At 68.0% G+C, this 57,049-nt stretch carries 48 protein-coding genes and 2 tRNA genes; 30 read left to right on the top strand and 20 right to left on the bottom strand.

Annotated features, from left to right (window positions below):
• Positions 1 to 19: 19 nt before the first annotated feature.
• Both rpmB and GO986_RS17720 read right to left on the bottom strand, forming a co-directional pair.
• Entirely contained in the window at positions 20 to 235 is a 216-nt protein-coding gene (gene rpmB, locus GO986_RS17725) for a 50S ribosomal protein L28 (protein ID WP_157460629.1), read from the bottom strand.
• A 200-nt stretch (positions 236 to 435) separates the two neighbouring features.
• The gene (locus GO986_RS17720) at positions 436 to 705 is read right to left on the bottom strand and encodes a GlsB/YeaQ/YmgE family stress response membrane protein (protein ID WP_157460628.1); all 270 of its coding nucleotides are present in this window, start codon (positions 703 to 705) and stop codon (positions 436 to 438) included.
• A gap of 330 nt (positions 706 to 1,035) precedes the next feature.
• On the opposite strand from GO986_RS17720, the gene thrC reads away from it, so the two are divergent.
• Positions 1,036 to 2,076: a threonine synthase gene (gene thrC / locus GO986_RS17715; protein WP_157460627.1), complete on the top strand. Its 1,041-nt coding sequence runs from the start codon at positions 1,036 to 1,038 to the stop codon at positions 2,074 to 2,076.
• A gap of 94 nt (positions 2,077 to 2,170) precedes the next feature.
• A complete protein-coding gene (thrB, locus tag GO986_RS17710; protein ID WP_157460626.1) occupies positions 2,171 to 3,091 on the top strand; it encodes a homoserine kinase in 921 nt (306 codons plus the stop codon).
• Between the two features lie 214 nt (positions 3,092 to 3,305).
• Here thrB and GO986_RS17705 read toward each other — a convergent pair whose 3' ends face one another.
• The 4 genes from GO986_RS17705 to GO986_RS17690 form a co-directional block, all read right to left on the bottom strand.
• On the bottom strand, positions 3,306 to 3,989 hold the full coding sequence (locus tag GO986_RS17705) for a c-type cytochrome (protein WP_157460625.1): 684 nt from the start codon (positions 3,987 to 3,989) through the stop codon (positions 3,306 to 3,308).
• Positions 3,990 to 4,269: 280 nt separating this feature from the next.
• Positions 4,270 to 4,632 (bottom strand): MGMT family protein, encoded by a 363-nt coding sequence (locus GO986_RS17700; protein ID WP_157460624.1) that lies wholly within the window; start codon positions 4,630 to 4,632, stop codon positions 4,270 to 4,272.
• 84 nt (positions 4,633 to 4,716) lie between these two features.
• Positions 4,717 to 6,429, bottom strand: a complete 1,713-nt coding sequence (locus GO986_RS17695) for an N-acetylmuramoyl-L-alanine amidase family protein (protein WP_157460623.1) — start codon at positions 6,427 to 6,429, stop codon at positions 4,717 to 4,719.
• Positions 6,430 to 6,626: 197 nt separating this feature from the next.
• The gene (locus GO986_RS17690; RefSeq protein WP_157460622.1) at positions 6,627 to 7,418 is read right to left on the bottom strand and encodes a peptidoglycan-binding domain-containing protein; all 792 of its coding nucleotides are present in this window, start codon (positions 7,416 to 7,418) and stop codon (positions 6,627 to 6,629) included.
• A 142-nt stretch (positions 7,419 to 7,560) separates the two neighbouring features.
• Here GO986_RS17690 and GO986_RS17685 point away from each other — a divergent pair, with 142 nt between their 5' ends.
• Positions 7,561 to 8,319: a DsbA family oxidoreductase gene (locus GO986_RS17685; protein ID WP_157460621.1), complete on the top strand. Its 759-nt coding sequence runs from the start codon at positions 7,561 to 7,563 to the stop codon at positions 8,317 to 8,319.
• 2 nt (positions 8,320 to 8,321) lie between these two features.
• On the opposite strand, the gene ftsH is transcribed toward GO986_RS17685, so the two are convergent.
• Positions 8,322 to 10,178 (bottom strand): ATP-dependent zinc metalloprotease FtsH, encoded by a 1,857-nt coding sequence (gene ftsH / locus GO986_RS17680; protein WP_232337875.1) that lies wholly within the window; start codon positions 10,176 to 10,178, stop codon positions 8,322 to 8,324.
• A gap of 291 nt (positions 10,179 to 10,469) precedes the next feature.
• On the opposite strand from ftsH, the gene GO986_RS17675 reads away from it, so the two are divergent.
• Positions 10,470 to 12,269, top strand: coding sequence for a copper amine oxidase N-terminal domain-containing protein (locus GO986_RS17675; protein WP_232337874.1), 1,800 nt, complete (start codon positions 10,470 to 10,472; stop codon positions 12,267 to 12,269).
• A gap of 123 nt (positions 12,270 to 12,392) precedes the next feature.
• Positions 12,393 to 14,804 carry a putative bifunctional diguanylate cyclase/phosphodiesterase gene (locus GO986_RS17670; protein WP_157460619.1) on the top strand — a complete coding sequence of 804 codons (2,412 nt, stop codon included), beginning with the start codon at positions 12,393 to 12,395 and terminating at the stop codon, positions 14,802 to 14,804.
• 13 nt (positions 14,805 to 14,817) lie between these two features.
• On the opposite strand, the gene GO986_RS17665 is transcribed toward GO986_RS17670, so the two are convergent.
• The 3 genes from GO986_RS17665 to GO986_RS17655 all read right to left on the bottom strand — a co-directional run bounded on the left by GO986_RS17665 (position 14,818) and on the right by GO986_RS17655 (position 17,502).
• Positions 14,818 to 15,375, bottom strand: coding sequence for a peroxiredoxin (locus tag GO986_RS17665; RefSeq protein WP_157460618.1), 558 nt, complete (start codon positions 15,373 to 15,375; stop codon positions 14,818 to 14,820).
• Between the two features lie 54 nt (positions 15,376 to 15,429).
• Positions 15,430 to 16,755: a ribosome biogenesis GTPase Der gene (der, locus tag GO986_RS17660; RefSeq protein WP_157460617.1), complete on the bottom strand. Its 1,326-nt coding sequence runs from the start codon at positions 16,753 to 16,755 to the stop codon at positions 15,430 to 15,432.
• Positions 16,756 to 17,082: 327 nt separating this feature from the next.
• Positions 17,083 to 17,502, bottom strand: a complete 420-nt coding sequence (locus GO986_RS17655; protein ID WP_157460616.1) for a hypothetical protein — start codon at positions 17,500 to 17,502, stop codon at positions 17,083 to 17,085.
• 260 nt (positions 17,503 to 17,762) lie between these two features.
• Between GO986_RS17655 and GO986_RS17650 the strand changes: the two genes are divergently transcribed.
• Positions 17,763 to 18,629 carry a sulfurtransferase gene (locus GO986_RS17650; protein ID WP_157460615.1) on the top strand — a complete coding sequence of 289 codons (867 nt, stop codon included), beginning with the start codon at positions 17,763 to 17,765 and terminating at the stop codon, positions 18,627 to 18,629.
• Positions 18,630 to 18,659: 30 nt separating this feature from the next.
• On the opposite strand, the gene xseA is transcribed toward GO986_RS17650, so the two are convergent.
• Positions 18,660 to 19,883: an exodeoxyribonuclease VII large subunit gene (gene xseA, locus GO986_RS17645; protein WP_369409451.1), complete on the bottom strand. Its 1,224-nt coding sequence runs from the start codon at positions 19,881 to 19,883 to the stop codon at positions 18,660 to 18,662.
• Positions 19,880 to 20,254 carry a fluoride efflux transporter FluC gene (locus tag GO986_RS17640; RefSeq protein WP_157460614.1) on the bottom strand — a complete coding sequence of 125 codons (375 nt, stop codon included), beginning with the start codon at positions 20,252 to 20,254 and terminating at the stop codon, positions 19,880 to 19,882. Before GO986_RS17640 ends, xseA begins: the two co-directional genes overlap by 4 nt.
• A 248-nt stretch (positions 20,255 to 20,502) precedes the next feature.
• On the opposite strand from GO986_RS17640, the gene GO986_RS17635 reads away from it, so the two are divergent.
• Complete coding sequence (locus GO986_RS17635) at positions 20,503 to 21,420, top strand: magnesium transporter CorA family protein (protein WP_157460613.1); 918 nt, start codon at positions 20,503 to 20,505, stop codon at positions 21,418 to 21,420.
• A 227-nt stretch (positions 21,421 to 21,647) separates the two neighbouring features.
• Here GO986_RS17635 and GO986_RS17630 read toward each other — a convergent pair whose 3' ends face one another.
• The 4 genes from GO986_RS17630 to GO986_RS17615 form a co-directional block, all read right to left on the bottom strand.
• Complete coding sequence (locus tag GO986_RS17630; protein WP_157460612.1) at positions 21,648 to 22,523, bottom strand: SDR family oxidoreductase; 876 nt, start codon at positions 22,521 to 22,523, stop codon at positions 21,648 to 21,650.
• Positions 22,524 to 22,745: 222 nt separating this feature from the next.
• Positions 22,746 to 23,894, bottom strand: a complete 1,149-nt coding sequence (gene glf / locus GO986_RS17625; protein ID WP_157460611.1) for a UDP-galactopyranose mutase — start codon at positions 23,892 to 23,894, stop codon at positions 22,746 to 22,748.
• On the bottom strand, positions 23,887 to 25,053 hold the full coding sequence (locus GO986_RS17620; protein WP_157460610.1) for a glycosyltransferase family 1 protein: 1,167 nt from the start codon (positions 25,051 to 25,053) through the stop codon (positions 23,887 to 23,889). The genes glf and GO986_RS17620 overlap by 8 nt, the downstream gene beginning before the upstream one ends.
• 257 nt (positions 25,054 to 25,310) lie before the next feature.
• Entirely contained in the window at positions 25,311 to 27,503 is a 2,193-nt protein-coding gene (locus GO986_RS17615; RefSeq protein WP_157460609.1) for a glycosyl transferase family 1, read from the bottom strand.
• A 314-nt stretch (positions 27,504 to 27,817) separates the two neighbouring features.
• On the opposite strand from GO986_RS17615, the gene GO986_RS17610 reads away from it, so the two are divergent.
• The 4 genes from GO986_RS17610 (at position 27,818) to GO986_RS17595 (ending at position 32,063) form a co-directional block, all read left to right on the top strand.
• A complete protein-coding gene (locus GO986_RS17610) occupies positions 27,818 to 28,366 on the top strand; it encodes a gluconate 2-dehydrogenase subunit 3 family protein (protein ID WP_157460608.1) in 549 nt (182 codons plus the stop codon).
• A gap of 67 nt (positions 28,367 to 28,433) precedes the next feature.
• Complete coding sequence (locus tag GO986_RS17605) at positions 28,434 to 29,981, top strand: GMC family oxidoreductase (protein WP_198170785.1); 1,548 nt, start codon at positions 28,434 to 28,436, stop codon at positions 29,979 to 29,981.
• Between the two features lie 34 nt (positions 29,982 to 30,015).
• A complete protein-coding gene (locus tag GO986_RS17600; RefSeq protein WP_157460606.1) occupies positions 30,016 to 31,353 on the top strand; it encodes a family 1 glycosylhydrolase in 1,338 nt (445 codons plus the stop codon).
• 2 nt (positions 31,354 to 31,355) lie between these two features.
• Positions 31,356 to 32,063 (top strand): alpha/beta fold hydrolase, encoded by a 708-nt coding sequence (locus tag GO986_RS17595; RefSeq protein WP_157460605.1) that lies wholly within the window; start codon positions 31,356 to 31,358, stop codon positions 32,061 to 32,063.
• A gap of 183 nt (positions 32,064 to 32,246) precedes the next feature.
• On the opposite strand, the gene GO986_RS17590 is transcribed toward GO986_RS17595, so the two are convergent.
• Positions 32,247 to 32,323 (bottom strand) — tRNA-Arg (locus GO986_RS17590).
• A 144-nt stretch (positions 32,324 to 32,467) separates the two neighbouring features.
• On the opposite strand from GO986_RS17590, the gene GO986_RS17585 reads away from it, so the two are divergent.
• The 12 genes from GO986_RS17585 (at position 32,468) to GO986_RS17525 (ending at position 48,030) form a co-directional block, all read left to right on the top strand.
• Positions 32,468 to 33,187, top strand: a complete 720-nt coding sequence (locus GO986_RS17585; RefSeq protein ID WP_157460604.1) for a roadblock/LC7 domain-containing protein — start codon at positions 32,468 to 32,470, stop codon at positions 33,185 to 33,187.
• Positions 33,184 to 34,794: a hypothetical protein gene (locus GO986_RS17580; protein ID WP_157460603.1), complete on the top strand. Its 1,611-nt coding sequence runs from the start codon at positions 33,184 to 33,186 to the stop codon at positions 34,792 to 34,794. Before GO986_RS17585 ends, GO986_RS17580 begins: the two co-directional genes overlap by 4 nt.
• Positions 34,794 to 36,800 carry a coiled-coil domain-containing protein gene (locus GO986_RS22655; protein ID WP_232337873.1) on the top strand — a complete coding sequence of 669 codons (2,007 nt, stop codon included), beginning with the start codon at positions 34,794 to 34,796 and terminating at the stop codon, positions 36,798 to 36,800. Before GO986_RS17580 ends, GO986_RS22655 begins: the two co-directional genes overlap by 1 nt.
• On the top strand, positions 36,797 to 37,240 hold the full coding sequence (gene tsaE, locus GO986_RS17565; RefSeq protein WP_439648720.1) for a tRNA (adenosine(37)-N6)-threonylcarbamoyltransferase complex ATPase subunit type 1 TsaE: 444 nt from the start codon (positions 36,797 to 36,799) through the stop codon (positions 37,238 to 37,240). The genes GO986_RS22655 and tsaE overlap by 4 nt, the downstream gene beginning before the upstream one ends.
• Before the next feature lie 61 nt (positions 37,241 to 37,301).
• Positions 37,302 to 40,982, top strand: coding sequence for an eCIS core domain-containing protein (locus tag GO986_RS22650; protein WP_198170783.1), 3,681 nt, complete (start codon positions 37,302 to 37,304; stop codon positions 40,980 to 40,982).
• A complete protein-coding gene (locus GO986_RS17555) occupies positions 40,979 to 42,019 on the top strand; it encodes a hypothetical protein (RefSeq protein ID WP_157460602.1) in 1,041 nt (346 codons plus the stop codon). Before GO986_RS22650 ends, GO986_RS17555 begins: the two co-directional genes overlap by 4 nt.
• The gene (locus GO986_RS17550; protein ID WP_157460601.1) at positions 42,016 to 42,315 is read left to right on the top strand and encodes a hypothetical protein; all 300 of its coding nucleotides are present in this window, start codon (positions 42,016 to 42,018) and stop codon (positions 42,313 to 42,315) included. The genes GO986_RS17555 and GO986_RS17550 overlap by 4 nt, the downstream gene beginning before the upstream one ends.
• Positions 42,316 to 42,408: 93 nt before the next feature.
• Positions 42,409 to 43,599, top strand: coding sequence for an acetate kinase (locus GO986_RS17545; RefSeq protein ID WP_157460634.1), 1,191 nt, complete (start codon positions 42,409 to 42,411; stop codon positions 43,597 to 43,599).
• Positions 43,596 to 45,701 carry a phosphate acetyltransferase gene (pta, locus tag GO986_RS17540; RefSeq protein WP_157460600.1) on the top strand — a complete coding sequence of 702 codons (2,106 nt, stop codon included), beginning with the start codon at positions 43,596 to 43,598 and terminating at the stop codon, positions 45,699 to 45,701. The genes GO986_RS17545 and pta overlap by 4 nt, the downstream gene beginning before the upstream one ends.
• An 8-nt stretch (positions 45,702 to 45,709) precedes the next feature.
• Positions 45,710 to 45,781 (top strand) — tRNA-Ala (locus tag GO986_RS17535).
• Between the two features lie 213 nt (positions 45,782 to 45,994).
• Positions 45,995 to 47,251 (top strand): SDR family NAD(P)-dependent oxidoreductase, encoded by a 1,257-nt coding sequence (locus tag GO986_RS17530; protein ID WP_157460599.1) that lies wholly within the window; start codon positions 45,995 to 45,997, stop codon positions 47,249 to 47,251.
• A gap of 35 nt (positions 47,252 to 47,286) precedes the next feature.
• Positions 47,287 to 48,030: a hypothetical protein gene (locus GO986_RS17525; RefSeq protein ID WP_157460598.1), complete on the top strand. Its 744-nt coding sequence runs from the start codon at positions 47,287 to 47,289 to the stop codon at positions 48,028 to 48,030.
• Positions 48,031 to 48,091: 61 nt separating this feature from the next.
• Here GO986_RS17525 and GO986_RS17520 read toward each other — a convergent pair whose 3' ends face one another.
• The 3 genes from GO986_RS17520 to ddrC form a co-directional block, all read right to left on the bottom strand.
• Positions 48,092 to 49,186: an LptF/LptG family permease gene (locus tag GO986_RS17520; RefSeq protein ID WP_369409450.1), complete on the bottom strand. Its 1,095-nt coding sequence runs from the start codon at positions 49,184 to 49,186 to the stop codon at positions 48,092 to 48,094.
• Entirely contained in the window at positions 49,183 to 50,229 is a 1,047-nt protein-coding gene (locus GO986_RS17515; protein ID WP_369409449.1) for an LptF/LptG family permease, read from the bottom strand. Before GO986_RS17515 ends, GO986_RS17520 begins: the two co-directional genes overlap by 4 nt.
• A 105-nt stretch (positions 50,230 to 50,334) precedes the next feature.
• A complete protein-coding gene (gene ddrC / locus GO986_RS17510) occupies positions 50,335 to 51,030 on the bottom strand; it encodes a DNA damage response protein DdrC (protein WP_157460596.1) in 696 nt (231 codons plus the stop codon).
• Positions 51,031 to 51,332: 302 nt separating this feature from the next.
• On the opposite strand from ddrC, the gene GO986_RS17505 reads away from it, so the two are divergent.
• The 7 genes from GO986_RS17505 (at position 51,333) to GO986_RS17475 (ending at position 56,727) form a co-directional block, all read left to right on the top strand.
• The gene (locus GO986_RS17505; protein WP_224576836.1) at positions 51,333 to 52,214 is read left to right on the top strand and encodes a heme/hemin ABC transporter substrate-binding protein; all 882 of its coding nucleotides are present in this window, start codon (positions 51,333 to 51,335) and stop codon (positions 52,212 to 52,214) included.
• The gene (locus GO986_RS17500; RefSeq protein ID WP_232337872.1) at positions 52,211 to 53,269 is read left to right on the top strand and encodes a FecCD family ABC transporter permease; all 1,059 of its coding nucleotides are present in this window, start codon (positions 52,211 to 52,213) and stop codon (positions 53,267 to 53,269) included. The genes GO986_RS17505 and GO986_RS17500 overlap by 4 nt, the downstream gene beginning before the upstream one ends.
• Complete coding sequence (locus GO986_RS17495; RefSeq protein ID WP_157460594.1) at positions 53,266 to 54,099, top strand: heme ABC transporter ATP-binding protein; 834 nt, start codon at positions 53,266 to 53,268, stop codon at positions 54,097 to 54,099. The genes GO986_RS17500 and GO986_RS17495 overlap by 4 nt, the downstream gene beginning before the upstream one ends.
• Positions 54,100 to 54,191: 92 nt before the next feature.
• A complete protein-coding gene (locus GO986_RS17490; protein WP_157460593.1) occupies positions 54,192 to 55,094 on the top strand; it encodes a heme/hemin ABC transporter substrate-binding protein in 903 nt (300 codons plus the stop codon).
• A gap of 3 nt (positions 55,095 to 55,097) precedes the next feature.
• Positions 55,098 to 55,427 carry a hypothetical protein gene (locus GO986_RS17485; protein WP_157460592.1) on the top strand — a complete coding sequence of 110 codons (330 nt, stop codon included), beginning with the start codon at positions 55,098 to 55,100 and terminating at the stop codon, positions 55,425 to 55,427.
• 14 nt (positions 55,428 to 55,441) lie between these two features.
• Positions 55,442 to 55,774 (top strand): antibiotic biosynthesis monooxygenase family protein, encoded by a 333-nt coding sequence (locus tag GO986_RS17480; protein WP_157460591.1) that lies wholly within the window; start codon positions 55,442 to 55,444, stop codon positions 55,772 to 55,774.
• Positions 55,771 to 56,727 (top strand): siderophore-interacting protein, encoded by a 957-nt coding sequence (locus tag GO986_RS17475; protein WP_157460590.1) that lies wholly within the window; start codon positions 55,771 to 55,773, stop codon positions 56,725 to 56,727. Before GO986_RS17480 ends, GO986_RS17475 begins: the two co-directional genes overlap by 4 nt.
• The last annotated feature ends 322 nt before the right edge of the window (positions 56,728 to 57,049 follow it).

Genomic DNA, 57,049 nt, shown 5'->3' with positions numbered 1-57,049 from the left:
CGACGGGAAGAAAACGTATTTAGGCCACAGCCTTGCGGCACTTGCTGCACACGCGCAGGCGGAGGCTCACACCGCTGCGGGTCACCGTCAGAGGCTGAAGGTTGGGCTTCTGCACTCGTTTGGTGATGCCAGTAACCTTACGGCCGACGCCGCCCTTCGCGCGGGCCTTACCACGGCGGACAACCGAGTTCACCACAATCGGCCCCTTCCCGCACACTTCGCACACTTTCGCCATGATGACTCTCCTTCTTCAGTCTGATTGATTCCTTTGCGGATCAGGGGCGCCTTCCATTCTGGAAACCGCGCCACGCCGACCTGAATCAGACAAGCCGTCCGACTGTAGCACACTGAGAACACAGACGCAAAAGGCAGGTCACAGCAGGCCACAAAAAATGGACGGCGCACGTGGCACCGTCCAGCAGGGGGAAAAGCAGGTTAACGCAAGATTCGCAGAGCCTTGAGCAGAGCAATTAGCACGACGCTGCCCACCACGCCCCAGACGATGCTCCAGAAGGAGAAGCCGTTACCGGCGTAATCAGCGCCGCCGATGTTGAGCCAGTTGCCGAAGACGGCCTGGGCGAGCAGGCTGCCCACGATACCAATCAAGATGTTGGCAATCGCACCCTGCTGGGCATTCGTCTTCATGATGATGCTGGCCAACCAACCGCAGAGCGCGCCTACCAAAATCGTAACAATCCAACTCATGTGTTTGACCTCCGTTGTCTTGGTTTATTGCTTGAATTGAAATCAACGAGCTGTTCGTTGTGAAAGCAGCATGCGGCTCGTCAAAAACCCTAATTGTGCAGACTCGTACTTTCTCAAGAGGGGTTGAAGGCGGGATGGATGTCCCCCCAAGTTGACTTAAGGAGCGAGGACGTGGGCACCCCGGAAAACGCTCATATCTGACGCGAAGACAAAGGTCCAGGCCGGACGTGCGGCGGCATTTGTCTTACTCCGGCGGCGATGGGCATAGGCCTAGGTCGCTAGCATGGCCCCAGCACACCGCGCCCCGCGCGGGACGGAGGCCCTACCCCTATGCCTGGACTACTTGAACGCTACCGCTCCTACCTGCCTGTGACGGACCAGACGCCCCTGCTGAGCCTGAGTGAGGGCGCCACACCTCTAATTTCTGCGCCGGCCTTGAGCCGCTACCTGGGCGTTGACCTCTATCTGAAATACGAGGGCCTGAATCCCACCGGCAGTTTTAAAGACCGGGGCATGGTCGTGGCTGTGGCCAAGGCGGCTGAGGCCGGCGCCGACACCGTGATTTGCGCCAGCACCGGCAACACCAGCGCCGCCGCCGCCGCCTACGCCAGCCGCGCGGGCCTCCAGTGCATCGTCCTGATTCCCGACGGGAACATTGCGCTGGGCAAGCTGGCCCAGGCGGTGGCCTACGGCGCGCGCATTGTGGCGGTGCGTGGCAACTTTGACGTGGCGCTGCAACTTGTGCGCGAGATCAGCGAGTCGCGCCCGATTGCGCTGGTGAACTCAGTGAACCCACACCGCCTGCAAGGCCAGAAAACAGCGGCTTTTGAAGTGGTTGACGAGTTGGGGGCTGCTCCCGACATCCTGGCGCTGCCGGTGGGCAACGCGGGCAACATCAGTGCCTACTGGATGGGGTTCCGGGAATACCGCAGCGCCGGCAAGATGGACGGGCTGCCGCGCATGTGGGGCTTTCAGGCCAGCGGGGCGGCACCTCTGGCCCGCGGCGTGGACCGGGTTGAGAACCCCGAAACATTGGCCACAGCCATTCGCATCGGCGCGCCGGCCAGCGCCCACCTAGCCAGGGCGGCGGTGCAGGAATCAGGCGGCCTGTTTGACCACGTAAGCGATGATGACATCATGGCGGCCTACCACCTGATTGCGCGTGAAGGTGTGTTTTGCGAGCCTGCCAGCGCCGCGCCCGTGGCGGGCCTGCTGAAACTCCACGCCCAGGGCAAACTCTCGCCCGGCCAGCGCGTGGTGGCGGTGCTGACCGGCAATGGCCTGAAAGACCCGAGCAGCGCCATGCGCGCCGTGCAGGCGCCGCTCGCCGTAGACGCCAGCATGGACGCGGTGCTGGCGAGCCTGTCGTGAGGCAGTCAGGGGGGGGCCTCAGCAGCGTAAAGCCAAGAGCCCTCCTTGCCTGGTCGCCCCTTTTCGCCTGGCCGCCCCGTGGCCGGAGCACCCCATGACTTTTACAGTGAGAGCGCCGGCCAGCAGCGCCAATCTGGGACCAGGTTTTGACAGCCTGGGCCTGAGCGTGCCGCTGTTCACGACCCTGCGCGTGACCCCACAGGCGACGACCGAGGTGGTGCCGCTGGGGCCAGATCTGGACGGCACGCCCGCAGACGAAAGCAATTACGTCTATCAGGCCATGCTGCTGGCCGCCCGGCGGGTGGGGCGCCCCCTGCCCCCCGCCCGCATCGAGATTGAAACTGAGGTGCCGCTCGCGCGTGGCCTGGGCAGCAGCGCCGCCGCCCTGGTGGCGGGCATCGTGGCGGGCAATGAACTGCTGGGCCGGCCCCTGAACGACGAAACGGTGCTGGACGTGGCGGCGCGCGAGGAAGGGCACCCGGACAACGTGGCCCCGGCGCTGTTCGGCGGCATCGTGGTGGCCACTCTGGACAAGCTGGGCACCCACTATGTGCGCCTGGCGCCACCGGCCCACCTGGGCGTCACAGTGCTGGTCCCCGACTTTGAGCTGAGCACCAGTAAAGCCCGCGCCGTACTGCCCAAAGAGTACAGCCGCGCCGACGCCGTTCACGCACTGTCACACGCGGCGCTGCTGGCAGCGGCCCTAGCGCAGGGCCGGCTGGACCTGCTGCGCCACGCCATGCAGGACTACATTCACCAGACTTGGCGCGCGCCACTCGTGCCGGGTCTGAGCGACATTCTGGAAGGAGCGTGGCGGCACGGCGCGCTGGGCGCGGCCCTCAGTGGCGCTGGCCCCACCGTCCTGTGTTTTCACGACACGCGGGAGCCGACCGCTGGGTTACACACCTACCTTCACAGCGTCATGACCAAAAACGGCCTGACAGGCCGGGTGATGGACTTTCCGATTGACGAGGCCGGCACTGTCGTCGAGCGCGGCGCTCACACCTGTTCCTGAGCAGGCGGCGCCAGGTCGGGAAACCAGGGCGACTGCCTACCTGTGGCCTCATAGTCAAAGCTAGACGCATTGAGTTCTTGACCCCGCAATAACCCCAGACGAGCAGACCGAGTCTTTGCTATGAGAACAAATGCGACGAGATGCCGCCGTCGGCCAGCCCAGCGAACCGCAAACAGGCCCGCACATTTGGCTGCGGGCCTGTTCACTGACGCGATCAGTTCAGGGTTTTGATGTAGGCGTGCAGGTCAGCCACCTGCTCGTCGCTAATCTGCGCCTCACTGAAGCGGGGCATCACGTTGCTCAGCTGACGGGTGGGGGTGCGGCCCTCGCGCAGCACAGTGACCAGCTGCGCCACACTCCAGCTCTTGACCCCCTTGTCACTGAGCAGCGAGGGACCAACCGCACCGGTCCCGTTGGGGGCGTGGCAGCCGGAGCAATTACTGACATAGATGGTCTGACCAGCTTCGATGTTGCCCTCACTCTCGGCGCCCACCGCCGCCACTTCCTCGTCGGTCGGTTCCTGGGCCGAGGTTTCGTTGACGGTGTTGGTTTCCTCGGCGCGGTTCTCCTCAGTGGCGGCCCCCTCGGCGCCTTCCTCTGTGGCCTCGCCTCCGGTCTCCTCACTGCCGGTGCCCTCTTCCTGGGTGTCTCCGCTGGTATTTTCGGCACCGGCCTCATCGCTACTGGCCGCTTCGCCTTCGCCCTGTGTGTCTTCGGCGCCCTGCCCCACCTGAGCGCTTTCGCTGGCGGGCAAGGTTGACCCCGGCATGACCTCGGCCGGCTTACCCATGGTGCGGGGCGTGAGAATCAGCAGGGCCACCCCCAGGATGACCCCCAGCGTGACGCCCAGCGCCCAGGACAGGACACTGCCGGCGATTCGGTTGCGCGCTTCGTTCATGCGGCGAGCATACGCCGCGCGCCCAGACGCATCACCGGGGTCTGGGTGGGCTTTTCTTCATGCGTCCGGCGGGTGGCTGCTGGCCTGACTGACCTCTTGCCAGCCTCACCAGAAGCCTTTTGAAAAGGAGGAGCGACTGACCTCTTTGAAAGGCGGCTGTTCTGAGCCTGCCAGGAGGGTCGTCTGCCCGCGCACACCGCGACCGTTGTTCTCCTGTTGTGCCATTCCGCTGTCTAAGTCGAGTGAGGCAGACCTTAACCGCTGAGGTCAGCCTCAGACCTTACAACAATGGCGTGGGTGGGGCAGCCTGACCCTGCGCGCTGTCCTCTGGCCACCACTGCCAGCGGGCCAGGTCGCAGCGGCCAGAGGCATCAAACTCAATGCCTTCAGTGCGCAGCAGCCCTTCTTGCAGGTCGCCAAAGCCCAGCTTGTGCGTGCTGACCCGGCCCTGGGCGTTGATGACGCGCTGCCAGGGCAGTTCAGAGCCGCCCACCAGGCTGTTCAACACGAAACCGGCCTGCCGCGCCGCTCCGGGCTGACCAGCCAGCGTGGCCAGCTGCCCGTAGGTCACAACCCGGCCTGCTGGGATGCGGGCCACCAGAGCCAGCACGCGGTCACGAAAAGCGGGTTCGGGATCGGTCATGCCTTCCACTATGGCGCAGAGTCGTCACAGGTCTCAGAGGCGGCAGGGACGAGAGCAGAGCCTCACGCCAGCGGAGTGCTGTGCTCAGGGCTGTTTCGCCACAGGAGCCACCGCTGGACCGCCCGCCGTCACACCGCTGACCAGCGCCTCGCGGATGCCCAGCGCGAGCCCCAGCGCCACCCGGTCCAGGTAATTGGCGTCGCGCAGGTTCAGGCCGTCCACCGGATGACTGGTGTAGCCGATTTCCACCAGGGCCGCCGGCACGCGGCTGTTGCGCAGCACCGACAGCGACTGACTGTTTTTCAGGCCCCGGCTAAATGCCCCTGTCACCGCCACCATCTGCCGCTGCAACAGCCCAGCCAGGGCGCTGCTCTGGGGATGGTTGGGGTTCCACCACGTTTCGATGCCGTAGCCGCGCAGGGCGGTGCTGGCGTCCATGGCATTGACATGAATTGAGACGAAGAGCTGGGTGCCGGGCGTGCCCTGGGCGGCGCGCAGTTGCAGGTCGGTGCTTTTGACGGGGTGCAGTTCGCGGTCACTGTCGCGGGTCAGGACGACTTCCACGCCAGCGGCGCTGAGGAGGTCGCGCACGCGCAGGGCGACCGCCAGGGTTACCTCCTTTTCCACGATGGTGCCCACGGCGCCGGGGTCGCGCCCACCGTGCCCGGCGTCAATCACGACGCGCGGGCGCACATAACTGGCGCTAAGGGCCAGGATGGCCGTTCCGCGTGTGGCCAGCACCGGCGGCACCGACGCCACCACCCGCTCGGTGGCGGGCAGCGGGGTGAGGTCGGCCAGAGCGGGCGAAAGGTCAATCACCAAACGGTAGGCCGCGCTGCCGCTGGCGGGCGGCAACAGTTGGGCCCGCCAGCCGCTGCGCACCCCCAGCGGTGTGGGGGTCAGCAGCGTGACCGTGCCGCCGCCGCTGGCCGGGGCAAAGCGCCACTCGCGGACCTCGGGGCTGACGCTGCGCGCGCTGCGGGCTCCCAGCGTCACGCCGCCCAATTCGATGGTCAGGCCAGTGCCGCCTGGCAGCAGACGGTAGGTGGTGCCGGGGGGCAGGTCCAGCACCACGCGCGTCTGCCCCGGATTCTTGCCAATGCGCGGCGTGCTCAGGGCCGACGGCAGGGCTGTACCCGGCACCCGACCTTGCAGCGGGGTGGGCAGACTGGCGGCCGGACTGGGCAGGGCCGGCGCGGGCGGCAGCACCTTGGCAGAGGGGATGGTGTCGCCCGGCGGCACTGCGTCGGTGACTGGGGCACTGACGGCTGACGGGGCCGACGGCGAATTCAGAACGGCCTGGGCGCCCGGCGTCACGGGCGCAGTGGTCAGGACACGCCCCTGCAGGCGCGGCGCCGCGCCGCCGCTGACCGTAGCGCCCAGTTCCAGAATCAGGACCCTGGCTCCGGTGGCCAGGGTGGCCTCGGAAGCCTGCCAGCCGGCACTGAGCGACAATGGAAACGGCGTGAACAGGGTGATCTGGCCGGCCCCTGCCCGTATCTCGGTGACACTGGCGCCCAGGCCGGCGGTCACCCCAGGCTGCACCCGCGCCCCCTGCACATCCAGACGCAGTCCGGTGAAGGTGGGGGCTAGGGTGTAGTCCACTCCCTGCGGCAGATCAAAGACCACACGGGTCGTGCTGCCCTGCACACTGAGCCGTGGTGGGCCAAACGTCAGGTCCTGTATCCCTGTGAGCGTCAGAGGAGCGGGGGCACTGGGCAGGGGCGTCTGGGCCAGCGCGCTGCCCATCAGCGCAGACAGCAGGCTAGATGAGAGCAGGATGGCAGCACGATTCATGGTGCTCCATACTCTACGGCGCCGCAGTGAGAACTCCCGGCACGGTCTCATGCGTTCAGACAGCCAAAAAGGCCGTTCCAGCGGCAGGCCGAGCCGCCTTTCCTCATCCGAAGCCAGACCGCTCCGCCTCCAGTCTCATCCAAAAGGGGCTTGACGGCTAGCTTTTCTCTCTTTTTGCGCTAGACCTAGCCCCCAGCTTAAGGAGTGGGCGGCGTAAAAGGCTGGGCCGCAGCGCTGAACAAGGCGTCCCAGGTGCCCCGGTCCACCCGGCCGGTGGCTGGCAGCCGGGCTGAGGTCTGAAACGCGCGCACAGTGGCTGCCGTGACCGGGCCGTACCAGCCGTCGCCCTGGCCAGTGCGCACCGGGCGCATCAGGGCAATCAGGCGGTTTTGTACCGCCAGCACGTCGGTCCCGTTCATGCGCTGCGTCTGCACCTGAAGGGTGCGCCGGAAGGGCAGCGGCGCCACCGAGCGGGGCGGCACAGGGTCCACAGGCGCCGCCGTGGCCGGCGTGGCCGCGACCGGTTCTAATTTCACGGCGCCCGTGGCAGGCGTCTGGGCGGGCAGCGCACCCGGCGGCGTATCCAGATAGGCCAGGGTCTGCGCGCGGCCCTCCGGGTCAGGTTGCAAGCGCAGGTACACATACCCGGAGGGCGTCTTGAGCCAGTTGTACACGCTGCGCTGCCCGTCCTTGCTGCGCCACACCCCGTACAGTTCGGTGCCCAGGGCCGCCGTCAGGGCCACGCGCGTCTGTTCAACGGTGTGGCCCACACCCACGCAGCGTTTGTCAGAGGTGCCAATCTGACTGAAACCCGCCGGGCAATTGCGCAGGACCCCGTCCAGGGCTTCAGTGATTCGCAGCGCCGCGCGTTCCAGTGGAGCGGGCGTCGGTGGGGCCGCCAGCGCGGGGGCGCCCAGCAGTGCCCAGCACACCCAAGCGTGCCCCACCACCCGCCGGGCAGCGGTCAGGGGCCAGCGACTGGGGGGCATCCACACACTCATAGCAGCAGTGCTACCACGGCCAAGCTGACGCCAGCTGAGCGGGCGCCACGGCGACGTTCATCCAGCCTGGAGAGGCTAGTCTGCTTTACTTTCTCAAGCCCTTTTAAGAAGAGTGTGGCAGACTGGAGCCATGACCCTTGCCTTCACTCCATCCGTGCCGGGCCACCTGCGGGTGGACATTTGGTCCGATATCGCCTGCCCGTGGTGCTACATCGGTAAACGGCGGCTGGAACAGGCCCTGGAGAAGTTCGACCACCGCGAGCAGGTGGAGATCGTGTGGCACAGCTTCGAGCTGGACCCTGCTGCCCCACCGGCTTTGCCTGATGGCATGCGCGAGGTCCTCGCCGGCAAGTATGGCCGCAGCCCTGCCCAGGCCCAGGAGATGATGGATCAGGTGACCCGCGTGGCCGCCGCCGATGGCCTGGACTACCACTTTGAGCGTGCCCGGCTGGGCAGCACCTTTCTGGCCCACCAGCTCGTTCACCACGCCGCCGCGCATGGGCAGCAGGGGCCTATGAAAGAGCGGCTGCTGCGCGCTTACCTCTCTGAAGGGCACCTCATGAGCGACGTGGACACCCTGACGGCCCTGGCGCAGGAGATAGGGCTGGATGGCCCCCAGGCCCGCGCCGCCCTGGAAGAAGGCCGCTACGCCGGGGCCGTGCGTCAGGACGAGGCCCATGCGCATGCGCTGGGCATCAGCGGCGTGCCGTTCTTCGTGCTGGGGGGCCGCTACGGCGTCAGCGGCGCTCAGGAGGCCGGGGTGCTGCTGGGGGCGCTGAATCAGGCCTGGGCTGAAGTGCAGCCGGCGCCGCTGGTTCAACTGGGGCAGCCCGACGCTGAATGCTGTGAGGACGGCGCCTGCGCGGTGCCGGGAGCGGGTGCCCTCTAGGCCTAGGCCGGACCCGGTTTGAGGTGCGCGGCTGGGGCAGGCCCGTCGCTGCTGCGGTGCTCGGGGTCCAGCGGCGGCAGGAGGCCCCCGGCCAGCACCGTCTGAAGGTCTTCCCCACTGAGGCTCTCGCGGGCCACCAGTTCATCGGTCAGGCGGTGAAGAAGGTGGACATGCTCCTGAAGCAGCGTCAGGGCCCGCCCGTACTGGGTGTTCAGCAGTTCGGCCACCGCTGCGTCAATCCGCTGGGCTGTGTGGTCGCTGTACTGACTCTGCGCCGGACCATAGCCCAGGTACCCTGCGCTCTCCTGGGCCAGGGCCAGCTGCCCCACATCGCTCATGCCCCATTCCGTGACCATGCGCCAGGCGAGGGTGGTCGCCTGCTGAAAGTCGTTGGCCGCGCCGGTCGTGATCTGCCCGGTGGCCACCTGCTCGGCGGCGTGACCAGCCAGCGCCACACACAGGCGGTCGAGCAGCGCGGCGCGGGTGTGGTGCATGCGGTCTTCTGGGGTGTACAGCGCGCTGCCCAGACTGCGTCCGCGCGGCACGATGGTCAGCTTGTGGGCTTTGTCGGCGTGGGGCAACAATTGGGCGGCGAGGGCGTGGCCAACTTCGTGGTAAGCGGTGACCTTCCGGTCCGCTTCCCGCACCACCAGCGATCGGCGTTCCGGGCCCATCAGCACCCGGTCACGCGCCTCGTCCACATCCCGCGCCGTGATCCGCCCCCGCCCCGACCGCGCCGCCAGCAGCGCCGCCTCATTGAGCAGGTTCTCCAGGTCCGCCCCCACCATCCCCGCCGTGCGCCGCGCCACCACCCCCAGGTCCACCCCAGGGTCCAGCGGCTTCTTGCGCGCGTGAATCCGCAGAATCATCTCCCGGCCCCGCACGTCCGGCGCGTCCACCACCACCTGCCGGTCAAAGCGGCCGGGGCGCAGCAACGCCGCGTCAAGCACATCGGGGCGGTTGGTGGCGGCCAGGATGATGACCTCCTGCCCACTGCCGAAGCCGTCCATCTCGACGAGGAGTTGGTTGAGGGTCTGCTCGCGTTCGTCGTTGCCGCCCTGGAGGCTGACGCCGCGCTTGCGGCCCACGGCGTCGATTTCGTCGATGAAGACGATGCAGGGGGCGGACTTGCGGGCCTGATCGAAGAGGTCGCGGACGCGGGCGGCGCCGACGCCGACGAACATTTCGACGAAGTCACTGCCCGAGATGGAGAAGTAGGGCACGCGGGCCTCGCCGGCGACGGCTTTGGCAAGGAGGGTCTTGCCGGAGCCGGGGGGACCGACGAGGAGGACGCCGTGGGGAATGCGGGCGCCGAGCTGGTGATACTTGTCGGGCTGGCGGAGGAAATCGACGACCTCGTGGAGGTCGGCTTTGGCCTCATCGCAGCCGGCGACGTCGCTGAAACTCAGCTTGATCTGCCCCTCCCCGATCACCGCCGCCTTCGACCGCCCAAACGATCCGGCCGCGTCGTTGCCGCCGCCTTGCCGGCCCCGCAGCAGCACCACGACCAGCCCGGCAATCAGCGCCAGCGTGAGCAGCACGCTGACCACGCCCAGCGCGCTAAAGCGCGGCGGCGCGGCATACGACACGTTGACGCCGCGCGCCTGCAAGGCGTCCAGCGTCAGCAGCGGGTCGGCAGCCAGGGTGCGGGTGCGGTACGGCTCCGCGTTCAGCTGCCCGGTCACCACTGCGGTGCCACTCTGGTACGAGATCACGGCGGTTTGTACCTGACCGCGCGCCAGCGCCGCCTCGAAATCGCTGAGGGGCAGTTCGGCGCTGCGGCCACGGGGCAGCAGGAGGGTCAGCACCACCACCGCCGTCAAGAGGCCCAGGGCCCACCACCACCCGGCCCGTTTCAAGCGGGTCTCCGGGCCACGCCGGGGCGGCATGGCCCAGAACAGACAGCAGAACGAACTGGCCGCGCAGGCTTCATGCCGCAGTGTAGGCCCAGAGCCGGGGCCGCAACTGCAAGGCAACTCGCCAGGGGAAAGGGGCAGGCGTTCCGCCTCTGTCCGCCTAACAGGACAAGGCAACCCCCGCAACAGGCGGCAACCCATCAGACCTCCTGTTCCCTTAAGGGTTCGGTCACCTCCCCCCTCTTGTGGGACGTTCGGCAGACAGGCGTCAGCTTGGGCGGGCATACTCGGCGGATGCGGCTTGCCCGTCTTCCCCTGTCCCCCTTGACTGCCCAGCGGTTCCGAACGCGAGCCTTGACGCTGCTGGCCCTGCTCGCGCCGCCCACCACGGGCGGCGCCCTGCTGGGGGCGCTGCTGGCGCCTTCTGCCCAGGCCGCGCAACCACTGCTGGGGTCGGTGCAGCTGACCTTTACCCCCGACGAACGCACCGCGTACCTGAACGGCACCCCCACCCAGTGGCTGGCCCCGCCGCGCCTGCTGGGCGGGCGCACCATGCTGGCGCTGCGCGAAACGGCGGCCCTGCTGGGTCAGTCCCTGCCTGGCAGCGGCACCCAGGTGCAGTTCTCGCGCCTGAGCATTGACACCCGCACGAATACGGCCGCGCTGGCGGGCGCGGCGCAGCCCGCTGGCACAGTGGCCACCGTGGGGGGCGTGGTGTACGTCAGTGCCCGCACCCTGGCTGACGCCCTGAACGCCAACCTGACCACCGACGACGGCCGCACCTTTACCCTGACGGCCCTGCGCGACGGGGGCAATCCACTGTCGCCTCAGGCCCGCTTTTCCACGGACAAGAGCGTCTACGCCCCCGGCGAGCGGGTGGTGTACACCGAATACCCCTTTGACCCCGACGGCGCCGACATCACGGCGCGCAAGTGGACCGGGCGGCAGGAGGTGTACTTTCAGCCGGGCACCTACACGGTGGGCCTGACTGTGACCAACAGCCGGGGCCTGCAAAGCCAGGCGTTTACCCGTACCATCCGGGTGGAAGGCACCCCGGTGGACACGCCGCTGACCTACGCCCTCCGGTACGCCCAGCCCGGCGACGCCTTTCCCGACCCGCAGATTCTGAATTACCCGTCGGCGCTGGCGACGCCTGTGGAAGGCCCCAGCTACCCGCTGCTGTTCAGTGACAGCCCCGAGGTCCCCGAGCAGAGCGGCGTTCTGTATCAGGACAGCGTGGCGGGCCGGGCGCGGCTGCTGGGGTATCACCTCAACGGCCTGGGCCGGCCCGCGCGGCTATACGTGATGGCCCGCAACCTGGAGGTGCGCCCCGTAGAGGTCCGCACCGAGCGCCTGGGTGAGACGGCCCCCACCCGCCTGGAAAGCATTCTGGGGCAGGTGACCCTGCTGGAATACTTTGCCTCGGGCAGCGGCACCACCCTGACGCTGGCCCCAGGGCAGGCGGCCGCCGTGTACGCCAGCCCAACCCTGAACCCTGGCAGCGGCGTGAACGTCCTCCAGGACCTGACGACCTCGGGGCGGGTGGAACTGACCTTCCTGATTCTGGAAGACAGCCTGCCGCCCACCGCGCAGGTGGCCCAGCAGCTGCCGTACCTGAAGCCCGACGGCCGCCATGTGCGCGGCACCTTTCCGGGGGCGGTGCGCACCCTACGGGTCAATCTGGGCGCGCTGCCCACCCGCATCGTGATTGGCGACGGCCAGGTGGACCCCGCCCTGACCGGCACCGACGCCCTGACTGGCCAGAGCGTGCGCCTGGCCGGCAATTACGGCGTCCTGTACGACCTTGAAGTCAACGGCGCGGCTGGAACGGCGGTGGCCCTGAGCCCCCGCGGCGGGCTGTACCGGGGCGCCATGAACATTCAGGACGGCCCGATCACCCAGACCATCAAGCTGCCGCGCACCGGCAACGCCCTCAAGCCCGATGAACCCGTGATGCTGTGGCGCGCCCAGAGCGACCGCCTGAAGATTGACTTCGTGCCCAGCAGCGGCTCGAATCTGCCTATCAGCCTGGTCTTCTACCGCACGCGCGGCCTGAGCGGAGACGGGGGCATCATCAAGACCTACCAGCCCTAACATGGCAAAAGCCCCAGCGCTTTCTTAAGCCGGGGGTATGGCCAGGCGTCCACCTTCAAATTGGGCCGCCCATACGGCAAAAACAGCCGACAGGAGCGGCCCAGCCTGTTCTTATAGTGGAGCATGACGCCCACGCTTCCGGCGCCCGCCGCGCGCTTCGCTTTCGGGGCCACGGCGCTGCTGCTGGCGGCGCATGTGCTGTGGGTCGCGCTGGCCCTGGGCAATGAGCAGACACACCTGACGGTGAGCCTGCTCATTTACATTCCCACCTTTGTGCTGGCGGGCCTGACCTGCCTACTGGGTGCCCCGCGCCACGCGGATGACCGGGTGGCGTGGCGGCTGCTGGGCGCTGGCCTGCTGACCTTCGGGTTCGGGCAAGCCTGCTACGCCTACCTGCTGCTGGTGCTTCAGAATCCGCCCTTTCCCTCGGTGGCCGACGCCGGTTTTCTCTTGGCGCTGGTGCTGTACGCCCTGGGGCTGACCCGGTTCCGGCACCCACCGCTGACCCCCTGGGACCGCCTGCGGCTGTTCGTGGACGTGGCCATCATTATGGCCGCCGTGGGTGTCTTTGCCTGGAACTATGTGCTGTACGAGGTCATTACGTCCTATGCCGGGCAGCCCCTGGCGGCTGTGATTGGCCTGACCTACCCCTTTGGCGACTTAGTGCTGCTGAGTGTGCTGCTGCTGGTGGCGCTGCGCGGCGGCGCGCGGCTGGGCCGGCGCGAGGCGATGCTGGCTGCTGGCCTGCTGGCCCTGATTGTGGCCGACCAGGCGTTTATCGTGCTGGGCGCGGCCGGTACCTATCAGGAAGGCTCGTGGGTGGACCTCTTCTGGGCGCTGGGCGCCACCCTCTTCGCGGCGGCCTCGCTGACCGGCGGTAGCAAAGAGCCGAAGGCAGGCCGCGTGTGGCCCAGCGCCGCGTGGCTGCCCAGGGCGGCGCTGTTCCTGCCTTACGCGGCCCTGGCGGCCTCATTTGCCCTGCTGATGCTGGGGCGCGGCCGTCAGGGGCCGCAAGAGACGGGGGTGCTGTGGGGGACAGCGCTGGTCACCGCCCTGGTGGTGCTGCGTCAGGTGCTGGCCTTCGCCGAGAATGCCCGCCTGACCGTCCAGTTGCGCCAGCTGTCAGACGAGCTGGAGGGCCGCGTGCAGCGGCGCACCCAGGAACTCGACCAGGCCAACGCCCAGCTGCGCGGCCTGACCGAGGACCTGGAACTCAAGGTGCGAGAGCGCACCGCCGAACTGGAGGCCAGTCAGGCGCGGCTGGCGCACCAGGCCCAGCACGACGTGCTGACGGGGCTGCCCAACCGCGCGCTGTTTCAGGACCGCGTGGAGCGGGGGGTGGCCAGCGCGGCGCGCGAGGGCAAGCAGCTGGCGGTCATGTTTATTGACCTGGACGGGTTCAAGGCCGTCAACGACACCTGGGGCCACGCGGCGGGCGACGAGCTGCTGCGCGAGGTGGCCGCGCGCCTGCAGAGCAGCGTGCGCCACAACGACACCGTGGCCCGGCTGGGCGGCGACGAGTTCACGGTGATGCTGCTGGGCATTCAGGCGACCCGCGACGCCGCGCTGGTGGCCAACAAGGTGCTGCGCGCCCTGCGTCAGCCCATCGCCCTGGCGCAGGGTGAGGCCCACGTCACCGGGTCTATTGGGGTCAGCCTCTACCCGCAGGACGGCGCCGACGCCGCCGAGTTGCAGCGCCACGCCGACCTGGCCATGTACCGCGCCAAGCAGGGCGGCAAGGACAACATCACCTTCTTCTCGCCCGAGATGAACGCGGTGGACGCGGCGCGCGCCTCGGTCGAGACGCAGCTGCGCGGGGCCTTAGAACGCGGCGAACTGCATGTGGTGTATCAGCCGCTGCACGGCGCTGCCGGCGAGGTGCAGGGCGCCGAGGCCCTGCTGCGCTGGCGCAGCCCCCTCCTGGGGGACGTGCCGCCCGCCGCCTTTATCCCGGTGGCCGAGGACACCGGCCTCATCATCTCGATTGGAGAATTCGTGCTGCGCGAGGCCTGCCGCCAGCTGGCCGCCTGGCGGCAGGCGGGCAAGGCGGTGACCTGCGTCAGTGTCAACATCTCGCCCGCGCAGTTTGGCCGCGACGACTTTGTGGCGCTGGTGCAGCGCACGCTGCAGGCCCACCGCCTGAGCGGCCGCGACCTGGAACTCGAACTCACCGAACGTATGGTTCTGCGCCGGGTCGAGGAGGTGGCGCGCAAGATGTCCGAGTTGCGGGCGCTGGGCGTGCGCATCAGTCTGGACGACTTTGGTACCGGCAACTCGGCCCTGAACTACCTGCTGACCCTGCCGGTCACCACCCTGAAGGTGGACCGCGTGTTTATTCAGGCGCTGGACCAGACGCCGGGGGCCTACCGCGTGGTGCAGGCCATCGTGGCGCTGGGGCACGGCCTGGGCCTGGACGTGGTGGCCGAAGGGGTCGAGACCCCCGCCCAGCTGATGCAGGTGCGGGAACTGGGCTGCGAGCGCACCCAGGGCTTTTTGCTGGGCCGCCCGGTGCCGCCCGAGGACCTGACGCTCTGACCAGGGCGCTGGCCTAGGGGTTGGCCCGCAGCCAGGCCAGCACCTGCGCCGCATTCTGGTCTGGCGGAAAGACCGGGTAAACAACATGCTCGGCGGTGCCGTCCCAAACGATCAGGGTGAGGCGCCGCACCAAAGTCTCACCCTCAACCTCAAACGTAGGCAGCCGAAGGGCCCGGATGAACTGCAACCCTGCATCCGACAGCAGGGGAAAGGGCAGGTGCAGCCGTTCGGCGGCTTCCTGCTGGTAGGCCGTGGCCTGCACGCTCAGGCCAAACACACGGGCGCCTGCCGCCTGCAACTCGGCGTGGTGGTCGCGGAAGGCGCAGCTCTGCGGCGTGCAGCCCCGCGCGCCGGGAATCACGTCCCAGTCAGCAGGCATGGCCGTCCCTGGCTGGGCCGTTTTGGGATAGAGGTACAGCACCGTTCGGCCCGGCCGCGCAGACAGGTCGTGAAGGCGCCCATCGGTGCCCGGCAAGGCCAGGGCAGGCAGCCGTACGCCTGGGAGGTGCGCGCAGGCACCGTCATCCACCGGGACAGGCAGGTCTGCTGGGAGAAAGTGAGGGTCCGTCATTGGAACAGCATAAAAAAGAGGCGCGGCCAACAGCGGCCGCGCCCTCTCCCCTGCTCAGTCCTCGCCCTCTTCGCCCTTCTTGCCTTTCTTGTAAGGGCCCTTCTCTTTCCACTTCAGGCGCACCGGAATCCCGGCCAGGCCCAGGTCCTCACGAATGCGGTTGTGCAGGAAGCCCTCGTAGGCGCGCGTCACAAAGTCGGCGCGGTTGGAAAAGATGGCGAAGGTGGGCGGCGCCGTTTCTACCTGCGTCATGAAGTACATCTTCAGCTTCTTGCCGTGGAAGTTGGGCACCGCCTGGCGCATCTGCCAGACCTCCAGCCAGCGGTTGAGTTCGCTGGTGGGAATGCGGCTTTGCCACTTCTCGTGCAGCTTCATGGCCTCGGCCAGCATGTCGTGAATGCCGTACTCGTTGATGGCGCTGGTGTACACGCGCGGCGCGTAGGAAATATGGTGGAGCTTCTGGTTCAGCTCTTTTTCAGTGGCCTTGAGGTCGGCATCGGGCACGAGATCCCACTTGTTCACGACCACGATGACGGGCTTGCCGCTGTCGTAAGCGAGGTTCGCCAGCTTCAGCTCGTGGTCCCCCAGGTCCGTGGCATTCACCACCAGCCAGATCAGGTCGCTGCGGGCAATCGCGGCCTGAGAGCGCTGAATGGCGTAGTCCTCAATGGCGGTGTCGGGCTTCTTGCGGATGCCCGCCGTGTCCACCAGCACAAAGCGCTGCCCGCCGTAATCCCATTCCACGTCCAGACTGTCGCGGGTGGTGCCGGGCATGTCGGCCACGATGGCGCGGTCCGTCTGGGTGATGGCGTTCAGGAGGCTGCTTTTCCCCACGTTGGGGCGGCCAATCAGCGAGATGCGGATGGGCGCGATTTCCGGCACGTCCTCGTCATCGGCGGGCATGTGGGTCATCACGCGGTCCATCAGGTCGTCCAGACCGCGCGCGTGTTCGGCGCTGATGGGCACCGGCTCGCCAAAGCCCAGGCCCCACAGCTCGGCCATATAGACCTCGTGCTTGGGGCTGTCGATCTTGTTGGCCACCAGCACGACTGGCCGGCCCAGGCGGCGCAGCCACTCGGCCACCTCGTAGTCGGCCGCCGACAGGCCTTCGCGCGGGTCCAGCACGAACACCACCGCCTGCGCGCCTTCCATGGCCCACTCGGCTTTTTCCCGGATGGCCGCTTCCCACTCGTCGCCGCTCCAGAGGCCGCCCGTGTCGATCAGGGTGATGCGGTGGTTGTGGTAGAGCATCAACCCTTCCTTGGCGTCGCGGGTGACCCCAGGAAAGTCGGCCACCACAGCGTCGCGGCGGCCAATCAGGCGGTTAAACAGGCTGGACTTGCCGACGTTGGGTCGGCCCACAATGGCAACTTTATGCATGAATGACGCTCCTTACGGTGTCGGTGCGGCCCCGGCGTCAGGGGCGCACCGCCGAATCTGGCGGTGTTCCTCACCGTGAGGAACGTGCCGGCGAAAGGAGAGTCTAGCATGGGCGCACAAAGGGGAAAGGCGCGCAGCAGAGGAGTGGACCAGGAAAGTGAGACGGATTCCGAAAAATTCCGTAAAACGTTACGGAATTTTTTCGACCGGAGGGAGAAGGAAAAAGGACGGATTTCCGGGAATTGGAGGAACATCCGGCTCTTTCCCGGATGTTACGGAAATGGACGGAATCCGTATGAGACGCCCCTTCCTGACCCCGGCGCCCCCTTACGGCACCGGATTGAGAACCACGTCGTCGCAGTTCATGAACCACTTCGAGCCGCTGAAGCCCCCCGTTGCCGAGGCGCGGGCAAAGCCCAGTACGCCAGTCGTGCCCGAAATCGTCAGGGTCAGAGTGCCGCCGCTGCGCACCTGCCCGCGCGGCACGTCGGCCCAGGTGCCCTTGACCGTGTTGCCGGTCCGGATGCCCGAAAACACGTTGGTCCAGTTCTTGCCGCTATCGCTGCTCTGGCCCATCCACCAGACCTGATTGCCAATCTGGCGCACGTAGTAGGTGCCGCCGTCATTGCTGCGCCACACGCCGTTCATATCTTTGGGGGCGGCGCAGCTGGCGTGGGCCTGGCCCGCCAGGGCAGCGGCGCACAGGGCGAAGGTCAGGGTGCGGGCGGCGCGGTGAATGCTGTTCATAAGGTCCTCCAGGGAAGGCGGGCGCAGCAGGCTTCCGGCTTCTGGGGCAGCGTAGGCAGGGCGCCGTGACCGGGCCGTGACCAGAGCAGAGGGGCTGCATAACCGGTGAGCCGCCGTGCCTGACCACTGGCGTCTGGGCGCGCCTTTTTGGCTGCTGCTGGACAGCATTGACAGCGCCTGCATACCGCGCTATGCTTTTTTTATCACCGCCCAGGAAGGCGGGTTTTTTCTTTTCATGCCGCCGCACGGTAGGCTGCCGTATGACCCCCCTGCCCACGCCGCTGGTGCCCGCTGATTGGCTGCTGGCCCATGTCCACGACCCCAGGGTGCGCGTGCTGGATTGCCGGTATGCCCTGTCCGACCCGCTGCTGGGGCGCCTGGCGTACCTGGAGGGGCACGTCCCTGACGCCATCTACGCCGACCTGGAAATAGACCTGAGCGGGCCTGTGCAGCCCGGCGGCGCTGGGGGCCGGCACCCGCTGCCTGACCCCGGTGCGCTGGCCGCGTGGCTGGGACAGGCCGGCGTGGATAATGACGCGCTGGTCGTGTGCTACGACGACCCCAGAGGCGGCCAGGGCTTTTACGCCGCGCGGGCCTGGTGGCTGCTGCGCTGGCTGGGGCACACGCAGGTGGCGGTGCTGGACGGCGGCTGGCCGTCCTGGGTGGCGGCCAGCGGCGCCGTCAATACCGCCGAGCCGAGCCCTACACCAACTACCTTTACGCCAGACGTGCAGAGCGACTTTGTGGCCACTGCCGCCGACGTGCAGGCGTTACCTGCCCAGACCCTACTGCTGGACGCCCGCGCGCCGGCCCGCTACCGGGGCGAGGTGGAGCCCATAGACAGGCAGGCCGGCCATATTCCAGGCGCTGTCAACCGCGAGTGGAGCGGCGCCCTGGACGAGGGGGGCCACTGGCATGGTGCCGACGCCCAGGCCGAGCGGCTCAATGTCGGCGGGGCCCCCACCGTCACCTACTGCGGCAGCGGCGTGAGCGCTGCGCCCAACCTGCTGGCCCGCGAACTGGCCGGCGTGCCGCTGGGCCCGGAGAACCGCCTCTATGCGGGGTCGTGGAGCGACTGGATCAGCGACCCGGCGCGGCCTGTGGCCACAGGTGAGGAGGGCGCCTAGAGAGGATAGGGACGGCAGACCGCCTGGGATTCAGCCTCTCACCATTTCTTCCTTCTCCCCCAGCGCTTCCACCGTGACCGTGCCATCAGCGAATTCCAGAGTGAGCCGCTCACTGGCCTTCACCTGGGCGGCGCGAGTGAGCGGCTGACCGCCTGCGCCGCGCACCAGGGCGTAACCGCGCGCTAGGGTCCGGGCGGGCGTCAGGCCCAATGCCTGCCGCATCAGGGCGTCCACCTGCGCGGCCTGGGCCTCGGTGTGGCGGGCCGCTGCCCCGCGCGCCCGGTCCAGCGCCCACTGCGCGCCGGCGTCGGCATTCACCAGAATCTGCGCGGCGTGAGCACGGATGATGCGGGCGTCTTCCTGTGCCTGGGCAGCGGCCTCGGCCACCGTTCCTACCACCAGGGCCGCCACCTTGCTGGGGGTGTCCAGGCGGGTGTGGGCCACCTCGTCGGGCAGGGTGTCGTCGCGGGCGTGGCCCAGGCCAGTCAGCACTGGCGCGGGAAAGGTCGCCAGCAGGCGGGCAAAAGCCAAGTCGTTGAGCCAGGCCAGGTCGGTGGCCGCCCCACCGCCCCGGATGACCACCAGGGCGTCCAGGGGGTCTGCGCCGTGCAGCGCCCGCGCGGCTTCGGCGGCGCGGCGCAGGCTGGCGGCCGCGCCCGGCCCCTGAAAGGTGGCTTCCAGATACACCGGGCGCAGCACCCCCGCGCGTTCCAGCGGGTCTATCTCGCGCCGAAAGTCGCCCAGCCCGGCCGCCGCCTCCGGCGAGATGACGGCAAAGCGGCAGTAATCAGCCGGGGCCGGCAGCAGACGGTTCAGGCCATAGACGCCCTCGCGCACCAGCGTCTCGCGGCCCTCGGTCAGGCGCAGGGCCGCGTCGCCCAGCGTAAATTCGGGGGCGATATCCAGCACATTGAGGGCAAAGCCGTACTGCTCGTGGAAGGTGGCCTCGGCAAACAGCAGCACCTTCAGGCCAGCGATCAGGGCGCCGCCGGTCGCGCGGCGAAATTTGCCTTCCAGCAGGGTGCGTTCGCGCGCCCACACCGTCGCGCGGCACTTGGCCACCTCGCCCTCGGCCCCGGCCTGCACCAGATCGAGGTAGAGGTGGCGCCGGTCGGTGACAGCCGCGATCTCGCCGCGGACCCACACGGCGCCGGGCAGGCCCCGCGTGATGACCTGGCCCACATACAGCAGCAGCTCGGACAGTTCCAGAAACTGGTCGGGCGGGCGCGTGTCGCCCTTCTTGCGCCGGGTCACAGCCGCGCCCCGAGCTGGCGCCCCAGGGCCGCCGCCAGCAATCCCAGGCCCACGCTCAGGGCAGCGTAGAACGCGGCGGCGCTGCCCTGACCCCGGCCCAGCAGCTCATCCAGGTTGGCGCTGAAGGTCGAAAAGGTGGTGAACCCGCCCAGGACACCCGTGCCAAACGCCAGCCGGGCCACCTCGGGCCACAGGCCCCGGCCCACCAAGCTCAGGGTCAGGCCCAGCAGAAACGACCCCAGCACATTGATCAGCAGAATGCTGACCGGAAAGGCGCTGCGGGCGTCCAGCGCCGCCAGCCCCAGCCCCGCCCCGTACCGCGCGCCGGCGCCCAGCGCGCCGCCCAGCATCACCCATATCCACGCGCTCATGGGGGACAGCATGCCAGAAGGCCAGCCGCCGAAAAGAAAGGTGGGGCGGAGGCCAGCTCCGCCGCCGGCTGTGAGGTGTGCCCAGCTCCGGGAGGCTCAGCTGGGCGGGCACAGAGGCAAGGCAGAGCGGCAACAGCGGCAGGGAGCAGCGGCGGAAGGGGGCCACCGGTTCCCTGCCGATAGGCCCTTTCAGCAGAGCAAGCCCCCAGCGCGGTCTGCGCCGCGCCCAGGTCTGCCATCCTGCACCCATGATTCGGGCGCGGCAGCTGAGCACTGGACAGCCTCTTGAGTGGGCCGGGCAGACGCAGGACGTGTGGGTGGATGTTCAGGACCTCACCCCCGACGACCTGACGGCGCTGCGCGCGGCCTTCGTCATCAACCGCCTGGCCCTGGAAGATGTGATGGAACACGGGCACTGGAGCCGCGCCGAGGTGTACCCGGAGCACGCCTTTATCACGGTGCGTTCGTACGCCCGCCCAGCCCAGATGGACGAATTTACCGAGCGCCTGAGCATCCTGACCTTCGAGTCGGCGGTGCTGACCCTGAGCACGGCGGGCACGCGCGCCCTGGGCAGCGTGTGGGCCCTGGTGGGCCGCGAGAGCGTCAACAGCCCCCAGGAAGTGACCTACGAACTGCTGGACCACACCGCCGACACCTTTTTCGAGGTGGCCGACGCACTGGAAGACCGCGCCGATACCCTGGAAGAACAGGTGTTTCAGCGCCAGCGGCAGAACCCGGTTGCCGAGGTCTTTGCCATCAAGCATGTGATTGCCCACGCCCGGCGCCTGGCCACCGAAGCGCGCGAGGCCACCGCGCTGCTGGGCCGCCACAGCACCTGTAGCCCCGCCGACCTGGTGCGCTACCGCGACGTGCAGGACTCTCTGACGCGCGCCGCCGGGCGACTGGACAGCCTGCGCGACGGGCTGAGCAGCCTGCTGGACCTGCACCTGAGTCTGCAAGGCCAGCGCATGAACGAGGTGATGCGCACCCTGACGGCGGTCAGCGTGGTGTTTTTGCCTCTGACCTTTCTGGCCGGCGTCTGGGGCATGAATTTTGAATTCATGCCCGAACTGAAAAGCCCTTACGGTTACCTGCTGGCCTGGACCAGTTTTGTGGTGATCGGCGGCGCGCTGGCCCTGTTTTTCAAACGGCGCGGCTGGTGGTAGGACAAGCCGAGAAGGGAAATGCCTTCTCCAGCGTGGAGGGTCTATCCCGGTGGATGAATGCCGAGTGCCTTCCAGCCTTGTTGGTGTACCTCTAAAGCGCTACCTCACGTCACACGGAGGTCAACAGCACAGCCCGCCGGCCCTCCAGCACGGCGGGCTGTCACAGTCACTCGTTCTCTCGAAATGCTGTGATAGGCGGTTGAGACCAACAGCACTCACGCTCGCTCTCAGGAATCGCTGGACAATTTGCCGCCGGTGACGTGCAGCAGGCTGCCCATGACGAACGAGCTGTCGTCGCTGGCCAGAAAGACATAGGCCGGGGCCAGTTCTTCGGGCTGTCCGGGCCGGCCCAGCGCGACCTCGTACCCAAAGCGCTGCACTTCTTCCAGGGGCATGGTGCCGGGGATGTTGGGGGTCCAGACCGGGCCCGGCAACACAGCGTTCACCCGAATGCCCTTCTTGCCCTTGCCCAGTTGCAGCGCCAGCGACTTGGTCAGGGCGTGGATGCCGCCTTTGGTGGCGGTGTAGTCCACCAGGAGTTCGTTGCCGACCTCGCCCACAATCGAACCGGTGTTGATGATGGCGTCCCCCGCCTTCAGGTGCGGCAGCGCCGCCTGAATCATGAAGATATAACCGTACAGGTTGGTCTCGGTGGTGCGCCGCAACTGTTCCTCGGTCAGTGCCAGGATGTCCGGCTGGGCCATCTGGTACGCCGCGTTGTTGATCAGCACGTTCAGGCCGCCGTACGCCTCTACCGTCTGCGTCACCGCCGCCTGGCATTCGGCCTTGTGGCGCACGTCGGCCCTGACCACCAGGCAGGCGCCGCCCCGGTCCTCCACCAATTGGCGGGTGTCCTGGGCGTCGCCGCCGTTCTCGTTGTACACGATGGCCACCCGCGCCCCCTCCAGTGCAAACGCCAGCGCCACCGCCCGCCCAATGCCGCTGTCACCCCCGGTAATCAGGGCCACCTTCCCCTCCAGTTTGCCCGCCGGGCGGTAGTTCTGCAGGTCGGTCTGGGGCGGGGGCTGCATATCCGACTGCCGGGCCGGGTAAGGCAGCTTCTGGGCGTCTTTCAGGTCGTCGGGCGTGGGGCGGCGTTTCATGCGGGCATCGTGACGCGCGGGGCGGGGGCGGGGCTGTCGCCTGGCTGACACAGTGAACGCTCGGTCAAGCCCTGCCCAAGGGACGACCAGCCGTCCATTCCCGCAGTCGGTGCCCGGTGACTGCCAGAAGGCGGCCCGACAGGTTTCTCTACGGGCCGCCCATCTCAACAGCGTTCATGGTGGGGGCGTCATCAACCCGCCCCACCCCTCTCGCTTTCGGCTTTAACCCGGCTGCACCGCCAGTTCTGACGCTTCCGGGCCAGCGGTCAGGCGGCGGAAGGTCGCCAGGGCCTGGGCCACCACCTGATCCATGTTGTAGTACCGGTAAGTGGCCAGGCGGCCCACAAAGGTCACGTCCGGGCGGGTGTGGGTCAGCGCTTCGTAGCGCTTGTACAGCTCGGCATTTTCGGGGCGTGGCACCGGGTAGTAGGGGTCGCCTTCGGCCTGCGGGTACTCGTAGACCACGCTGGTCTGGGGGTGCGCCTGCCCGGTGATGTGCTTGAACTCGCTGATCCGGGTGTAGCCGTAGTCGTTGGGGTAATTAACCGTCCCCACCGGCTGAAACTGAGGCGTGGCGTGAGTCTCGTGAACGAACTCCAGGCTGCGGTACGGCAGGCGCCCGTAACAGTGGTCAAAGAAGGCGTCCACCGGGCCGGTGTAAATCGTGTGCCGCCAGGGCAGCAGGCCCTGAAGCTCCCGGTAGTCGGTGTTCAGCATCACCTTGATGTTGGGGTGCGCCAGCATGGCCTCGAACATCCGGGTGTAGCCGTGCAGCGGCATGGCCTGGTAGGTGTCGGCAAAATAGCGGTCGTCGCGGTTGGTGCGCGTGGGCACGCGGGCCGTGACCGAGGCGTCCAGTTCGCTGGGGTCCAGCCCCCACTGTTTGCGGGTATAACCCCGGAAAAACTTGTTGTACAGGTCGCGCCCCACCTTGGAGACCACCACGTCCTCACTCGTGCGGATCTGCGCGGCCGGCTCGGCCACCGAAGCGAAGAAAGCCTCAAGCTCAAAGGCCGTGAGGTTCAGGCCATACAGGCGGTTGACAGTGTCGAGGTTGATGGGAATGGGCAGCTGCTGACCGTCCACGCTGGCCAGGACCCGGTGCTGGTAGGGGCGCCACTCGGTAAAGCGCGACAGGTAAGCAAAGACATCGGCGGAGTTGGTGTGGAAGATATGCGGCCCGTAGGGGTGAATCAGAATGCCCGCGTCGTCGTAGCGGTCATAGGCGTTGCCGCCGATATGGGGGCGGCGGTCCACGATCAGCACCCGCGCCCCGGTTGCTGTGGCCAGGCGCTCGGCCAGGACGGCGCCCGCAAACCCCGCCCCCACAATCAGGTAATCAAAGCCCGGCTGGGCAGCGGTTTCAGTCATCGGCGGCCAGCGGCTCCAGGGCAGGCGCGGCGCGGGTCAGTTCGGCGGCCATGTCCTGCCAGGTGCGGTCCCAGGACAGGCCGGCCAGATAGGTGTCGGCGCGGGCCCGGCGCTCATGGGCCAGAGCGCTGCCGGCCTCGGCCAGGGCCGCCACGCAGGCGGCTTCAAAGGCGTCTACGCCGTCAGCAATGCGCACCATGTCGCCTTCGCCGTAAGGACGCACCACATCACGGATGGACGTGGACACCACGCTCAGGCCAGCGGCCAGGTATTCCGGCGTCTTGGTGGGACTGATGTACTCGGTGGCCGCGTTGTGGGCAAAGGGCAGCAGTGCGGCGTCCCAGTGGGCAAAATAAGCGGGCAGCTGGGCGTAGGGTTTCATGCCCAGGTAATGCAGGTTGGGGGCGCGCGGCAGCTCGGCGGGGTCAATCTTGACGACGGGCCCCAGCAGCACCAGCTGCCACTCCGGGCGGCGACGGGCCAGGGCGCCCAGCAGGGCCGTGTCCAGCCGCTCGTCAATCACGCCGGCAAACCCCAGGCGCGGCCGGGGCAGATCGCGCTGATCCTCTGGGTCGGGCTGCGGCGCCCTGGCCTGGGCAAAATGCGCCGTGTCCACTGAGGAAGGAAAGGGGTGCACGTTGGCGTGCTGGCTGGCCTTGGCCTCGTACAGGCGGTGGCCTCCCGTGAACACCACGTCGGCGCGGGCCATCAGCTGCCGCTCACGCCCGCGCAGGGCCGGCGGGGCCCCCTTGAAGTTGGCCAGTTCATCCATGCAGTCGTACACCGTCAGGCGGGGCGTCAGGCCGACCGTTACGGGCCATTCCATCGGGGCGTACACCCACAGGTCGTAGTGCAGCAAGTCTTCAGTGGCGACCAGGCCTTCCAGTAGGCGAGCAGTCCGGGCCTGGGACTCGTCTGCCGAGTGGCCCACTTGAATGTGCGGGGTACAGACCTGCACGCCCGAGGGGTCCTGGGCAAAGACCCAGTGGTCGGCCCAGTCCCCAAAGACCGGCTCCTCGATGTAGTACACCGGGCGCGAACGGGCGGCGCGGGTCATCAGGTGCTGTGGCCGCTGGACGACAAAGGCCCAGCGCAGGTGGGCCAGCACGAGGAGGGCAGGTTCGGCCGAAACGGAGACAGCAGCAGTGAAGCGGGTCATGAGCGGAGACCTCCTCTCAGGCCGGGAGCAGCCTGAGGACGCTAAGAGTGCGGTGAGGGAAAAGGGCGGTCAGCTCAAAAACAATTAAAGGCAACTAGAAGTGCGGATGCCTATTGACACTGTTCAGGACGCATTGAACAAGACTTGAACGTTTCTTGCCCTGACTAAGGTGTGAACCAATAAGTTCTGGCAGGCCGCTTAAGAATGTGCCCTGGGGTAAGAAGAGGAGGTGCTCCCAGGTCGGAAAACGCTGATGGTCAGGGCGGCCAGCGGTCCTCGTCCAGCGCTGTCCAGGTAGGCGGGGGCCAGGCCGGGGCGTCCAGCAGCGTAGTCTCCAGAGCCAAGCGGGCGGCGTTCAGGTTAGGGAGAGGGGGCAGCCCGCGCAGGTATTGCGCCGTAAGCGCTCCTCCACCTAGCGGCTCTAAATCCTGAAGGGTTTGCTCGCAGGCCGCCTCAACCGCTTCGCAAACCAGGGCCACCGCCGCCAAGGTGGCCGCCTCGTCTGAGCGGTCCAGCAGCTGACTGGCGTGGCGGGTCAGGTGCCAGGCCCCCTCCAGCCCGGCAGCAGCTCTGACAAAGCGGCGGCGCTGCCGGTCGTCGTGCTGGCGACCGGTGAGCCGTAGCGCCTGCCGCCCGGCCTCGAACAGACGGTCAGCCACACCCAGCCTCAGCGCCAGCCGGCGCAGCGTCTGGCCCCCCACCGCAGCGGGTGGCAAGCCTCCGCCAAGCGGTTCCAGCAGGGTGATCTCAGGGGACGCAAACCCAGCCAGTTGCGGCCTCCAGAGTGCCAGAGCCCAGCCCTCGCCAGGCCCCTGAACGGGCGCGACCAGGTGGTCGACCAGATCAGCCTCCTCGGGCCAGCCGCGCGGGCACCCGCCAACGGCCCGGTCGGGGGCCATCAGAGACTCTCCGGCCTCCTCTGAGAGGTACAGCCCAAACAGATCTCCGGCCCGGACGGCCTGCGCCGCCTGCTCCCGCTGCTGGGGGGTGCCCAGCCTGTTCATCAGGTCCAGGGCGCCCAGATGAGACTCGTACAGCTGCGCAGCCTCAGGATGAAGACGGCCCAGCAGGCGCAGTACCGTCAGGGCACCCCGGCCATCCAGCCCCAGTCCCCCAATCTGAAGCGGCAGTGGCGCGCGGAGAGCGTGGGTTGCCCGCAACAGATGCAGGGCGGCTCCTGTGCGGTCCTCCTCGCCTTCGTGGGCACTGCTCTGGGCTGCCTGTGTCAGATGGCGACAGAAGCCGGCCAGCGTTACTGCTGGGGGAGGGAGCGGTTCGGCCGGGGTCTGTGCCTGCACGCGGGCCAGGGCGGCGCCCAGCGCCGGGTCAGCTGCGCGGTGACCCAGGGCGTCGGGATAGTCCCACAGCCCGTTGGGGCAGTGGCGGTCATCGTCCCAGCCGGGGTGGTTGACCACCGGGTACAGGCACACCCCCAACACGGGCACGCCGCGCGCCTGCGCCGCCAGCGCGCCGCGCGCCACCTGCTCCAGCCAGGGCGCGCGGGCGTCGCCCTCGGCGCCGGTTTCGGCGATCAGCAGCGGCCGGCCGTAACGGTCATGCACAGCGGCCAGCAGCAGGTCCAGGGACTGGTAAGCCGGCTGGTCGGGGGTCACGCGCTCGCGGGCTTCCGGCTGGGGGTGGTGGTGCCACTGGTTATAGGGGTAGTAGTTCAGGCCGATGACATCCACGTACTCGGGGCCGCCGCCCAGCTCCGGGTGGACGCGGCCCAGCAGCAGGTCCAGGGCTTCAAACTGGCCTTCATGCTCGCGGCCGGCGGCCCCAGCCTCGTGGGGGCGGTCGGGGTGGGCGTGAACGGCAATCAGCGGCTCAGCATGCAAGAAGCGCACGCCTGGGTCCACGCGCCGCGCCGCGTCCATGCCCGCGATAGCGGCCCGCACCAGCTGCGCCTTCAATGTGGCGCCCCGGCCCCGCGCAAACGGATTGAGGTAGCCCACCTCACCCCCGCCCCAGGCGAAAAACGAGATCTCGTTGATGGGACACAGCCACAGCTCGCCGTGGGTGCGGGCCCTCAACCAGGCCGCCGTCGCCTGCACATAGCGGGCAAACTGCGCCGGAAACTCTGGCGAGAACACGTCCACGAAATCCGGCAGGCCGTAGTGCAGCAGGTCCCAGATCACCGGCACCCCGGCGGCGGCGGCCCCCGCCACCTGCGCCTCGGCACTGGAGAAATCGAATGCGCCGGGGCGGCGCTCAATCAGGTGCCAGCGCAGGCCGTCGCGCGCGCCGCCCAGGCCCCAGGCCGCCAGCCGGGCGTAGTCCTGCGCGGCCCAGCGGTCATGGCCCGTGGCGTCAATCACGTCAATGCGCCGCCCTGATGGCCGCCGCTGCGTGGAGCACTCGAAGCCCCCCAGCCAGAAGGTGGCAAACGGTGAGGGCGCGGCCAGTTCTGGCAGCGGCGGTGGAGCGGGCCGCGCCGTGGGGGCACTCATGGCGCGGCCAGAGACAGCCCTGGCGGCCCGCTGCAAGCAGGGAGAAGACAGCACAGAAGCCTGGCCGCGCCGCTGCGGCAGACACAGGGCTGGGAGCGCTGCCAGTTCACGTCCGCAATCGTGGCATGGCTCGGCGCCCGCCCCGGTGAGGGCCAGCCCAAGGCGGTCTGAAGGCAATTCAGGGGTGAACCTCCATCTGCCTCTCTTTAGACCCTCTTGAGGGTTGAGAAACCGTCAGTCTTCGTACCCTCTGAGCGGGGTCGCAGGTTTGACCATAACGTCCAGTCCCGCCCACAGGTGGGCCCAGGAGCCTGATGACCAAGCCGCCTCTTCCTTCTGACCGAGCCGCCGTAAAACAGCTGCTGGTCTCCGGTCATGTGACGCCGGCCACCCGCGCTGTGCTGGAGCACCGACTCATGCCCCCTGAGCCAGCGGGCCAGGTATTCACCCCTGCTGAGCGGACGCGGCTGCGGGCGGTAGCGGCCCGGCTGGTGCCCCACGATCCCGCCGAACACGACCTGGTCGGCGCGGTCGAAGGGCGACTGGCGCGTCAGGAAGGTAAGGGCTGGCGGTACGCCGAGCTGCCGCCCGGTGCCGAGGCTTACCGCGCCCTGCTGGGAAGCCTGAGCCCCGCATTCGAGAAACTCTCAGCTACGGAGCAAGACGGGGTGCTATATACGGCCCAGCGCGCGCAGCCCCGCGCTTTCGAGGACCTGCTGGCCGAACTGGTTGAGGCGTATGCCAGCCATCCCCTGACCCAGTGGCGCTGGGGTGTGGTGCCCTACGCCGATGTGCCGGGCTGGGCCAGCCCTGGCCTGAATGCCCGCGAAGCCTGGGAACCTCCGCTGCCGGAGCCGGAGTGACCGCAGGGTTCTGCTCTCTGTGGGTCACCGCACACCCGCCAGAGAGGTCGCAGTGAGCAGGCGTGAGATGGTGGACGCCGTGGTGGTGGGCACCGGGGCGGGCGGCGCGCCGCTGCTGTCACGCCTGGCCGGGGCGGGCCTGCGGGTGGTCGCGCTGGAAGCAGGCCGCCGCCACCCTCTGACTGACATGGCCACCGACGAAAAGGCGCAGGCAGGGCTCTTCTGGACCGATGAGCGGCTCTCGGCGGGCGCCGACCCTCTGGGGTTTGGCAACAACAATTCGGGCTGTGGGGTGGGCGGCTCCACGCTGCACTACACCGCCTATACCCCCCGCGCCCAGCCGGACGATTTCCGCCTGCGCACCGAGTTTGGCGTGGGTGAAGACTGGCCGCTCAGCTACGCCGATCTGGCACCTTACTACGCAGAGGTCGAAGGGTTTCTGGGCGTCTCTGGCCCCACACCCTATCCCTGGGGCCCCGCTCGGGACCAGGGCTATCCCCACCTGCCCCTGCCCCTGAACAGCGCCGCCCAGTTGATGGCGCGCGGCTGCGAGGCTGTCGGCCTACGGACCTCGCCCGCCGCCAACGCGGCGCTGTCCCGCCCCCAGGCCCAGGAAGGCTACGGCCTCCGCCCGGCCTGTACCCACCGGGGTTTTTGCCAAGCCGGGTGCTCGGTGGGCGCCAAGGGCAGCATGGACGTGACCTACCTGCCCCTGGCCGAGGCGCGCGGCGCCCAGATTCGGCCCGAGAGCTTCGTGGTGGGCCTCACGCGCGCCGGGGACCGCGTCACGGGCGTGGAATACCTGCGCGGCGGCCAGCTGCACTGGCTGAGGGCGCGGCACGTCTTTCTGTGTGCCGGCGGTATCGAAACGCCGCGCCTGCTGCTGCTGCACGGCCTGGCCAACAGCAGCGGGCAGGTGGGGCGCAACTTCATGGCACATGTAGGGCTGCAACTGTGGGGCGAGTTTGACGAGGACACCCGCCCCCACAAGGGCATTCCCGGCGCCCTGATTTCCGAGGACACCCACCGCCCCGCCCGCCTGGACAGCTTTGGCCCCGCCGACTTTGCTGGCGGCTACCTGCTGCAGTCTATCGGCGTGATGCCCGTCACCTACGCCTCACAGCTGGCGCGCGCCACGGGTACCTGGGGTCCGGCCCTGCTGGAGCGGCTGTGCGGCTATGGCCACGTGGCCGGCATCAACGTGCTGGGGGACTGCCTGCCGCACCCTCACAACTTCCTTGACCTCTCAGACGAACTTGACAGGCGGGGTCTGCCCAAGCCCCGGATTCACTTCTCCTGGGGCGAGAACGAGCGGCGCATGACCGCCCACGCCGAACGGGTGATGCGCGCCGTCTGGGAGGCCGCCGGGGCGCGCGGGGTCTGGAGCTATCCGCGCGGCGCCCACATCATCGGCACCGCCAGGATGGGCCTCGACCCCGCCACCAGTGTCGTGGACCCCGATGGCCGCAGCTGGGACCTAGAGGGCCTGCACATTCTGGACAATTCCATCTTTCCCAGCGCCCTGAGTGTCAACCCGGCGCTGACCATCATGGCGCTGTCGCTGCGCGCCGCCGACCGCTTTCTGGCCCGCTTGGCCACGGAGGTTCACCCATGACACACCCTTCTCTTGTCGGGAGCGCCCACTAACGATGGCCGGCGGATTTCTGGACCTGATTCAGAAGGCGGCGCCGGACGGCCAGTACCCCGGCGACCAATACGGGGGCGCGGCAGGGGCCGACGGCTCGGGGGCACCGACCGGCACGGCGCAGAACTTCATGTTTGCCACAGGCATCGAATGCTCAAATCCGACCATTCAGGGCGGGCGGGTGCGGCGTGACCTGCTGGCCGAATGCGGGCATTACGACCACTGGCAGCAGGACCTCGCGCTGGTGCAGGATCTGGGCCTCAAGTACCTGCGCTACCACCTGCCGCTGCACCGGACTTTCGTGGGACCAGGGCGCTACGACTGGGAATTTGCCGACGCCGCCATGAACGAGATTCGGCGCCTGGGCCTGACCCCCATTCTGGACCTGATGCATTTCGGCGTGCCCGACTGGCTGGGCAACTTTCAGAACCCGGAACTGCCGCTGCACTTCAAAGCGTATGCCGAGGCGGTCGCGCGGCGTTACCCCTGGGTGCGCTTTTACACGCCCATCAACGAGATTTATGTCACGGCGCGCAACAGCGCCAAAGACGGCCTGTGGAACGAGGAACTGAAAACCGACCAGGGGTTCGTGACCGCCATGAAGCACCTGTGTGCGGCCAGCATCCTGGCGTGTCAGGGCATTGCCCGCGTGCGCAGCGACGCGATCATCGTGCAGAGCGAAAGCGCCGAGTACCTGCATGACGCCTCACCCACGCCCCGACCCGACCTGGCCCTGATGAACCGGCTGCGCCTGCTGTCGCTGGACCTGCTGTACGGGGTGTGCCCCGACGCCGAGGTCATGCTGTACCTGCTGGACAACGGCCTGACCCGCGAGGAATACCAATGGTTCATGGCGGGTGAACCGGCCGGGCACCAGATTATGGGCAGCGATTACTACGGCAAGAATGAGCACATCGTGCATCCAGACGGGTCCAGAACCCAGGCCGAGGACGTGCTGGGCTGGCGCGAAATTACCAGGACCTACCACGAGCGCTACCGCAAGCCGATTTTTCACACCGAGACCAATCATTTTGACCCGGACGTGGCCCCGACCTGGCTCTGGAAACAGTGGGTAAACGTGTTGACGGCCCGCAAAGACGACATGCCGGTGCTGGGCTTTACCTGGTACAGCCTGACCGACCAGATTGACTGGGACATTCAGCTGGCTGAACAACGCGGCACAGTCAACCGCTGCGGCCTGTACGACCTTAACCGCCAGCCGCGCCCGGTGGCCGGCGCCTACCGCGACCTGCTGTCACGCTATGGCCAGATTCCGGCCGTCCCCCACGGCGAGATGTTCGAGATGACAAAGGAACCCGCCCGCCTGCGGGTGGAGACCTAGAGATGAGCGCTGTGCGCTGGGTGCTGCTGCACGGCTTTGGGACCTCGGGCACGCTGTGGAACGAAGTGGCGGCCCGGCTGGAAGCCCCAACCCTCTGCCCGGACCTCCCCGGCTTTGGGACGGCGGCGGCCATTCCAGGCTTTTCGGTGGCGGAGATGGCTGACCATGTGCAGGCTGCCCTGGGACAAGGCCCCTTTTTAGTGGCAGGACACTCGATGGGCGCCAAGGTGGCCACCGAACTGGCCGCGCGCCAGCCCCCTGGGCTGCGCGGCCTGGCGCTGGTGGCGCCCTCACCGCCGGGAGGCGAACCCATGACCGACGAGGATCGCACCCGCCTGACAGCCGCCTGGAACGACCCAGCGCAGCTGCACGCCCTGTACGGCCGCATCACCCGCCGGCCCCTTGAGGCCAGCGCCCTGGCTGACTTGCTGCGCGGTGGCCAGCAGGCGAGCCCACACGCCTGGGCCGCCTGGCCCGAGCAGGGCAGCCGCGAGAACCTGCGTGACCGCGCGGCGGCCGTGACGGTCCCCACCCTGATTCTGGCCTCACGCGATGACCCGGCGATCTCTCTGGCAACCATTGAGGAAGCGGTGGTGCCGCTGTACCGGGCGCCGAGGGTCCAGCTTCTCGCGGGCGTGGGCCACCTGCTGCCCCTGGAAGCGCCGGACGAGGTGGCGCAGAAGCTGAAGCAGTGGGCCGACGAGTTGTAGAGGGGCTCAAGGTCATTCCGGCAGGACGAATGCGCAGAGGCCTTTCCACACCACGATGCTGCTGCGCTGACCCATACCTGCCGAAGCGGTGAGCGGGCACAGGGACGTTCATAGCTCAGTTCTAGAACCGACAGTTCAGGCGGAAAAAGACAACCCCGCACCGAAGCGGGGTCTTGTTCTTCCTGGTGCACTCGACTGGATTCGAACCAGTGGCCTGCCCCTTAGGAGGGGGCCGCTCTATCCAACTGAGCTACGAGTGCAGGGTGCGGGGGAATGCCACACTGGGCGCGCAAAGTATAGCAGGGGGGCAGGCCACCCCTGCACGCCCGGCATCAACTTGGGGCACAATCCAGATGAGACAAAAATGTAAGCGGGGCTTTCCTATACTCCCTTGAGGTTCCTCAATGACGAACGCTGTGTACACCCTCGTAGTCCGCGCCTTATCGGGCGTCGTCTCTGACCGTGCGGCTGAAACCATGTTGCGGGCGGTGCTGCGCGAGCAGGGCCTCTCGGCCGAATCGGTCTCGGCGCAGGACATGCAAAAGGTGCTGTCTGGCCCGCTGCTGTCCCGCCTGAGCACGGTGCTGCCCCCCGCGCGCGCCCGCAAGGAACTGTCTGTGCTCTCCAAACAACTGGAGTCGCAGTATCCCAAAGCGCCCACGCTGTTTACCCAGAGCGGCCCGGTGGCCACCTGGGACGAGCCGCAGAACGAAACCACGTTCGATGACCTGGGCCTGGGTGCCGACGACTTCGAGTTCGATGACCCCGACTACGGCGCGGCGCCCACCACCCGCACCTACGACCTGACCCAGCCGGGCGACCAGGACGCCCTGATTCAGAACCTGGGGCGCCTGAGTGGCGTGCAGGGCGTGATGGTCTGCCGCGCCACCGGCGAGGTGCTGCGCGTCAAGGCGGTGCGGGACCCGGCGGGCCTGGGCGGCGTGGTGGCCGCCAGCGCCATGCTGTTTCAGAAGCGGTCCCTCAAGCTGATGTCGGCCGATCTGGGCGGGCAGACCGTGTGTGTCTGTCCGCTGGGTGGGTACTGCGTGGCGGTGGTCGCCACCTCGCAGGCCAATGTGGGCCGGCTGCTCGTGGAGTTGCAGCAGCTGCGGGTGGCGGCATGACCCGCCTCTCCACCCTGGCCGCCCTGAGCCTGGCCCTGAGCGCCGGCGCGGCCAGCGCCCAGGACCTCAGCGCCTACAACGCCCTGGCCACCAATCTGGACGGCGCCGTGCAGGCCCGCGCCCAGTCGGCCCAGGCCGCCCTGACCCGGCTGGACGCGGCGCAAACGGCCCTGGGCACCCTGGCCCCCACCCTGCGCAACCAGCAGATTGTGCGCGGCCTGAATGACGCCGTCCAGGGCGCGCGCGCCTCGCTGGCCCGCACGCCCGCCGAGCTGGAAGCCCAGGTGCTGCTGGCGCGCGGCCTGATGCGCAAGGCGCTGTATGACCAGACGCTGGCCGCCCTGGCCGCCGCCCCCGAGAACAGCAGCGCCCAACTGCGCGTGCTGGCGCGCGAGTTCGGTGTCACGGGCCAGGCGGCCCAGACGCTGACCCAGAGCGCCCAGGGCGGACGCTTGGAGCGCACCGCCTGGCAGCTTCAGCGCGCCGCCGCCGCCAGGGTCACGGCGGCCCTGGCGGCCACCCGCGCCGAGCAAACCACCACCTCGTATGTCAACTTGGCGCGCGCCACCAGCTGGTTTACGACGGTGCAGGACGCATCGGGCGTGGGCACGCTGCGGGTTTCGCAGTTTGGGGACGCGCTGCGACAGCTGACCGCCGGGGACACCGCCGCGCTGGCGACCTCGCTGACTACTCTGCGTCAGGGCACGGCAGCCCTCAGCCGCAGTCTGGCGACCCCCCCGTCGGCCACTCCGGCCCCCACCGACCCGGCTGGCACCCCCGATCCGACCCCAGACCCCGGCACGGCCCCCGACAACACGGTGCCCACACAGCCGGACCCTGGCACCAGCCCTGACCCGGCCCCCACGCCGGCGCCCACCACCCCCGCCGCCGGACAGCTGGCGCAGGCGTACGCCGCGCTGGGCCGCGCGCAGGCGGCTGCCGGGCACGGCGACGCCGCTGGTGCGCGGGACGCACTGGCCGCCGCCACGCAGGCGCTGGCCCGCGTGCCCTCGCCGCTGCGCGACACGGCCGCCTTTACGGGCGTGGTGGGCGCCGCCGAGGCCGCTCAGGGCCGCAGCGCCCTGCGAGTCAGCGACGTGCAGGCCCTGATTGCGGGTCTGGCGGGCGCCGAGCGTCAGGCCGCCGGGCAGGCCAGCAGCGCCCTGGACGCCGCTTCGCTGAGCACCAGCCGCTGGTTTTCAGGCTGGCTGCGGGTGCTGGTGTTCCTGCTGCTGGCGCTGGCCACCGCCGCGCCGCTGTACCTGCTGAACCTGGCCTTCGGCGGGCGCAACACCTACTGGCGCGCCATCATGGCGGGCCTGACCCTGCTGATGCTGCCCCTGATGCTCGAAGGCGTTTTTGGCCTGCTGGGCGCCCTGGGTGACGCTTTTGGCGCGGGCGCCCTGCGCAGCCTGACCAACCTCACGCTGAGCCAGGGGGCCTACGCCCTGCCGCTGTGGGCGCTGCTGGGCGCGGCGGCCATCGGCCTGATGACCTTCGGCTTCCGGGGCCTGTGCGAGCAGTTCGGTCTTCTGGGCGCCGGGTCGTCCTCCAAGAACAACACCGTCGAAACCGCCACCACGGTGGACTGGGATGAGGAACTCTGATGGCGACCCTGGGCCGACTGCCCGTCAAGATGCTGGGCGACCTCGTCTCGCCCCGCGCCCTGGAACGCATCCTGCAAGACGCGGCCCAGGCGCGCGGCGGCCAGCTGGACACCATTGACCCCGGCATGCTGGAAGACATCCTGAAAAAGGAGGTCTTCAAGCGCCTGCAACTCAGCGTGCCCGCACCCCTGGCCAAAAAGCGCGTCTCTGAAGTCCTGAACGAGCTGCTGAAATCCACCCAGGAGCGGCTGCTGCCCAACCAGCTCAGCTCGCTGCTGGGCCTGGAAGAAGGCGCGCGGCGCTTCTCGCTGTACTTCGACTGGCCCGAGACCCAGCGCCTGCGCGGCGTGCTGAGTGTGGCCCGGCAGGAGGAAAAAGAAGGCCGCGACATCAGCGCGCTGGTGCAAGAGGGCCAGAACCTGATTGACACGATGGACCGCCGCCTGCAAGAAGGGCTGGTGGAACAGGGTCAGGACCTGGCCGAACTGCGCGCCACCTTTGCGCGGGTGCAGGGCATGGGCGGCAAGGACGTGCGCCGCCTGGAAACCCTGATCGGGCAGATTGACGAGGCCCAGAAGCAGGCGACCCTGCTGCCCGGCGAGGTCGAGCGCGCCCGCAACCTGACCTTTAACCTGCGTAAGGCCCTGGAATCTTCGGTGGTGCAGACCGTCGAGAACCCGGCGCTGCCGACCTCGGCGACCATTCTGGACCCCGACGCCCAGGCGCGCGTGCTGGCGCTGGAACAGGAACACGCCGCGCAGCAGCTGGCCAGTGTGGAGCGCGAGTTTGCGGCCCTCTTGCAGGCCCGCCCCGAACTGCGTGAACGCCACGAAGGCCTGCGCGCCCTGCACCAGGCTGCTCAACTCACCGAAGACGTGGTCACCGGCTGGCGCGAGGACCTGAAAGCCGAGCGCGACCGCCTGCTGGCCGAGCAGCGCGCCCAACTGGCCCGCCTGGAAACCGAGCTGAGCCAGGGCCAGGCCGGCGCCGACACCCGCATCGCCCTGGATTCGGCCCGGCACCTGCTCGACAGTGGCAGCCTGGCCACCGACGAGCTTCAGGAACTCCAGGCCATGCAGACCGCCCTGAGTGCCGGCGTCAACGCCCGCGCCCAGATCGAAACGCAGCGCGAGCTGCTGGACATCGAGCGTTCGGCGCGCGACGTGCCCGGCGCCAGCGCTGACCTGGCGCCCCTGCTGGCCGACGCCCGCGCCGCCCTGGCCCGAGGAGAGGCTGTCGACGCCGGCCTGCTCTGGAGCGTGCTGGAACGCCGCATGGGCGCCGCCGCCCAGGAACGCGAGGACTTTGACGCCCGCGCCGACCGCGTGGTGCAGGAATACGACACGGTGCGCCACCTGGCCGGCGAGACCACCCAGCGCCTGGGCCGCCTGGCCGACACCCTGCGTGCCCAGCGCCGCCTGGGCCAGCTGAGTGCCCAGGCCCGCGAGCGCTACGCCCAGACCCTGACCGACGCCGAGGCCCTGCTGACCGAGGCCCACGCCGAATACCGCGCGGCCCAGGAGGTCACCTCGACCTTTGGTCAGGACGCCCTGAGCGGCCTGCTGGACGTGTTCGATTTCGAGGAAAACAGCCTGCTGGCCGCCAGCCCCGAGCCGTCTCCCTTCGCATTGACCCCTCCGCCGCCTGTGGCCCCAACCACCCCCGCCGTCACGCCAGCGTCCCTGTTCGACACGCTGCTGTCAGCCCCCGTCACACCGCCCCCCAGCGAGATGCCAGCGCCCACCGCGCCCACCGAGAGTGCCGAAACCTGGACCTTCGAGGGCAGCCAGATTCGCCAGGGCGCCCACACCCTGGCGGCGCAGGGCCTGGCCACACTGCTGACCCAGGCCACCGCGCTGGGGCTGCACCGCCTGGACATGGGTGACGCCACGCACGTCTGGTCGGCGCGCAGCACCGTGCCCGGCGAGTGGCGGGTGGGCCGCGCCCAGAACTGGACTGACCTGGACGAGCAGGTCGGCGCCTGGCTGGACACCGGGATGCCGTGACACTGGGCGCCTGGCCACTGGCGCCCGGCGAGACCAGCACGCTGCGCGGCCTCCCCGAGCAGCAGGCGTTCGGCGCCGCCTGGGCCGCCCTGCCTCCAGGCAGCGTGCTGTTTCTGGAAGGCGAGCTGGGGGCCGGCAAAACCAGCCTGACGCAGGGCTTGGCCCAGGCGCTGGGCTTTACAGAGCCCGTCACCAGCCCCACCTACGCCCTGATGAACCTCTACCCCACCCCGGCAGGCACCCTGCTGCATGTGGACGCCTACCGCGTGCGCGACCCCGCCGAACTGTACGAGATGGACCTGGAAGCGCTGATTGAAGGCAGCCGCCTGAGTGTCATCGAGTGGGGCGAGAGGCTGTATGCCGACTACCCAGAAGCGCCGGTGCTGCACCTGGAACACATGAAGAGTCCCGAAATCCGCCAGGTGACGCGGCGCCGCTAAACACCGTGTGACCCGCCGCCCGAAATGACCTATTGTCAAGGTCAGTTTCGGAGGTCAAGGCATGTTTGAACAGCAGGGGGCGTCCCGCCGCGCCAGCACCACGCGCCGCCTGGAGGCGCAGCCCACCTCGCCGTCAGTCGCCCCCACCGTGGAGCGGGCGGTGCGGGTGGCGCAGGCACATCTTCACCGCCCGGTGCGGGTGCAGCGTCAGGTGGCGGGGCCGGTGCTCAGGGCCGCCAGTTTGCAGCAGGCCGAGGTGGCCCGTGTGGGCGTGCAGCGCGCTGCGGTGGCCGGGCAGTTGGCGGCCCTGCCCGCTGGTCTGGCGCCGACCCCGCGTGTCCCTGAGCCCGTGCCCACCCAGCCAGTCACGCCAGGCCAGTGGGTCACGGTCATGCGTCACCGCGCCGAGCAGGTCGAAGGCGTGCCGCTGGACACCCGCGCCGCCGCCCACTTCAGCGCCCTGCAGCGCCAGGTTGCCCAGACTCTTGCCCAGGGCTTCCGCGCTGACCGGGGGCCGGCGGCTGAACGCCACGCCACCTACGGCGACCACCTGGCCTCGTTGCAGCGGCATCCGGCGAGTGCTCAGGTGGCCCGCGCCGTGCTGGGGCTGGTGCCTGGTGGAGAACGTTTGGCCCTGCAACGCGCGGCCGACCACGCGGCCCAGCACTTTGCAGCCCAGGAAGCTCAGGCGGCGCAGGCTCTGCATGCCCAGGCGTTGCAGCGGCAACTGGCAGAGCTGGACGCCGAAGCGACCCAGCCAGTCTTGCAGCGGATTCAGGCCCGGCGGGGCAGCGGGAATCCCCTGCCCGAAGCGGTTCAGCGGCATCTGGAACAGGGCCTCAACTACGACCTGAGCGGGGTCCGCATTCACGATGATGCCGAGGCGCACACCCTGGCCACTGGCGTCAAAGCGCTGGCATTTACAACTGGCAGCGATATTTTCTTCCAAAGCGGGCAGTTCAATCCGAACACCCAATCGGGACTGGAGCTGCTGGCGCACGAAGTCACGCATACGGTGCAGCAGCGTCAGGGCCGGGTGGGCCCAGGCATTGACCCCGACGCTGGGCTGGAGACAGAAGCCCGCACCATGGGCGCCAGACTGGCCGCCGCTCCCCTGCCGCGTAAGGCCCGCGCGGTCAAGCGGCCGGCTCCCTCGCTCACCACAGCGCCGCAGGCCACCGCCGTTCAGCGCTGGGGCCTGGACGACCTGAAAAAGCTGGCGGGCTCGGCCAAAACCAAACTGGCCGGCGCAGTCAAGACCGTGCAGAACGCCGCGCAGCAGCGGATTCAGAAGACGGTCAAGAGCGTGCAGAAAGCGGCGGCCCCCGCCATCAAGGCCGCGCGCCAGGCGGTTCACAAGGCCCAGCAGCAGGCCAAGCGCCTGACCAACACAGTCAGCCAGAAGCTTCAGAAGGCCGGGAAAACCGTGCGCGAACATGCGGGCGGCGCCCTCAGGGCCGCGCAGCAGCGGGCGCGGCAGGCCGTGGCCCAGACCAGCGCCAAAGCCGGGCAGCTGGCACACGGGGCCCAGCAGTTCACCCAGCGCGCCGGCCAGACGGCCCGCAAAGTCCAGGCGCAGGTCAGCCAGGCCACGCGGAGCGCAGTGACCACCCTGGGCCGCGCGGCACAGAGCGCTGTCACCACCCTGGGCCAGAAGGCGCAGCAGGCCAAACGTGCCCTGAAGACCGCCACCACGTCCCTGGTGAACACGGCCAAGACCAAAGCCACCCAACTGTATGAGCGGGCCAGGGCAACGGGTACGCAACTCCTCAAGGCCACAGCCAAGGCCAAGCAGAAGGCCAAGGGCACGCTCAAGCAGGCCTGGAGCACCGCCAAGACGAAGGCGGCCGAGGGCTGGAACGCGTCTGTAGACGGTGCTAAAGCCCTTCAGCAGAATGTGGCAGGCAAAATCAATACCATCAAGAACAGTCCCCGGTTCAAGGCGACTGTCAGCTTCCTGAAGTCGGCGGGCATTCAGGTGCTCAAGGTCGGCACGGCCATCGTGGTGGGGGGCGCCGTGATTGCGGGCGCCGCTGCCCTGACGGCTGCGACAGGCGGCCTGGCGGGCCCAGCACTGGTGGCGGCCCTCTTTGCTTCGGGGGCTCTGGGCGGCGCGGCCAGCACCGTGGTGGGCAACCTGCTGGAAGGTCGTAAGGACAAGAACGGCAACCCAGTCGCCTGGGACAACGGCATCAGCGCCAAGAGCCTCATTACAGATGGCGCCCTGGGCGTGGTTCTGGGACCAGCCGCCAAACTGGTCGGCGGTGTGGTGCGTGGCGCCGCGCGGCCAGTGCTGACCGGCCTGGGTCGGGCGGCCACCCGCTACACGCCGACCTTCGCCAGCGGCGCGCGTGCCTTGGCGGGCTACGCCCGCACCGGGGCAGGCCATGTGGGCCGCGCCGCTCAGAACGCGGCCACAGGGGTCGCCGGGCGCTGGACCACCCTGAAAGGCGCCGTCAGCCCAGCCCTGACGGCCGTGGGGAGCAGCTTGCCGGGCCGGATGGTGGGCGGCGCGTTTCGCGGCCTGGACACGGTGTTCAGCGCTGGGGTGCGGGGACTGGCCAAAGCCGGGCGGGGCGCCACCGCTCTGGGTGGGGGCGGCGTTAAACGTGCGAGCGACTGGGTAAAAAGCCAGTTGGCCGGCCGGCCAGGCCTGGCCAATGCACTGCGGGCACCCGGCCGTGGGCTGGGGCAGGTCCGTGACAAGGTGAAATTGGCCGGATACAAGGTGCGTGACACCGCAACCCGTGGCTGGCGGCAAGGCACCACCTCTATCAGAGGGGTCGAAACCCAGATGAGGGCAAACCTGAGCAGCTTGGGCCTCCCTGTCAATCCAACCCGCTCTTTCTCAGGCCAAGTCTTCGCCGCCGCCGAGCGCAACCTCGCGGCCATGCGCAACTACGCTTCGGCCGAGGCGAAAGTTATTGGCGCGGAGGTTCGTAACCAGTGGTACGGCTCGGCTGGCTCGGGGGGCGTCTTGCGAACAGGCCGTGAAATGGAAAACCTGGTCGCCAGTCATCCAGCGCTGGCTGCCGGCTGGAAGACCGAATTGGGCCGCGCCAGAGGCATCCTGGTTGGCGCCAGAGCGCAGGCCCTCCGCCTAGAGGCCCAGGCGGCAGGCCGAACCCTGTCCAACAACGCGGCCAAACGGCAGGCGCGGGCGCTGATTACGCCGGACGACGTGTACCGTCAGGCCACCCAGTCTGTGCGTGCGCCTTTCCTGGCCCAGGCGACCCAGGCTTACCGCGCCCAGTCTCGGATGGCCGTGACTGGCATTGATCCCAGCAAGGGCCTGCTGGGACAGCTGCCTCAGATGTACCGCACTGGGGCCCAGCAGATGTGGGAACAGGCCCGGGGCAAGTCGAACGAGCTGCGTCTGGCCGGAGGCAGTGCCGGGGCCGGGGCACTCGCCGGCGGCTGGCTGAGTGAAGAGGTGTTTAAAACGTTCACAGCAGGAACAACTGACTCTTACAAGAAAGACGAGCTGAGCCTCTTCCCTGGCCGGCAGCATCTGAACGCCGGAAGCGAGAAGGTCCAGCAGGATTTCCTGAAGAATGTCGTGACCGGGATGACGGGGCTGACGCCCGAGGCGCAGGGGGGCCGCCTGATGGTGGGCACGCCGTTTGACCGCCTCGTCAAAACAAATGCCACTTACACAGGAACAACCTCAATTACAGAAACCAAAGAGCTGGGTTACGAAACCCCAGAAACCGAGCCACCCGCTCAGGTTCAGGCGCCATGAGTTTCCTGCGAGCGGTCAAACTCCTCCTGACACGGCCGACGCGCGCCCGCGAGACGCCACGGGTGGCGTACGCCTCTCCCCGCACCGCTGTTCTGGCGTTTCTAAACGATCCGCAGTGGAGCGCAGAGTCTCTGGCGCAGCAGGACAACTGGATTCGGTTCCGATATGACGGCGTGGTGGGCGAATGGCTGGACGACCCTGACGGCGACTGGCTCCAGCTGCGCTTTCGTCAGCCCATGACCGAGGCCCAGCGGGCCAGCGAACTGGCAAAGTACGAAGGCTGGTCCGTCCTCTGCGCGCAGCACACACTCTTCCGCTGGGACATTGATGAGGCAGCGCAGGCCTATTACGGCGATGTCTCTATCCTCTTTCACGAGCAATACAACCAGATTGAATGCATTCGCCTTGCTTTTAACAGTGCGAAACTCTTCTCACAAGAGAGTAATCAGATCGCTCTTGACAGGTCAAATGACTTTTTTGTGGAAAGTCGCAGGGAACCAAGTGTCGCCTTGTGCCTCTGGCGTTGGTTTGATAGTCCATTGGCACCAGAAGGGACGAGAGTCTTCAAAAGTACATACAGTGAGCACTGGTTTGAAACGGGTTCTGCCGTGTGCTCAGTGATGGCTGAGCAGTGGCTGTATTACGGCCGCATCGCCTACACGAGTGGCGACTATCAGAGTTACATGCAAGAAAGCGGCGAGCGCCGTCTCATGCTCTACAAGATGCATCTCGGCTTGCAGCGCTGGTTTCCTCGCCTGCGGAACTTCGTGCTGATGACGGGCAATCCGGTCAACGACGGCGGCAACGAAACCAGCCTGTCCATCCTGGTCTCCAGCGGCACCGACGCCGCGCCCATCTTTGACCGCATGTTCCGCGAGTTTTACGAGCAGGTTACCGAACTGACCGAGTGGTTCAACTTCGACTTCAACCCACAGACCGCACCCTGGTTTGACCACAGCGTCAAGACACCCCAGAAGGGCTATACCCGGCAATCTGCACCCAGAGGGATGCCAGAGCTGGCCAAGGAGCACCCATGACCACCATTCAATTTGGCCGCCAGGCTGTCCAGCGCCCGCCCTTTGACATTAATGGCCTGACCTTCTCCTCTGTGCCGCTCTCGCTGGCCGAAGAGCGGCAGCTGGCGGGCGCTGGCCAGGACGCCGAGACCGACGACGCCGTGATGGACGCGCTGCTCAATGTGCTGACCGAACTGCTGAACACCCGCGCTCAGGGCGAGATGGTCACCACGGACTGGCTCATGGAGAACCTGATGCCTGCCGATCTGGAAGGCATCGTGGCCCACCTGCGGGGCGAAGCAGACACCGGCGCGTAGGCACTTTTTCCACGGTTGGTGGCGCCCTGGTCCCCGCCTTCGTCTTTTCTTGAGAATCCGGCTGTTCAGGCGCGCACTGTCAGAATGCGGCGTATGTGGACGCTGGTGCTCAACTGCGGGTCAAGCAGCCTTAAATTTGCGCTCCTCAGCCAAGAGGATGAACAGACGCGGCTCTCCGGGCTGGCCGAGCGGCTCGGGTCGGCCGGGGCGTCGCTGCGGCTCGACATGGACGGAGAACGCCAGACCCTCTCACTGGACAGCGGCAGTTACGCCGACGCCTTTGCCCAGATCGCTGCGGCACTGGACGCACTGGGGCTGCGGGAAGAGGTGACGGCCGTGGGGCACCGCGTGGTTCACGGCGGCGACCGCTTCAGCGCGCCTGCCCTGGTGACCCCCGAGGTGCTGGACGGTGTGCGGGCCTGCGTGCCGCTGGCGCCTCTGCACAATCCGGCCAACATTGCGGGCATCGAGGCGGCGCAGGCGGCCTTTCCCGGCGCGGCCCATGTGGCGGTGTTCGACACGGCCTTTCACCAGACCATGCCCGAGGTCGCTTACCGCTACGCCGTCCCGGAGGGCTGGTACCGCCAGCACGGCGTGCGGCGCTACGGCTTTCACGGCACCAGCCACGCCTTTGTGGCGGCCCAGGCAGCCGAGCGGCTGGGCCGCCCCCTGACCGAGCTGAACCTGGTCACGGCCCACCTGGGGAACGGGTGCAGCCTCTGCGCAGTGCAGGGCGGGCGCAGCATCGACACCAGCATGGGCCTGACGCCCCTGGAAGGCCTGGTCATGGGCACCCGCAGCGGCGACGTGGACCCCGGCCTGCACGATTACATCGCGCGTCAGGCGGGGCTGAGCCTGTCGGAAGTGACGGCGGCCCTCAACCGGGACAGTGGCCTCCTGGGGCTCTCTGGCCTCAGCAACGACATGCGGGAATTGGAAGAAGCCGCCGGGCGCGGCCATGCAGGCGCGCAGCTGGCTGTAGACGCGTTCGTGTACCGGCTGGCAGGGCAAATCGCCGCCCTGGCGGCTGCGCTGGGCCGGGTGGACGCGCTGGTGTTCACTGGGGGGATAGGTGAAAACAGTGCGCTGGTGCGCGCGGCCACCCTGCAGCGGCTGGCCGTGCTGGGCGCAGGGGTAGATGAGGTGGCCAACGGCGCAGCAGTGCGCGGCCAGAACGGCCTCATCAGCCCGGCCGGCGCGCTGCCTGCCCTGGTGGTGGGCACCAACGAGGAACTGAGTATCGCGCGGCAGACGCAGGCTCTGCTGGCCGGAGGTCAGGTATGAAAACGCTGTTTCTGGCGCCCACCCGCAACGGGGTGGGGCTCAGCAGCACCGCGCTGGGACTGACGCGCGCCCTAGAACGCCAGGGCCTCAAGGTCGCGTTCGTGAAACCCATCGCCCAGACACACGAACTGAAGACCGATGACAGCGTGCATTTTGCGCGCGAACTGGTCCGGCTGACGGTGCCCGAACCCATCGCCCTGGCGCTGGCCGAGGAAGGGCTGAGCCACGGCGGCGAGGAAGACCTGATGGAAAGCGTGGTGGCCCTGGCGCGCGAGGCCAGCGCTGGCGGCGCCGACGTGCTGGTCGCCGAGGGGCTGGCCCTGAATGAGCGCAATGCCTACGCCGGGGCCCTGAACGCCAGCATGAGCCGCAACCTGGAAGCCGATACCGTACTGGTCTCCAGCCTGGCCGGGGTCAGCCCCGCCGAGCTGGCCGATGAACTGGAGATTGCCGCCCAGGCCTACCGCCGCAGCGACGGCAGCGGCCTGAGCGGCTACGTCCTGAACTTTGCGCCGCCGGGCCTGGACTACGGCACCCTGATGGCCGAGCTGCGCTCGCGCAGCCGGGTGCTGGCCAGCGGTGACCTGCCGCTGCTGGGGGTGGTGTCCAGTTCGGTCGCACTGAACGCGCCGCGCACCCTGGACATCGCCCGGCACCTGGGGGCCGAGGTGATCAATGAGGGCGAGGCCGCCGCGCGCCGGGTCACCAGCACCGTGATTACGGCCCGCACCGTGCCCCGCATGGCGCACCTGTTCGTGCCGGGCGCCCTGGTGGTCACCCCTGGCGACCGCGAGGACGTGGTGATGGCGGCGGCGCTGTCTCACCTCAGCGGGGTGCCGCTGGCGGGGCTGATGTTCACCTCGGGCAGCGGCCCCGAAGACAGCATCGAGCGGCTGTGCCGCGCCGCGCTGAACAGCACCTTGCCTGTCTTGCGGGTCGACACCAACTCGTTTGAAACGGCCTCTCGCCTCTCGCGCATTGACGCGCGGGTGCCGCACGACGACCTGGGGCGCATGGACCGGCTGCTGGACTTCATTGCTGACCGGCTGGACACCGTGCCGCTGGGCACGCGCCTGCGGGCCCCTGCCCCGGCGGGCGAGCGCCGCCTGCCGCCCAGTGCCTTTCGCTACGAGCTGATTCAAAAGGCCCGCGCTGCTGGCAAGCGCATCGTGCTGCCCGAGGGTGACGAGCCGCGCACCGTCAAGGCCGCCATCCGCTGCGTAGAAAAGGGCATTGCCCGGCCCGTGCTGCTGGCCCGGCCCGAACGGGTGCGTCAGGTGGCCGAGGGACAGGGCCTCACCCTGCCGGATGGGCTGGAAGTGCTGGACCCCGATTCGGTGCGCCAGCATTACGTCGCCCCGATGGTCGAGTTGCGAAAAAGCAAGGGCCTGACCGCCCCCCAGGCCGAGGCACAGCTGGAAGACACGGTGGTGCTGGGCACCATGATGCTGGCGCTGGGCGAGGTCGACGGCCTGGTGTCGGGCGCCATTCACACGACGGCCAACACGGTGCGGCCGGCCCTGCAACTGATTAAAACGGCGCCGGGCGCGGGCCTGGTCAGTTCGGTGTTTTTCATGCTGATGCCCGAGCAGGTGCTGGTCTACGGCGACGCGGCCATCAACCCCAACCCCGGCGCCGAGGAACTGGCCGACATCGCCATTCAGAGTGCGGACAGCGCCCGCGCCTTTGGCATCACGCCGCGCGTGGCGATGCTGTCGTATTCCACTGGCGAATCGGGCAGCGGCGAGGACGTGGAAAAGGTGAAGGCCGCCACGGCGCTTGTCCGGGAGCGCCGACCCGACCTCGTGGTGGACGGCCCCCTTCAGTACGACGCCGCCAGCGTGCTGTCGGTGGGGCAGCAGAAGGCGCCAGGCAGCCTGGTGGCAGGGCGCGCCACAGTGTTCATCTTTCCCGACCTGAACACGGGCAACACCACCTACAAGGCCGTGCAGCGCGCGGCGGGTGTGGTAGCGGTGGGGCCGATGCTTCAGGGCCTGCGCAAGCCAGTCAATGACCTGTCGCGCGGCGCGCTGGTGGACGACATCGTGTACACGATTGCCCTGACGGCCATTCAGGCAGCGCAAGGAGAAGGTCAGAGCTAGACTGAGGGAGTCTGGTAGCTCAGTGGAAGAGCATCCGCTTTGCAAGTGGAGGGTCGGCGGTTCGGTTCCGCCCCAGACACCGGGGACCGCCCACCTTGCCAAGGTGACGCGGCCCCTACCTTTTGGGCATATGCGCGGCAAAAGACATTGGGGCCTATTACACTGGGGCTGTTCGGTAGCTCAGCGGAAGAGCGCCCGACTTCAGATCGGGAGGCCGGCGGTTCGAGTCCGTCCCGGATACCGGAGGGGGTCCGTCACTTCACCGACGACGCTCCCTCCACCTTTTGTTCTCTATGGACCCCGACCTGACTCCCCTGGATTGGCAAGCCGCGCAGCGCGTGCTGAAGGCGGTATTACGCAACCCGGCCCTGGCCGATGACCAGCCTGAATTCCGCACGCTGGTGGCTGGCGTCAACCGCCTGGGGCGCAAGCATGCCCGGCAGGCGCAGACTGCGCAGCGTCCGGCCCCAGACCCTCAGACGCAGCGGCGCTGCTACATGTGCCGGCAACCCTTCGGTCTGGCTGATGCGGGCAATCCCGCCTGCTGCGCGGCCTGTGGTCAGCTCAACCGCCACAAGCGCCGCGCCCGCGCCGATCTGACGGGCCGCGTGGCCCTGCTCACCGGAGGCCGGGTGAACATAGGGTATGCCACGGCCCTGCGACTGCTGCGGAGTGGCGCGCAGGTGACTGTGACCACCCGATTTCCTATGGACGCCGCGCAGCGCTACGCCAGCGAACCCGACGCCCACGAGTGGCGCAGCCGCCTGACCCTCTACGGCCTGGACCTCCGCGACATTCGCGCCGTGCAGGCATTCACCGACGAACTGGGCCGCACCCTGCCCCACCTGGACATTCTGATCAACAACGCCGCGCAGACCATCGCGCGGCCCCCCACCTACTACGCTCCGCTCCTGGGTGGCGAGCGGCAGGCTCTGCCCGGCACGGCGCTGGACCTGAAGGTGGCGCAGTCCGCCCCCGCTGCCCTGCTGAACGGGGAGGAGCCGTCACCTTTCTTCCCACTAGAGCAACTGGACCGGCACGGGCACGCGCTGGACCGGCGCCCCCACAACAGCTGGACCGCCCGACTGGACGACGTGGAGGCGCGCGAACTGCTGGAAGTGCAGCTGGTGAACACCACGGCGCCCTATTTGCTGTGCAGCGGCCTGCTGCCCCTGCTGCGGCGCTCGCCGTTTCAGCGGCGCTTCATCGTGAATGTGAGCGCCGTGGAAGGGCAGTTTGCGCGCGCTGCCAAGAACGACCGCCACCCGCACACGAACATGGCCAAGGCCGCCCTGAACATGCTGACGCGCACCAGCGGCCCGCGCCTGGCCCGAGAAAGCATTTACATGACCAGCGTGGACCCCGGCTGGGTGTCGCAGCAGGAGCCGCACCCCCAGCAGGAACGCATGGCCGCGCAGGGCTTTCGCCTGCCACTGGACCTAGACGACGCGGCGGCCCGGCTGTGCGACCCCATCTTTACCGGGCTGAATGAGCCGGGCCGGCCCTTGGCAGGGGTCTTTCTCAAGGACTACCGGGTTCAGCCATGGTAATCATTCCCCGCCACCAGCAGGCCACATTCTGGGCCGTGACCGCGCCCGAAGGTCTGGGCTATGTGCTGGACGGCGTTTCCTACGGCCTGCTCCCGGTGGCTGGCGTGACCGCCGCTGCCGTGGCCGAGCGGCACGCCGCAGCCATGGAGGTTCAGCAGCTGACTCCTGATCCAAGTGGAGAGGTGCAGGCACGACAGGCCGCTGTACTAGCAGGCGCCCTGACCCGGCTGGTGGACGGCCAGCCCCCAGACGCGCAGACCCTGCGAACCTTAAAGCAGGACCACCCTCTCACCACCTCTGCTGTGTGTCTCCGCACCGATGGCAGCGCAGACAAGGGAGACGGCTCGCTTAGCCTGGGCTACCTGCTGAATAACCGCCCTTACGGCGCCGTCCTGCGGGGCGCCCAGGGTCACGAAGGGCTGGCCGAGCGAGCAGCCATCTATCTGGCCCTGACGCACGCGCGCCTGCTGGGCTACGCGGCCTACCACGTTCAGAGTGACCACAAGTTTCATGTGCGCCGCTATGACGAGAGGCTGATTCACCGGGGTCGGCGGCAATCGCCTTCACTGGAACGGCTGGACGCCCTGGTCGACAGTCTGGGGCCAGCCGTGACCTTTGCCTATATGCCGACGCTGGACACCGATGCGCCGCACCGAATGGCGCTGCACGCCCGTGCCCTGGACCGGTTGGCTCGCAGCGAAGCGCTGTCACGCGCCCAGGCCGTCGCTCTGCGCCGGGTCCATTACGCGCTGAAAGCCAGCGGCCCGGTGCTGTTCTAATTCAGGCCGCTACCTGAACAGAACACAGGGCCGCTTCAGACACCAGTCGTAAATGGCCCTTTCAGCGCCGCGCCGTGAGCCACAGCAGCGCCGCGCCCGCCGCCAGCGCAATCAGATTGGGACCGTAGGCGGCCAGGGCGCCAGGCAGGGCGCCGTTCTCGCCCATCACGCGGAAGACGCTGAACGTCGCGTAGTACGCAAAGGTCAGCAGCAGGGCCCACACCAGCCCTAGGTCGCGGCCACTGCGAAAGGCGTAGACAGCCAGGCTGACTGCAAAAAAAGCCAGGGCCAGGGCGGCCAGCGGGCCAGCAAACTTCTGGTGCAGCGCCGTGAAATCGGCCGGCGCACTGATGTGCTGCTGGCGGTAGGTCTGGGTGCGGCGCCACAGGTCTGGCAGCGGGTCATAGAGGGGCTGGGCCACGTTGCCGCCCTCGCCGCTCAGATCGGTGCCGGTGTCTTGCAGGGGCAACTGGCCGCGCTCGAAACTCAGCACCGTCACCGGGCGGGCGTCCTGATAGGTGACGCGCTGGCCGTCACGCAATTCAAGGACGTTGCTGCCGGGTTCCAGGCGCCCAGACTGGGCCGTAATCACCTCGCGGGGGGGGAGGCTGTCCTGCATGGTCACAATCCGCAGGTCGCGCAGTTCGCCGCCGGGGCGCACCTCACCCACGCTGATGGCGCGGCCCAGGGTGTCGCGCAGCACCACGTTCTGCTCGCCCAGGCCCAGCACACGTGGGTTGTCCAGGACAATCTGACGCTGCACGGCCCGCGCCTCGGTGCGGGCGCGCGGCACGAAGCCTTCGCCCAGCCCAAAGGCCAGCAGCGCCACCACGCCGCCCAGCAGCAGCACGGGCCGGAACAGCCGGGCCGCCGGAATGCCCGCCGCCACCGCACTTTTAATCTCGCTGTCAGCCGCCAGGCGCGACAGCCCCAGCAGCACCGCGAACATTAGGGCGATAGGCAGGGCGGTCGCGGTGGCCTCCGGCACACTAAGGGCCAGCACGCGGGCCACCAGCAGGGGGTCGGCCCCCTTGGCCAGCAGCGGCGCAATGATTTTTTCCAACCCGACCAGCAGCAGCAGCGTAATCACCGCCGCCACCCCCCCCGCCAGAAACGGCAGAATCTCGCCCAGCACGTAGCGTTCAAAGGTCTTCACCGCAGCCTCCAGGTCAGTGCAGCGGCCAGCAGCAAAAAGGCCAGATTGGGCAGCCACGCGGCCAGCGCGGGGTCCAGGGCGCCGGCCCGCGCCAGACCCGGCACGGTGGCCCACAGGGCGTAGAACCCCACCAGAAACACCAGCACGGCGGCAAAGGCGGCGGCGCGGTTGCGCAGCAGCAGGCCCAGGGCGCCCGCGGCCAGGGCAAAGACCACAGCCGTCAGGGGGTCGGCCACGCGGCGGGTCAGCTGAAAGGCCGCGTCACGCCGGTCAGCGGGCAATAGGCGCGCGTCAGTGGTGCGGGCCCGCAGTTCGGCCGTGGGCGTCTGCTCAGCGGCGGCAGGGGGGCGGCGCAGGGTGTCGGCCTGCGGCACCGTCACCGGCGCGGTGGCCTGCCGGGGATTCTGGCCCGGCAGGCTGATCCAGGGGCTCAGCAGGGTCCAGGTGCGCTTGCCGCTGTCCCAGGTGCCAATGCTGGCCGTCAGCGTTTTCTGGCCAATCTGCACCATGACCCCTTGCAGCTGGGCCGTTTGCCCATTACCGTCACTGACCACGCTGCCCGCGTAGTACAGGGCGCTGGGTGGCGCGTAGGTGTAGCGTTTCTGCGTGGTGGGCGGCACCGGAATGCTGTAGATGTTGAACCAGGCGGTGTCCCAGCGCGCCAGTCCAGCCGGCACCAGCCGGTCCCCGTTCACGTACGCCAGCGCCGCCACCAATAAAAAGGGCAGGGCCAGCGGCCACACCAGCCGCAGCGGCGGCACGCCTCCGGCGCTGATGGCCTTGAGCTCGCTGTCGCGCTGCATCCGCGAAAACGCCAGCAGGATGGCGAAGGGAACGGCCAGCACCAGACTTTTGTTGAGGATGCTGGGGGCAATGCTGAAAAAGGCGGCGGCGGCTTTTTCGATAGGCGGGCGGTACATCAGCAGCTTGGCGACGGTGCTGCTCAGCGCGTCTACCAGTTGCAGCGACAGAAACAGCGCCACGCCGGCCGCATACCAGCGGGTGACCTCGGCCAGAACGAGGCGAATGAGGATGGGCGGCACGAGCCGGATTCTAGCGGGCCTGCATGAGGAACAGAGCGGCAACTGGCGTCAAAGGGGACGGGCAGGCCACTGGAAATGTGGCCTGCCCGTCTTCCCTCCCCTGCTTTAGCTCGCTTGCGTGGGCAGTGGGGTTTCCCAGCCCAGCCGCTCCCGGCGGGCGACATATTCGTGCAGCTTCAAGATGGCCGCGTTGCCGTGGGCGCCTCGCTCCTGAATGGCGCGGGTGGTGGCCGTGTCCAGATAAGCCAGGCGCAGCAGTTCGGTGCTGCTCAGGCCGTCGCGGGTCTGTTTGACGCCCCGCTCGCGGCGAATGGCGGCGCTGTTGGTGCCCAGCACGCTGCGGTTGCTGATGCTGCCCAGCTGGCCGTACACCGGTCCGGCGCCGCCGTGGCGGGCCACGGTGCTCATCAGTTCGCGGCGGGCGTGGGTGCTTTCCAGGCGGGAGGCCAGCCAGCGCCGCGCTTCGGGGTCAGGGTTGCGCTCGGCAATCTGGGCCGACAGGCGCACGTCGCCTTGCAAGGCGCGCGTCAGCAGATCCTGCGCCCGCTTGCGCCAGCGCCGCGCCTGCGGGGTCTCCAGCGTAAAGGCCAGGCGGGTGAAGTCGGGAATGCTCAGGGCCGCTTCGGCCCCTGCACCGTAATCGCGCGTTTCAAGGTCCAGTTCCAGCGCGGCGCAGGTGGCGGTATGGCGGTCTTCGGTTACTCCCAGTTGATTCAGGGCCGAGGCGGCGTGTAGGAGGCCGTCCGCACTGACGGGCAACCGGACGGTGCCAAAATCGAGGGTCAGCGGAGCGTTCTTCATAGAAAGAGTATACCACATTTTCTGCTTAAAACATAATCTTTAGGCGCAGCTGAAGACCAGGTATGCGGAAAATCTATCGGCTTAATTCTGCGATCCATAGGCTTTTTTTTGAGACAATCAACCTGAAGGCGAAGTCATGAGCTGCTGTGGACAGTCCAAACCATCCTTTTGCCAGAGACAGAATACTTCGGCCTACTTTTTTAGACAGAGTTACGCAGCCAACTGAACGCCCGTCCAACCTCTTCGTGGGTCAAACCACACTTATACTTGACTAAACCACTCGGTTTACATACGTTGGGGCCGTGAAAGGGAAACTTCTGGCTCTGACGGCTCTCGCTCTGCTCTCTGCCGCTTCTGCGGCGTCCATTAAGGGCGCCGACGGCGTGACGGTGGAAGTGACCAACCCCAAGCGCGTGGTCGCGCTGAACGCCACCACCGTGGAACTGATTTACCGCCTCGGCAAGCAGGCCACGATTGTCGGCACCGACATCACCGGCACCTACCCGCCCAACAAGATTCCCAGCGTGGGCCACTGGGCGCAGCTGCCCGCCGAAGGCATCATTGCCCTGAAGCCGGACGTGGTGATTGGCACCGCCGATAACTTCGCCATGCCCAGCAACGTCAAGACGGTTGAGCAGCTGCGCGCGGCCGGCGTCAAGGTGCTGGTGCTGCCCGCCAGCGACCGTGGCGGCCTGGACGGCGTCAAGGCCCGCCTGAACATGCTGGGCCAGGTCTATAACGTGCAGAGCGCGGCCACCAGCCTGAGCAAGAGCTTTGACACTACCATGCAGGCCGTGAAGGCCAACCAGCCCAAGACGGCGCCCAAGGTGGTCTTTCTGTACGCCCACGGCCCCGCCAGCGGCATGCTGTACGGCACCGACGGCGGCGCCAACGAGCTGATTACCCTGGCCGGCGGCAAGAACGCCGCGACCTTCAAAGACACCAAGGAGCTGACCGCCGAAGCTCTGGTGGCCATGAACCCCGACGCCATCATCATGCTGACCCGCGGCATGGAAGCGGTGGGCAACCTGGACGCCGTGCTGAAGATGCCCGGCGTGGCCCAGACCAACGCGGGGCGCAACCGCCGCGTCTACACCGTGGACGACTCGGTTCGCTGGATTGGGCCGCGTCTGCCCGAGTTCGCGCTGAAGCTCGCCCGCGAGTGGAAGGCCGACTTCCGTTGACCGCTGCCGCCGCCCCGGTCCTGAGCCGTCAGCGCACGCGGGCGGCCCTGGTGCTGCTGGCGCTGCCGCTGCTGCTGGTCGGCGCGGTGGTGCTGGCGGTGGGCACGGGCGCGGTGCCGATTACGCCAGGGCAGGTGCTCAGCATCCTGCTGGCGCCGCTGGGCGTATCCCCCCTGCAAGGCTACGAGGAGCAGCAGGCCGCCGTGCTGTGGGCCATTCGCCTGCCGCGCGTGGCGCTGGGCATTCTGGTGGGCGCGGGCCTGGCGATAGCGGGGGCCGCCATGCAGGGGCTGTTCCGCAACCCTCTGGCCGACCCTGGCCTGCTGGGCATCTCCAGTGGGGCCAGCCTGGCGGCCGCCATGAGCGTGGTGCTGGGCTTTCATGCCTTTGGCATGTATTCGCTGCCCGCAGCGGCCTTCGTGGGGTCCCTGCTGTCCACAGCCCTGATCTACCTGCTGTCGCAGGACCGGGGCCGGGTCAACGTGACCACCATGCTGCTGGCCGGTATTGCGATCAACGCGCTGTGCGGCGCCGGCACCGGCCTGATGACCTTTCTGGCCACCGACGAACAGCTGCGCACCATCACCTTCTGGAACCTGGGGTCGCTGGGCGGGGCAACCTGGCCCACCGTGCTCAGCGCGCTGCCTCTGATTGTGCTGGGCGTGCTGGTGCTGCCCCTGACGGCCCGCGCCCTCAACGCCTTCATGCTGGGCGAGAGCGGCGCGGCACATCTGGGGATTCCGGTGCAGGGCGTCAAGTGGCTCATTGTGACCCTGGTGGCCCTCAGCGTGGGCGCGGGTGTGGCAGTGGCGGGCACCATCGGCTTTGTCGGCCTGGTCGTGCCGCACCTGCTGCGTCTGGTCACCGGCCCCAACCACCGCACGCTGCTGCCAGCCTCGGCGCTGCTGGGGGCCACGCTGCTGGTCCTGGCCGACTTGGTGTCGCGCACGGTGGCCGTGCCGGCTGAGGTGCCCATTGGCATCGTGACGGCCCTGCTGGGCGCGCCGTTCTTCCTGTACCTGCTGCGCCAGGGCCGGCAGGAGACGGGCCTATGAGGGAGGCCGCTGTGCTGGACCCTCAGAGCGTGCCGGTTCCTGTCCAGGCTCCGGCGGCCACCCTGGTTCGCGTCACCGAACTGGCGTATGAGGTGGCGGGCCGCACGCTGCTGCGGCAGGTGTCGCTGTCGCTTCAGGCCGGCGAACTGCTGGTGGTGCTGGGGCGCAACGGCGCCGGCAAAAGTACGCTCCTGAAGCACCTGACCGGCGAGCTGGGCCGGCGCGGGGTGGAGCTGTTTGGTCAGGCGCTGCCCGAATGGCGCGGCGCCGAGCTGGCCAGGCGCCGCGCCGTGTTGCCGCAGCAGACGCCCGTGTCTTTTGCCTACGAAGTGCTGGACGTGGTACTGCTGGGCCGCATACCCCACGGACGAAATGAAACCCCGGCCGACCGCGCCATTGCCGCTGCCTGCCTGGCGCGGGTGGGCCTGGCCGGCTACGAGGGCCGCAATATTCAGACCCTCTCGGGCGGCGAGCAGCAGCGCGTTCATCTGGCGCGCACGCTGGCGCAGCTGGAGGGCACGCCGGGTGACCGGGTGCTGCTGCTGGACGAACCCACCGCCAGCCTCGATCTCGCGCATCAGCACGCCACCCTGCGCCTGGCACGCGACCTCTGCGCGCAGGGCGTGGGGGTGCTGGCTGTGCTGCACGACCTGAATCTGGCCGCGCAGTACGCCGACCGGGTGCTGCTGCTCTCGGACGGCGCCGTCCTGGCCTGCGATACCCCCAGTGCCGCCCTGACCCGTGACCATATTCACGCCGCTTACGGCCACGAGGTGCTGGTCACCCGTCACCCCTGCCTGGACTGCCCCCTGATTGTCAGCGCCCAGTAGAAGGAGACCCCACCTCCTTTTTCTGCATTAAACTTGAGTAATTCGCTCGGATTAGTTCGTTACTCGCCTCTGTCCCAAGGAGTGCTCTGCCCATGACCCGCTTCCTGCTTCCAGCCCTGCTGGCCGCCTCGGTGGCCTCGGCCCAGACCGTGAATGTCACGGACGCTGAGGGCCGCACCGTCGCCCTGACTCCAGCCGACACCGCCCGCGTCCTGACCCTGGGTGGTCCCGTCACCGAAATCGTGTACGCGCTGGGGGCCGGCAGCCGGGTGATTGCCGCCGATTCCTCCTCGTACTCTCCTGACGCCGTGAACAAACTGCCCAAGGTGGGCTACCAGCGCGCCTTGACGGCCGAAGGCATCATCGCCCTGAACCCCTCGCTGGTGCTGGCCACCACCGAAGCCGGGCCGCCCACCACCCTCGCGCAGCTGCGCGCCGCCGGCCTGAAGGTCCTGATTCTGCCCGCCGACCCCACTCCGGCAGGCACCAAGGCCAAGATCAGCGCCATCGCCAAGGTCTTTGGCAAGGACGCCAAGGCCGCCGAACTGAACGCCGGCATTGACCGCGACCTCGCCAAGGCGCAGGTGCTGTTCTCGCGGTTCAAGTCCAAACCCAAGGTGCTGTTTATCTACGCGCGTGGCCCACAGGGCGCGCAGATGAGCGGCGCGGGCACCTCGGCCGACGCCATGATTCGCCTGGCAGGCGGGGTCAATCCTTTCGGGGCGGTTGAGGGCTACAAGCCCCTGACCCCCGAGGCCGCTGTGGCCGCTGCCCCCGACGTGATCTTGATGCTTTCGGGCGGCCTGGACAGCGTGGGCGGTGTGGACGGCCTGCTGAAGCTGCCCGGGATTGCCCAGACGCCCGCTGGCCGCAACCGCGCGGTGGTGGCGCTGGACGACCTGTACCTGCTGGGCTTTGGCCCCCGGCTGGGCCGCGCCGTGCAGGACCTGACCCTGCGCCTGCATCCCGAACTTCGCCTGGGCAGCGGGCGCTAAGCCATGTGCCACAGCCTGACGCCGGTCGTGCAGCACGCGCCGCGCCGCAAGGTGATGCGCTGCTCGTGTGGGGCCCTGCATGTGGTGTGGGACAGCCTGAACCTGTCGCTCAACGACGAGGAGTTCCGTGACTTGCACGCGCTGGCCCAGGCGCCTGACGGCGGCAGTCTGGGGCAGTGGCACGCCCACCACAGCGCCGCGCATGTGGGCCTGTGGTACGGCCCGCTGGGCACCACCCTGTCGCTGGACGACTGGCAGGCCTTCGCAGCGCTGCTTCAGGCGGCACAGGTACCGGCCAGCGCACCCAGCCGACCTCTGTACGCATTAAATTAGACCCAGGAGACCCCATGCTGACTGTGATGAACCGAATCCGGGTGCACCCCGACTACGCCGACGCTTTCGAGGAGCGGTTCCGCACCCGCGCGGGGCTGGTGGACACCATGCCCGGCTTTATTCGCAACGAGGTCCTGCGTCCCGCCCAGCCGGGCAAACCCTACATCGTGCTGACGTACTGGGAGAGCCGCGAGGCCTTTGAAGCCTGGACCACGTCCGACGCTTTCAAGCAGGGCCACGCCCGCAGCGGCAGCCTGCCCAAGGAAGCCTTTGACGGCCCCAGCGAACTGGAAATCCACGAGGTGTTTCTGAACAGTGACACCCGGCCGCAAGGAGAGCCCGCATGACCACTGCTGCCCGCCAGCCCATCGTCAATGACGACATGCACGACATCATCACGCACGTCAACGAGGGCCACGTGCCCGAACTGCTGCACTGCGTCAAGGCCTACACCCCTGTTCAGGACGCCACCCACGTCCAGATGACTGCCGTCTACGAGGACGGGATGGAGCTGGAAGTCACCGCTCCTGCCGGCCTGAGCCGTCATTTCGTGGCTTATGCCGTGCCGGGCCCGGCCCACGAAGCCATTCGCGGCACGGTGGGCGAGGCGATGAAGAAGCTGGGGGTCAAGCCAGACAGCCGTGTGGCCCACTGGTGCCTGACCGAGAACCGCGCCCTGACGGCACATTTTCGCCGCCTGACTGTCAATCTGGGCGAGGACGAGCGTGCCGATTGGCGCCCCGGCTACGCCTGCCGCTTTGACGTGCCGGGGCATGAACATGGCCGCCCATATACCCTGCGCCGCGTCAGTGGCACTACCGCTGAAGTCGACGTGTACTGCCACGACAACACCCTGGGCAGCCAGTGGGCCGAGGGCCTCCAGCCCGGCGAGACCGTCACGGCACGCGGCGATTATCAGGAGGTCACCCCCGACTTCAGTGCCGGTCCCGCGCTGCTGCTGGGCGACGAGACGGCACTGCCAACCATCGCCGCGCTGCTGGAAGGCTGGGCCGATGAACACCCCGTGCGCGTGCTGCTGGAAGTAGGCGACGCCGCCGACCAGCGCTACCTGGACGACGTGCACCTGCCGGCTGGCGCGCATGTGAGCTGGCTGCCCCGCACGGGCGGGAGTGGCACCGCCCTGCGTGAAGTGCTGGACGCCCTGGAAACCCCGCCCGCAGCGGTGTGGGGCGCCCTGGAAGTCAGCGCCGCCAAAGCCCTGCGCAAGCATCTGCGCACCGAGTACCCGGACGCCGATGTGCGGGTGACCGGCTACTGGCGCGTGAACGAAAAGAACTAAGACGGACTCCAGTTGAATCGTTTGCAACAACAATGAAGTCCGAGCGGACTTGCAAAGCGGCGCAGCAGACTTGAAAAACTCCTCAGGAGAGCGAGAAGGAGAACAACGGGTTCCGGACGTGGAGTTGGCAAATCGGCGTTTTCCCGATTTGTCAACGAAACAAACGGAATCCGTCTAAGAGGCTGAGGAGAACCGGTGGGGAGACATTCAATCTCTCCGCTGGTCCTGTTGGCTGGTCAGGCAATAAAAAAGCCGCCTCTTTGGGCGGTGATGTCAAAGATTATAGCGCGGTATGCAGCGTCGGTCAATCTATTCACAGGGT

The organism is Deinococcus arboris, from assembly GCF_009755355.1.
In the GTDB taxonomy this organism is placed as follows: Bacteria; Deinococcota; Deinococci; order Deinococcales; family Deinococcaceae; genus Deinococcus; species Deinococcus betulae.
The sequence above is the reverse complement of the archived record's forward strand: the minus strand, read 5'-3'. Positions and strand labels throughout refer to the sequence as shown.

Coding starts and splice junctions, on each gene's coding strand:
- rpmB (WP_157460629.1), bottom strand. CDS start 235: ATGGCGAAAGTGTGCGAAGTGTGCGGGAAGGGGCCGATTGTGGTGAAC.
- GO986_RS17720 (WP_157460628.1), bottom strand. CDS start 705: ATGAGTTGGATTGTTACGATTTTGGTAGGCGCGCTCTGCGGTTGGTTG.
- thrC (WP_157460627.1), top strand. CDS start 1,036: ATGCCTGGACTACTTGAACGCTACCGCTCCTACCTGCCTGTGACGGAC.
- thrB (WP_157460626.1), top strand. CDS start 2,171: ATGACTTTTACAGTGAGAGCGCCGGCCAGCAGCGCCAATCTGGGACCA.
- GO986_RS17705 (WP_157460625.1), bottom strand. CDS start 3,989: ATGAACGAAGCGCGCAACCGAATCGCCGGCAGTGTCCTGTCCTGGGCG.
- GO986_RS17700 (WP_157460624.1), bottom strand. CDS start 4,632: ATGACCGATCCCGAACCCGCTTTTCGTGACCGCGTGCTGGCTCTGGTG.
- GO986_RS17695 (WP_157460623.1), bottom strand. CDS start 6,429: ATGAATCGTGCTGCCATCCTGCTCTCATCTAGCCTGCTGTCTGCGCTG.
- GO986_RS17690 (WP_157460622.1), bottom strand. CDS start 7,418: ATGCCCCCCAGTCGCTGGCCCCTGACCGCTGCCCGGCGGGTGGTGGGG.
- GO986_RS17685 (WP_157460621.1), top strand. CDS start 7,561: ATGACCCTTGCCTTCACTCCATCCGTGCCGGGCCACCTGCGGGTGGAC.
- GO986_RS17675 (WP_232337874.1), top strand. CDS start 10,470: ATGCGGCTTGCCCGTCTTCCCCTGTCCCCCTTGACTGCCCAGCGGTTC.
- GO986_RS17670 (WP_157460619.1), top strand. CDS start 12,393: ATGACGCCCACGCTTCCGGCGCCCGCCGCGCGCTTCGCTTTCGGGGCC.
- GO986_RS17665 (WP_157460618.1), bottom strand. CDS start 15,375: ATGACGGACCCTCACTTTCTCCCAGCAGACCTGCCTGTCCCGGTGGAT.
- der (WP_157460617.1), bottom strand. CDS start 16,755: ATGCATAAAGTTGCCATTGTGGGCCGACCCAACGTCGGCAAGTCCAGC.
- GO986_RS17655 (WP_157460616.1), bottom strand. CDS start 17,502: ATGAACAGCATTCACCGCGCCGCCCGCACCCTGACCTTCGCCCTGTGC.
- GO986_RS17650 (WP_157460615.1), top strand. CDS start 17,763: ATGACCCCCCTGCCCACGCCGCTGGTGCCCGCTGATTGGCTGCTGGCC.
- GO986_RS17640 (WP_157460614.1), bottom strand. CDS start 20,254: ATGAGCGCGTGGATATGGGTGATGCTGGGCGGCGCGCTGGGCGCCGGC.
- GO986_RS17635 (WP_157460613.1), top strand. CDS start 20,503: ATGATTCGGGCGCGGCAGCTGAGCACTGGACAGCCTCTTGAGTGGGCC.
- GO986_RS17630 (WP_157460612.1), bottom strand. CDS start 22,523: ATGAAACGCCGCCCCACGCCCGACGACCTGAAAGACGCCCAGAAGCTG.
- glf (WP_157460611.1), bottom strand. CDS start 23,894: ATGACTGAAACCGCTGCCCAGCCGGGCTTTGATTACCTGATTGTGGGG.
- GO986_RS17620 (WP_157460610.1), bottom strand. CDS start 25,053: ATGACCCGCTTCACTGCTGCTGTCTCCGTTTCGGCCGAACCTGCCCTC.
- GO986_RS17615 (WP_157460609.1), bottom strand. CDS start 27,503: ATGAGTGCCCCCACGGCGCGGCCCGCTCCACCGCCGCTGCCAGAACTG.
- GO986_RS17610 (WP_157460608.1), top strand. CDS start 27,818: ATGACCAAGCCGCCTCTTCCTTCTGACCGAGCCGCCGTAAAACAGCTG.
- GO986_RS17605 (WP_198170785.1), top strand. CDS start 28,434: ATGGTGGACGCCGTGGTGGTGGGCACCGGGGCGGGCGGCGCGCCGCTG.
- GO986_RS17600 (WP_157460606.1), top strand. CDS start 30,016: ATGGCCGGCGGATTTCTGGACCTGATTCAGAAGGCGGCGCCGGACGGC.
- GO986_RS17595 (WP_157460605.1), top strand. CDS start 31,356: ATGAGCGCTGTGCGCTGGGTGCTGCTGCACGGCTTTGGGACCTCGGGC.
- GO986_RS17585 (WP_157460604.1), top strand. CDS start 32,468: ATGACGAACGCTGTGTACACCCTCGTAGTCCGCGCCTTATCGGGCGTC.
- GO986_RS17580 (WP_157460603.1), top strand. CDS start 33,184: ATGACCCGCCTCTCCACCCTGGCCGCCCTGAGCCTGGCCCTGAGCGCC.
- GO986_RS22655 (WP_232337873.1), top strand. CDS start 34,794: ATGGCGACCCTGGGCCGACTGCCCGTCAAGATGCTGGGCGACCTCGTC.
- GO986_RS22650 (WP_198170783.1), top strand. CDS start 37,302: ATGTTTGAACAGCAGGGGGCGTCCCGCCGCGCCAGCACCACGCGCCGC.
- GO986_RS17555 (WP_157460602.1), top strand. CDS start 40,979: ATGAGTTTCCTGCGAGCGGTCAAACTCCTCCTGACACGGCCGACGCGC.
- GO986_RS17550 (WP_157460601.1), top strand. CDS start 42,016: ATGACCACCATTCAATTTGGCCGCCAGGCTGTCCAGCGCCCGCCCTTT.
- GO986_RS17545 (WP_157460634.1), top strand. CDS start 42,409: ATGTGGACGCTGGTGCTCAACTGCGGGTCAAGCAGCCTTAAATTTGCG.
- pta (WP_157460600.1), top strand. CDS start 43,596: ATGAAAACGCTGTTTCTGGCGCCCACCCGCAACGGGGTGGGGCTCAGC.
- GO986_RS17530 (WP_157460599.1), top strand. CDS start 45,995: ATGGACCCCGACCTGACTCCCCTGGATTGGCAAGCCGCGCAGCGCGTG.
- ddrC (WP_157460596.1), bottom strand. CDS start 51,030: ATGAAGAACGCTCCGCTGACCCTCGATTTTGGCACCGTCCGGTTGCCC.
- GO986_RS17495 (WP_157460594.1), top strand. CDS start 53,266: ATGAGGGAGGCCGCTGTGCTGGACCCTCAGAGCGTGCCGGTTCCTGTC.
- GO986_RS17490 (WP_157460593.1), top strand. CDS start 54,192: ATGACCCGCTTCCTGCTTCCAGCCCTGCTGGCCGCCTCGGTGGCCTCG.
- GO986_RS17485 (WP_157460592.1), top strand. CDS start 55,098: ATGTGCCACAGCCTGACGCCGGTCGTGCAGCACGCGCCGCGCCGCAAG.
- GO986_RS17480 (WP_157460591.1), top strand. CDS start 55,442: ATGCTGACTGTGATGAACCGAATCCGGGTGCACCCCGACTACGCCGAC.
- GO986_RS17475 (WP_157460590.1), top strand. CDS start 55,771: ATGACCACTGCTGCCCGCCAGCCCATCGTCAATGACGACATGCACGAC.